This is a genomic window from Bradyrhizobium frederickii (assembly GCF_004570865.1).
GTDB lineage: Bacteria > Pseudomonadota > Alphaproteobacteria > Rhizobiales > Xanthobacteraceae > Bradyrhizobium > Bradyrhizobium frederickii.
The window spans coordinates 221832-277900 of the sequence record NZ_SPQS01000004.1; the positions used below are offsets into that span (position 1 = coordinate 221832).

At 64.9% G+C, this 56069-nt stretch carries 53 protein-coding genes and 1 tRNA gene (2 of these 54 cut by a window edge); 23 read left to right on the forward strand and 31 right to left on the reverse strand.

The window, feature by feature from the left end:
* The 3 genes from E4K64_RS08885 to E4K64_RS08895 form a co-directional block, all read right to left on the reverse strand.
* A protein-coding gene (locus E4K64_RS08885) for a multidrug effflux MFS transporter (RefSeq protein WP_135163165.1) crosses the window boundary here: on the reverse strand, positions 1-17 show its 5' end (the start). Its footprint begins 1234 nt before the window's first position; 17 of the gene's 1251 nt are visible here — the first part of the coding sequence; it begins with the start codon at positions 15-17; its stop codon lies beyond the left edge, outside the window.
* Between the two features lie 207 nt (positions 18-224).
* Positions 225-1685, reverse strand: a complete 1461-nt coding sequence (locus tag E4K64_RS08890) for a hypothetical protein (protein ID WP_235884606.1) — start codon at positions 1683-1685, stop codon at positions 225-227.
* A gap of 282 nt (positions 1686-1967) precedes the next feature.
* Positions 1968-2056, reverse strand: a tRNA-Leu gene (locus tag E4K64_RS08895).
* A gap of 173 nt (positions 2057-2229) precedes the next feature.
* Here E4K64_RS08895 and E4K64_RS08900 point away from each other — a divergent pair.
* Positions 2230-2664 carry a twin-arginine translocation pathway signal gene (locus E4K64_RS08900; RefSeq protein WP_135163166.1) on the forward strand — a complete coding sequence of 145 codons (435 nt, stop codon included), beginning with the start codon at positions 2230-2232 and terminating at the stop codon, positions 2662-2664.
* 19 nt (positions 2665-2683) lie between these two features.
* Here the strand turns inward: E4K64_RS08900 and E4K64_RS08905 are convergent, their stop codons facing one another.
* Together E4K64_RS08905 and E4K64_RS08910 are read right to left on the reverse strand one after the other, a co-directional pair.
* Positions 2684-3886, reverse strand: a complete 1203-nt coding sequence (locus E4K64_RS08905) for an FAD-dependent monooxygenase (RefSeq protein WP_135163167.1) — start codon at positions 3884-3886, stop codon at positions 2684-2686.
* 19 nt (positions 3887-3905) lie between these two features.
* The gene (locus E4K64_RS08910; RefSeq protein WP_007602543.1) at positions 3906-4151 is read right to left on the reverse strand and encodes a zinc-finger domain-containing protein; all 246 of its coding nucleotides are present in this window, start codon (positions 4149-4151) and stop codon (positions 3906-3908) included.
* 308 nt (positions 4152-4459) lie between these two features.
* Between E4K64_RS08910 and E4K64_RS08915 the strand changes: the two genes are divergently transcribed.
* The 3 genes from E4K64_RS08915 (at position 4460) to E4K64_RS08925 (ending at position 7206) form a co-directional block, all read left to right on the forward strand.
* The gene (locus E4K64_RS08915; RefSeq protein ID WP_135163168.1) at positions 4460-5596 is read left to right on the forward strand and encodes a hypothetical protein; all 1137 of its coding nucleotides are present in this window, start codon (positions 4460-4462) and stop codon (positions 5594-5596) included.
* A 116-nt stretch (positions 5597-5712) separates the two neighbouring features.
* A complete protein-coding gene (locus tag E4K64_RS08920) occupies positions 5713-6468 on the forward strand; it encodes an alpha/beta fold hydrolase (protein ID WP_135163169.1) in 756 nt (251 codons plus the stop codon).
* A gap of 99 nt (positions 6469-6567) precedes the next feature.
* On the forward strand, positions 6568-7206 hold the full coding sequence (locus E4K64_RS08925; RefSeq protein WP_135163170.1) for a cation efflux transmembrane domain-containing protein: 639 nt from the start codon (positions 6568-6570) through the stop codon (positions 7204-7206).
* 11 nt (positions 7207-7217) lie between these two features.
* On the opposite strand, the gene E4K64_RS08930 is transcribed toward E4K64_RS08925, so the two are convergent.
* A complete protein-coding gene (locus E4K64_RS08930; protein WP_167771895.1) occupies positions 7218-8576 on the reverse strand; it encodes a hypothetical protein in 1359 nt (452 codons plus the stop codon).
* A gap of 289 nt (positions 8577-8865) precedes the next feature.
* Between E4K64_RS08930 and cysE the strand changes: the two genes are divergently transcribed.
* Together cysE and E4K64_RS08940 are read left to right on the forward strand one after the other, a co-directional pair.
* Positions 8866-9690 (forward strand): serine O-acetyltransferase, encoded by an 825-nt coding sequence (cysE, locus tag E4K64_RS08935; protein ID WP_135163171.1) that lies wholly within the window; start codon positions 8866-8868, stop codon positions 9688-9690.
* A gap of 132 nt (positions 9691-9822) precedes the next feature.
* A complete protein-coding gene (locus E4K64_RS08940) occupies positions 9823-10041 on the forward strand; it encodes a DUF3126 family protein (protein ID WP_007602550.1) in 219 nt (72 codons plus the stop codon).
* Between the two features lie 26 nt (positions 10042-10067).
* On the opposite strand, the gene E4K64_RS08945 is transcribed toward E4K64_RS08940, so the two are convergent.
* The 3 genes from E4K64_RS08945 to E4K64_RS08955 are packed head-to-tail and all read right to left on the reverse strand — an operon-like array spanning position 10068 to position 13815.
* Complete coding sequence (locus tag E4K64_RS08945) at positions 10068-11384, reverse strand: FAD-dependent oxidoreductase (protein ID WP_135163172.1); 1317 nt, start codon at positions 11382-11384, stop codon at positions 10068-10070.
* On the reverse strand, positions 11381-11686 hold the full coding sequence (locus E4K64_RS08950; protein ID WP_091889461.1) for a ferredoxin family protein: 306 nt from the start codon (positions 11684-11686) through the stop codon (positions 11381-11383). The genes E4K64_RS08945 and E4K64_RS08950 overlap by 4 nt, the downstream gene beginning before the upstream one ends.
* A 2-nt stretch (positions 11687-11688) precedes the next feature.
* The gene (locus E4K64_RS08955) at positions 11689-13815 is read right to left on the reverse strand and encodes a molybdopterin-containing oxidoreductase family protein (RefSeq protein WP_135163173.1); all 2127 of its coding nucleotides are present in this window, start codon (positions 13813-13815) and stop codon (positions 11689-11691) included.
* A 241-nt stretch (positions 13816-14056) separates the two neighbouring features.
* Between E4K64_RS08955 and E4K64_RS08960 the strand changes: the two genes are divergently transcribed.
* Positions 14057-14911 (forward strand): AraC family transcriptional regulator, encoded by an 855-nt coding sequence (locus E4K64_RS08960; RefSeq protein WP_135163174.1) that lies wholly within the window; start codon positions 14057-14059, stop codon positions 14909-14911.
* Between the two features lie 452 nt (positions 14912-15363).
* Here the strand turns inward: E4K64_RS08960 and E4K64_RS08965 are convergent, their stop codons facing one another.
* The 5 genes from E4K64_RS08965 to E4K64_RS08985 all read right to left on the reverse strand — a co-directional run bounded on the left by E4K64_RS08965 (position 15364) and on the right by E4K64_RS08985 (position 24031).
* Positions 15364-17205: a caspase family protein gene (locus tag E4K64_RS08965; protein WP_135163175.1), complete on the reverse strand. Its 1842-nt coding sequence runs from the start codon at positions 17203-17205 to the stop codon at positions 15364-15366.
* 118 nt (positions 17206-17323) lie between these two features.
* A complete protein-coding gene (locus tag E4K64_RS08970) occupies positions 17324-19141 on the reverse strand; it encodes a caspase family protein (protein WP_135163176.1) in 1818 nt (605 codons plus the stop codon).
* Between the two features lie 116 nt (positions 19142-19257).
* Complete coding sequence (locus tag E4K64_RS08975; protein ID WP_135163177.1) at positions 19258-21087, reverse strand: caspase family protein; 1830 nt, start codon at positions 21085-21087, stop codon at positions 19258-19260.
* 96 nt (positions 21088-21183) lie between these two features.
* The gene (locus tag E4K64_RS08980; protein ID WP_135163178.1) at positions 21184-23007 is read right to left on the reverse strand and encodes a caspase family protein; all 1824 of its coding nucleotides are present in this window, start codon (positions 23005-23007) and stop codon (positions 21184-21186) included.
* A 316-nt stretch (positions 23008-23323) separates the two neighbouring features.
* Positions 23324-24031, reverse strand: a complete 708-nt coding sequence (locus E4K64_RS08985) for a hypothetical protein (RefSeq protein WP_135163179.1) — start codon at positions 24029-24031, stop codon at positions 23324-23326.
* Between the two features lie 222 nt (positions 24032-24253).
* On the opposite strand from E4K64_RS08985, the gene E4K64_RS08990 reads away from it, so the two are divergent.
* From E4K64_RS08990 to E4K64_RS09010, 5 genes are all read left to right on the forward strand, one after another.
* Positions 24254-24583, forward strand: coding sequence for a DUF6949 family protein (locus E4K64_RS08990; protein WP_126257865.1), 330 nt, complete (start codon positions 24254-24256; stop codon positions 24581-24583).
* An 85-nt stretch (positions 24584-24668) separates the two neighbouring features.
* Positions 24669-25199 (forward strand): gamma carbonic anhydrase family protein, encoded by a 531-nt coding sequence (locus E4K64_RS08995; RefSeq protein ID WP_135163180.1) that lies wholly within the window; start codon positions 24669-24671, stop codon positions 25197-25199.
* A 113-nt stretch (positions 25200-25312) separates the two neighbouring features.
* Positions 25313-27004 (forward strand): PAS-domain containing protein, encoded by a 1692-nt coding sequence (locus tag E4K64_RS40860; protein ID WP_135163181.1) that lies wholly within the window; start codon positions 25313-25315, stop codon positions 27002-27004.
* Positions 27005-27144: 140 nt separating this feature from the next.
* Positions 27145-27462, forward strand: coding sequence for a hypothetical protein (locus E4K64_RS09005; RefSeq protein ID WP_135163182.1), 318 nt, complete (start codon positions 27145-27147; stop codon positions 27460-27462).
* A 104-nt stretch (positions 27463-27566) separates the two neighbouring features.
* Positions 27567-27917, forward strand: coding sequence for a hypothetical protein (locus E4K64_RS09010; protein ID WP_135163183.1), 351 nt, complete (start codon positions 27567-27569; stop codon positions 27915-27917).
* Positions 27918-28103: 186 nt separating this feature from the next.
* Here E4K64_RS09010 and E4K64_RS09015 read toward each other — a convergent pair whose 3' ends face one another.
* From E4K64_RS09015 to E4K64_RS09040, 6 genes are all read right to left on the reverse strand, one after another.
* Positions 28104-28598 carry a hypothetical protein gene (locus tag E4K64_RS09015; protein WP_135163184.1) on the reverse strand — a complete coding sequence of 165 codons (495 nt, stop codon included), beginning with the start codon at positions 28596-28598 and terminating at the stop codon, positions 28104-28106.
* 178 nt (positions 28599-28776) lie between these two features.
* Positions 28777-29508, reverse strand: coding sequence for an aspartate/glutamate racemase family protein (locus E4K64_RS09020; protein ID WP_135163326.1), 732 nt, complete (start codon positions 29506-29508; stop codon positions 28777-28779).
* Positions 29509-29544: 36 nt separating this feature from the next.
* Positions 29545-30423 carry an ABC transporter permease gene (locus tag E4K64_RS09025; protein ID WP_135163185.1) on the reverse strand — a complete coding sequence of 293 codons (879 nt, stop codon included), beginning with the start codon at positions 30421-30423 and terminating at the stop codon, positions 29545-29547.
* 3 nt (positions 30424-30426) lie between these two features.
* Positions 30427-31380, reverse strand: coding sequence for an ABC transporter permease (locus tag E4K64_RS09030; RefSeq protein ID WP_135163186.1), 954 nt, complete (start codon positions 31378-31380; stop codon positions 30427-30429).
* Positions 31381-31385: 5 nt separating this feature from the next.
* Positions 31386-32675 carry an ABC transporter substrate-binding protein gene (locus E4K64_RS09035; protein ID WP_135163187.1) on the reverse strand — a complete coding sequence of 430 codons (1290 nt, stop codon included), beginning with the start codon at positions 32673-32675 and terminating at the stop codon, positions 31386-31388.
* Between the two features lie 45 nt (positions 32676-32720).
* On the reverse strand, positions 32721-33707 hold the full coding sequence (locus E4K64_RS09040) for an ABC transporter ATP-binding protein (RefSeq protein ID WP_135163188.1): 987 nt from the start codon (positions 33705-33707) through the stop codon (positions 32721-32723).
* 267 nt (positions 33708-33974) lie between these two features.
* Here E4K64_RS09040 and E4K64_RS09045 point away from each other — a divergent pair, with 267 nt between their 5' ends.
* Positions 33975-34682 carry a GntR family transcriptional regulator gene (locus E4K64_RS09045; RefSeq protein ID WP_135163189.1) on the forward strand — a complete coding sequence of 236 codons (708 nt, stop codon included), beginning with the start codon at positions 33975-33977 and terminating at the stop codon, positions 34680-34682.
* A 40-nt stretch (positions 34683-34722) separates the two neighbouring features.
* On the opposite strand, the gene E4K64_RS09050 is transcribed toward E4K64_RS09045, so the two are convergent.
* From E4K64_RS09050 to E4K64_RS09060, 3 genes are all read right to left on the reverse strand, one after another.
* Positions 34723-35700 (reverse strand): Bug family tripartite tricarboxylate transporter substrate binding protein, encoded by a 978-nt coding sequence (locus E4K64_RS09050; RefSeq protein ID WP_135163190.1) that lies wholly within the window; start codon positions 35698-35700, stop codon positions 34723-34725.
* 114 nt (positions 35701-35814) lie between these two features.
* Positions 35815-36630, reverse strand: a complete 816-nt coding sequence (locus tag E4K64_RS09055; RefSeq protein ID WP_126257877.1) for a helix-turn-helix domain-containing protein — start codon at positions 36628-36630, stop codon at positions 35815-35817.
* A 219-nt stretch (positions 36631-36849) separates the two neighbouring features.
* Positions 36850-37557, reverse strand: coding sequence for a TetR/AcrR family transcriptional regulator (locus tag E4K64_RS09060; RefSeq protein ID WP_235884610.1), 708 nt, complete (start codon positions 37555-37557; stop codon positions 36850-36852).
* A gap of 173 nt (positions 37558-37730) precedes the next feature.
* Here E4K64_RS09060 and E4K64_RS09065 point away from each other — a divergent pair, with 173 nt between their 5' ends.
* The 3 genes from E4K64_RS09065 (at position 37731) to E4K64_RS09075 (ending at position 43481) form a co-directional block, all read left to right on the forward strand.
* Entirely contained in the window at positions 37731-39245 is a 1515-nt protein-coding gene (locus E4K64_RS09065) for an efflux transporter outer membrane subunit (RefSeq protein ID WP_135163192.1), read from the forward strand.
* On the forward strand, positions 39242-40357 hold the full coding sequence (locus E4K64_RS09070; protein ID WP_235884612.1) for an efflux RND transporter periplasmic adaptor subunit: 1116 nt from the start codon (positions 39242-39244) through the stop codon (positions 40355-40357). Before E4K64_RS09065 ends, E4K64_RS09070 begins: the two co-directional genes overlap by 4 nt.
* A gap of 61 nt (positions 40358-40418) precedes the next feature.
* Positions 40419-43481 (forward strand): efflux RND transporter permease subunit, encoded by a 3063-nt coding sequence (locus E4K64_RS09075; protein WP_135163193.1) that lies wholly within the window; start codon positions 40419-40421, stop codon positions 43479-43481.
* A gap of 109 nt (positions 43482-43590) precedes the next feature.
* Here the strand turns inward: E4K64_RS09075 and E4K64_RS09080 are convergent, their stop codons facing one another.
* The 3 genes from E4K64_RS09080 to E4K64_RS09090 form a co-directional block, all read right to left on the reverse strand.
* Positions 43591-44214 carry a transglutaminase-like cysteine peptidase gene (locus E4K64_RS09080; protein ID WP_167771896.1) on the reverse strand — a complete coding sequence of 208 codons (624 nt, stop codon included), beginning with the start codon at positions 44212-44214 and terminating at the stop codon, positions 43591-43593.
* A gap of 331 nt (positions 44215-44545) precedes the next feature.
* Entirely contained in the window at positions 44546-45157 is a 612-nt protein-coding gene (locus E4K64_RS09085) for a PilZ domain-containing protein (protein WP_024340745.1), read from the reverse strand.
* 132 nt (positions 45158-45289) lie between these two features.
* Positions 45290-46480 carry an MFS transporter gene (locus tag E4K64_RS09090; protein WP_167771918.1) on the reverse strand — a complete coding sequence of 397 codons (1191 nt, stop codon included), beginning with the start codon at positions 46478-46480 and terminating at the stop codon, positions 45290-45292.
* Positions 46481-46932: 452 nt separating this feature from the next.
* On the opposite strand from E4K64_RS09090, the gene E4K64_RS09095 reads away from it, so the two are divergent.
* The 4 genes from E4K64_RS09095 (at position 46933) to E4K64_RS09110 (ending at position 50147) form a co-directional block, all read left to right on the forward strand.
* On the forward strand, positions 46933-47682 hold the full coding sequence (locus tag E4K64_RS09095) for a class I SAM-dependent methyltransferase (RefSeq protein ID WP_167771897.1): 750 nt from the start codon (positions 46933-46935) through the stop codon (positions 47680-47682).
* 174 nt (positions 47683-47856) lie between these two features.
* Positions 47857-49008 carry a zinc-binding dehydrogenase gene (locus tag E4K64_RS09100; protein ID WP_135163196.1) on the forward strand — a complete coding sequence of 384 codons (1152 nt, stop codon included), beginning with the start codon at positions 47857-47859 and terminating at the stop codon, positions 49006-49008.
* Positions 49009-49116: 108 nt separating this feature from the next.
* Complete coding sequence (locus tag E4K64_RS09105) at positions 49117-49539, forward strand: VOC family protein (protein ID WP_135163197.1); 423 nt, start codon at positions 49117-49119, stop codon at positions 49537-49539.
* Positions 49540-49634: 95 nt separating this feature from the next.
* Positions 49635-50147, forward strand: a complete 513-nt coding sequence (locus tag E4K64_RS09110; protein ID WP_135163198.1) for a hypothetical protein — start codon at positions 49635-49637, stop codon at positions 50145-50147.
* Between the two features lie 23 nt (positions 50148-50170).
* On the opposite strand, the gene E4K64_RS09115 is transcribed toward E4K64_RS09110, so the two are convergent.
* Positions 50171-50524, reverse strand: a complete 354-nt coding sequence (locus E4K64_RS09115) for a cupin domain-containing protein (RefSeq protein ID WP_135163199.1) — start codon at positions 50522-50524, stop codon at positions 50171-50173.
* A 117-nt stretch (positions 50525-50641) separates the two neighbouring features.
* Positions 50642-51382 carry a metallophosphoesterase family protein gene (locus E4K64_RS09120; protein ID WP_135163200.1) on the reverse strand — a complete coding sequence of 247 codons (741 nt, stop codon included), beginning with the start codon at positions 51380-51382 and terminating at the stop codon, positions 50642-50644.
* Between E4K64_RS09120 and E4K64_RS09125 the strand changes: the two genes are divergently transcribed.
* Positions 51366-51548, forward strand: a complete 183-nt coding sequence (locus tag E4K64_RS09125; protein WP_135163201.1) for a hypothetical protein — start codon at positions 51366-51368, stop codon at positions 51546-51548. The genes E4K64_RS09120 and E4K64_RS09125 overlap by 17 nt on opposite strands.
* A gap of 110 nt (positions 51549-51658) precedes the next feature.
* Positions 51659-53608, forward strand: coding sequence for a DEAD/DEAH box helicase (locus tag E4K64_RS09130; RefSeq protein ID WP_135163202.1), 1950 nt, complete (start codon positions 51659-51661; stop codon positions 53606-53608).
* Positions 53609-53662: 54 nt separating this feature from the next.
* Here the strand turns inward: E4K64_RS09130 and E4K64_RS09135 are convergent, their stop codons facing one another.
* On the reverse strand, positions 53663-54181 hold the full coding sequence (locus E4K64_RS09135; protein ID WP_135163203.1) for a GNAT family N-acetyltransferase: 519 nt from the start codon (positions 54179-54181) through the stop codon (positions 53663-53665).
* A 146-nt stretch (positions 54182-54327) separates the two neighbouring features.
* Here E4K64_RS09135 and E4K64_RS09140 point away from each other — a divergent pair, with 146 nt between their 5' ends.
* The gene (locus tag E4K64_RS09140; protein WP_205680488.1) at positions 54328-54714 is read left to right on the forward strand and encodes a COG4315 family predicted lipoprotein; all 387 of its coding nucleotides are present in this window, start codon (positions 54328-54330) and stop codon (positions 54712-54714) included.
* Positions 54715-54766: 52 nt separating this feature from the next.
* On the opposite strand, the gene E4K64_RS09145 is transcribed toward E4K64_RS09140, so the two are convergent.
* Together E4K64_RS09145 and E4K64_RS09150 are read right to left on the reverse strand one after the other, a co-directional pair.
* On the reverse strand, positions 54767-55900 hold the full coding sequence (locus tag E4K64_RS09145) for a DJ-1/PfpI family protein (protein ID WP_135163204.1): 1134 nt from the start codon (positions 55898-55900) through the stop codon (positions 54767-54769).
* Positions 55901-56029: 129 nt separating this feature from the next.
* On the reverse strand, positions 56030-56069 hold the 3' end of the coding sequence (locus tag E4K64_RS09150) for a PAS domain-containing protein (RefSeq protein WP_135163205.1). Its footprint extends 515 nt past the window's final position; 40 of the gene's 555 nt are visible here — the last part of the coding sequence; the start codon falls outside the window, past its right edge; its stop codon occupies positions 56030-56032.

Sequence of the window (56069 nt, forward strand, 5' to 3'; positions counted from 1 at the left end):
GCATTGACGTCAGACAAGAAGCTCACCTCTCAATTTCACCGGCCTTATTCGCCGCCGATGCTGCGTTGCACAACCCATGTTTCGGGATGGCTGGCAGGCGGAGCAGATGCGGACAAGAATTGGTGAGCAGTCAGCCCTTCAGGCCGACCCTGAGATCGGTCGCGGGCGTGTTCATCGACGGTTCGGCCAGCTCGCGATTTGCGCGAGCCCCGGCAGGGCTGATCTTACCTGGAAGCGGCCTGTTGCCGTGTGTAGAGGCTGACATAGGCGCCGGTATATTCCTCTTTCCAGCCCCTCTCGCCGACCAGGAAGTGCCGCAGCTGGTCATGTGCTCTGATCCAGAGCACCGCATCGATCTTGTACTTGCCGATCACCTTGTCCCAGGTCGCCGCGTCGATGTCCCACCGGACCAGCGCGAGATAGTCCCGCAGCAACGCGTCGGGGTAGGCGGTCGCCGCCCGGCCGTCGACGAAGAGCGGCACCGATCCCTGGGTTCTGAAGATCAGGAGCCCGCCGACGTTCCAGTGGTTCAGCAGGTGCCCGCGCGAGCTGTGCGCCTCGAGATAGCGGGCATCATCCTCCGAGAGCATGTCGGGCAATGCCAGCGCCGGTCTCACCTGCATGAAGGTGACGGGCAGCAACAGGACACCGACGACGCCTGCGGCCAGCATCGCGCGCCGGACCTCGAAGCTCCGGAGCTTCGGCAGCAGCCGGTCGATGTGAAGCGCCATCGGGACGCTCGCGAAGATGAAGAAGAACGCGGTGTATCGGAACTGATACAGACCCAGAACCAGGAAGAGCCACGCCAGCACGCGCGCCTCGAGCGGAACGCGGGTGGAGTTTCGGTAGCGCAGCTCCAGGGCCACGAATGTCAGCGCATAGGCGATGCCGGGAAGGCTCCCCGGCAGCTCCATGTTGTGAAAATAGGACCGCCATTCGCTGATATCGGCCTGGACGAAATGACCCAGCGTCGCCGTCACGCCGTCATAGACATGCCATCCCAGCGGGTTGACCAAGATCGCGATGAAGCACCCGACGCCCGCCAGGCAGTCATTGCGAAAGCCTGTCCAGTCCCGCCGCAGCAAGGCGACGCCAGCGAAGACGCCGAGAATCGGAAAGGCGAGCATGAAGCCGCCATGCAGATTGACCCAGACGATCATCATCGGCGGCAACAGGAACCATCGCCGCCGCAGCAGGCATTCCCCGTAAAAGACGACCGCGAACAACATGGTCGCGATGTTCGGCGATGCCGCCAGATACATGTTGGGCGAGGCTTCGTAGCAGGGGTAGAGCAGGCACGCGGCGAACACCGCAATGCAGACCGCGGGGGCCGAAGCGCCGCTGCCGAGACCGCAGAAGGCGAGATAGCCGGCGATGACCGCGCCGCAGGCGACGACCATGAGGACGATCCCGGCAAGGCCGGCCTGCTGGTACAGCGCGCTGGCCATCACGTCCCAGAGCCAGGACAGATTGTACCATCGCTTGTCGCCGACGGTGAACGCCCACGGATCCTGCAAGGGCACTTCGCCCCGCTGCCTGATCAGGTCTCCGGCGGCGAGGTGCCAACCCAGATCGTAATGGCCGAGCAGAAGCGGTCCGTTCGACAGGTAGAATACGGCGAGGAAGGCAATCAGGAAGACGTAGACCTCGACCCCGTGCGGGTGAGGTGCGGACGCCGCTTGCATTCCGCCAATCCTGGACCGGGACCAATCCTCGCGCGCGTCCATCGGAGCTCTCACCATCGAAGCCAGCCGCTCCAGGCCCTGCGTGTCCCTGGGTCTGCATCGACGGGGCAGACATCGCTCGCTTTAGGCGAAGACGATCTAAAGTGGAGTAAAGGCCGGTCGCGCCGCCCGCGTTCCGCACGGGGAAGGGCGGCTTGGTAAACGAACAGTTGCGTGCCCGGCGCGCATGATGGGCTGCGGGACTGCTTGAGGCGGCGGCGGCTCGGCGAGCGTCAGATCTCGTGGTGCGGGCAGCCGGGGTCGAACCGGCACAGCGCTTGCGCACCGAGGGATTTTAAGTCCCTTGCGTCTACCAATTCCGCCATGCCCGCTTGATCCAACGAGATCAAACACTTAAGTCCATCACCGGCCGTCTGGAATTGGCGCTTTGCGCAACCGGGGGGACGGTTCTTCCTTAAGCGAGCCCGGCGCGCAAGGCAAAGCCTCAATCCGGACATGTGTTATTGCTTTAGGCATTCTCATCCACGGGGACTATTCATCCGGCATGCCTGTTTCGTTTCTCTCCCGCTGTCGCTCCGGGCGCGGACTGCTTGCGCTGGGCTTGCTCGGCGCGGCGCTCGGCGGCTGCGCGAGCGTCAGCGATACCATCAGCCCGGCCTTCGTGGACCCGGCCCGCTACGACCTGTGGGATTGCAAGCAGCTTGCACCCGAACGCAGGAATCTCGTCAACCGCATCGATGAGCTCGATCGGCTGATGGCGAAGGCCCAGACCGGGGCGGGGGGCGTCGTCGTCGCAGAGCTCGCCTATCGCAACGATTACGTCGCCGCGCGGGGCCAGCAGAAGCTGCTCGAAGAGACCTGGCGCAGGAACAGATGCCGCGAGAGCGACATGGAGGCGGCGGCACTGCCCGGCGAGCCCGCAGCTGCGCCGGCCGCAGCCGTCAAGCCTGCGCCGAAATCCGGCAGGACGGCACGCTGAGGCCGAAGGGCGTGCCGGTTCACGGCCGCCAGCCGTAGATCCAGTCCTGCCGCGCCAGCATGCGGTCGGGGCCGAGCGTGCGGATCGCCAGATCGCGCGCGATCGCCAGCGCCCCGCTGAGATGATAGATGCGGCCCTGCTGCCGCGCGGTCCGCTGCACCCGCCGCACCCGCGCCTCGCGCGCACGGCCGTATTGCTTCAGCGCCGCGGCGATGCCCGCGATGCTCTCCGCGGTCTCGCGGTTCAGATGACGGGCGAGCACCGCAGCGTCCTCGATCGCCATGCCGGCGCCCTGGGCTGCAAAGGGCAGCATCGCATGCACGGCATCGCCGAGCAGCGCCACCGGCCCTTTGCTCCAGGGACAGCCGTCGGGCACGCCGAACAGCGCCCATTTCCGCCAGCTGTCGACCGGGGCGAGCAGCATCCGCGCCGACGGCGGCCAGTGCGGGGCGGCGAAAGCCTCCATCACCTCGCGAAAATCGCCGGGCGTGCTCCAGCCCGGCCTGTTCCAGGTCCCCGGCAGCACCGCGACCACGTTGATCTGGCGGCCGCCGGCGATCGGATAGGCGACCAGATGGGCATTCGGTCCCATCCAGAGCTGCACCCGGGGCGCGGTGTAGTCCTTCGGCAGTTGCGTGGCATCGAGCGTGCCGCGCCAGGCGATCAGCCCGGAGAAACGCGGCTGCACCTCGGGAAACAGATGCTGGCGCACCGTCGACCAGATGCCGTCGGCGCCGATCAGGGCGCTGGCGAGATCGCTGCGGCGGATCGTGCCGCTGCGATGGACCACCGTCAGTCCCTTGGCATGCGGCGCGACGTCCTCGAAGGTCGCGCCCAGCTTCAGGTCGATATCGGGATGATCGGCAACGGCACCGGCCAGCGCCGATTGCAGGTCGGCGCGGTGCACCACCCAATAGGGGGCGCCGGCCCGCAGCGAGGCGGCTTCGCCGAGCGGCATGCGCAGCAGCTCGCCGCCGGCCCGCGCGCTCATGATCGAGACCGCTTCCGGGACGACGGCGCGCAGCTTGAGGCGCTCGGTGAGGCCGAGGTCGACCAGCACGCGGCTGGCATTGGGGGAGAGCTGCAGGCCGGCGCCGACTTCCTCGAGGCGCTCGGCCTTTTCCAGCACGACGATGCGGAAGCCGCGCGCCGCGAGCGCCAGCGCGGCCGTCAGTCCTCCGATGCCGGCACCGGCGATGACAATCGTTCGGGAGAGCGCCACCCCTGGCCGACGGAGACGGTCAGGCCACCTTGTCCTTCAGGACGCATTCCGGCGGGCGGGCTTCGCCCGCCTTCAGGTCGGCCGCGAAGCGGTACAGCGTCGAGCAATAGGGGCAGATGATCTCGTTGTCGTTGCCGAGGTCGAGGAACACATGCGGATGGTCGAACGGAGGGTTGGCGCCCACGCACATGAACTCTTGCGAGCCGATCTCGATGACGGGAACACCGGCATCGTTGTGGAAGTGCGGGACGACATGGTCGGACATCGTAACTCATCCTGGAGTGGCAATGGCGGCAGACACAATCAAGAACTGACGCGGCATCTTTAAGGCGCCGCGGACCATACTGGCGGGTGCAGATGATTGCTAGTCCGGCGGAACCGAAAGCTCCGCAATCGCCCCATGCTCATTTGCTCATGCAAATTCGACACAATCTTGAGGCCTGAGAGAAGCCCTTCTTTCGTCGGGGACGTTGTGTCGCAATTTTGGCATACTATGTCTGTGGACGAGCGCAATTGCGGCGAAAGACGACTCATCAGGCGCAAACGACCCTCAGGACCGCCAGGCTTTTCCACATGAAGTGGCTGCGAATCAGCACAGCGTTGACCGGTATCGCGGCATGCGGCTTCATGCTCGTGCAGATCGCGCCGCATGCCCGCGAGGCCGGCGCGATCCTCGCCGCCCAGGACGATCCGGCCGTGCTGTCCGAGCTGAAGCTCGATGCGCTGCTGCGGCAGAACGACCGGGTGGTTCAGGACAACATCGAGGCCGCGCTCGCCGCGGGTGATGCCGATCTCGCCGACAGTTTCGTCGCGCTGGCGCGCGATCGCAACATCGCGCTGCCGGACGACCTCCTGAGCCGCGTCGGCGATGCGGTCAAGGCCGAGAATTCCACTTCGCAATTTGCCAAGCGATTTGCCACCGGCCTCGTCACCGGCAATGCCGACGACGTCGCAAGCCTGTCGGGAACGGTGGCCGGCGATCTCTTCGTGTTCGGCGACATCAGGGACATCGTCCGGGAGGGCAAGCACCTCGCCATGGGCGAGGACACCGATCGCCTCGTGCTCGGGCTTGCGGCCGCCGGCCTTGCGGTGACGGCGGCAACCTACGTGTCCGTCGGTGGCGCGGCGCCGGTGCGCGCCGGACTGACGCTGGTGAAGGATGCGCGCAAGGTCGGGCGGCTCGGCGAGGGGCTCGCAGTATGGGCCGGTCGCTCCGCGCGCGAGGTCGTCGATGCGCCGATGCTCCGGAATGCGGTCGCCAAGGGATCGGTGTTCCGTCCGGGCGAGACGGTGAGCGCGATCAAGGCCGCGTTCCGGGCCGAGAAGGCCGGCGCGCTGGTGCGGCTCGGCAAGGATGTCACGCGCGTCGCCGGAAAGACCGGCACGCGCGGGGCGATGGATACGCTGCGCATCGCCGAAGGTCCGAAGGATGTCGCGCGCGCGGCGCGGCTTGCGGAAGCGCAAGGCAGCAAGACGCGTGCGATCGTGAAGCTGCTCGGCCGCGGCGCGCTGCTGCTGATCGGCGGCGCGTTTGAGCTGGCGATGTGGCTGTTCGGCGCGGTGCTGACGCTGTTCGGTCTGCTGTCGTCCATCAAGGCCACCACCGAGCGCCTGACCCAGGCCTGGTGCGATCGCAGGCGGGCGCGCCGGCTTCGCCGCGCGCAGATCGCAGCCGACGCCGCTCTGGCAAATGCGGCCGCGACCGCCTGAAGCGCTGCGCACCTCAGGCTATTGTTTGAGCACGATATTGCCGGAAAACCGCTGCACTCTTTTCCGGTTCATGCTCTAACACCGATCCATCCCCCATAAGACTTACGGAACTGATGATGCCGAGCTTTCACAACGGCGCTGTTGAGATCGCCTATCTCGACGAAGGCGAGGGCGATCCGATCATCCTGGTGCACGGCTTTGCCTCCAGCAAGAACGTGAACTGGGTCTATCCGACCTGGGTCTCGGAGCTGCGCAAGAACGGCCGCCGCGTGATCGCGCTCGACAATCGCGGCCACGGCGAAAGCGCAAAGCTCTACGAGCCCGCGCAATATTCGATTCCGACCATGGCCGGCGACGTGCTCGCGCTGATGGATCATCTCGCCATCCCGCAGGCCGACATCATGGGCTATTCGATGGGCGGGCGGATGACGGCGTGGCTGTCCCTCAACGAGCCGCAGCGTCTGCGCTCGGCGATCCTCGGCGGCATCGGCATCGGCGGCCTGATCGAGGGCACCGGGCCCGGTGAGAACGTGGCGAAAGCGCTCGAGGCGCCCTCGCTGGACGAGGTCACCGATCCCGTTGGGCGCACCTTCCGTGCCTTCGCCGACCAGACCCGCTCCGATCATCGTGCGCTCGCCGCCTGCCTGCGCGGCACGCGCGACCTCATGACCAGGGACGAAGCCGCGCGCATCGACGTGCCCGTGCTGATCGCGGTCGGCTCGACCGACGACGTCGCCGGATCCGCCAGCGCCCTCGGCGCGATCATCCCCGGCTCCGAAGTGCTCGACATTCCCAATCGCGACCACATGCGCGCGGTCGGCGACAAGGTCTACAAGACCGGCGTGCTCGATTTCCTGTCGCGCCGCGGCTGAGGCCATGTGGTCTGAGGCGGTGAGCTTGTTGGCCAATGACCCTGAAATGTTGCGCGTTCCCGCAAATCCTCCCATATTCACCCAAAGCGGAGGCGCCATATGTCTGGTTGCGGTGGTTGCTGCGGCAGTGAAGCAAGGTTCGAAGGTCTTTCCGCGGACTACAGGCGACGGCTCTGGTTGGTCATCGGGATAAATGCCGGGATGTTCATCGTTGAAACCGGCGGTGGTCATCTGGCTGGCTCGAAGGCGCTGCAAGCGGACGCGCTGGATTTCTTGGGCGACGCTCTGACCTACGGCATCACCCTTGCTGCGATCGGCACGTCGGCGATCACCCGCGCCAGGGCAGCCTTGTTCAAGGGGCTATCTCTGTTCCTGATGGGCTTGTGGGTGTTCGGATCGACGGCCTATCACGTGCTGATCCTTGGCATTCCGCAAGCGGAGATCATGGGTGCCGTAGGCTTCTTGGCGCTCGCGGCAAACATCACGAGTGTCCTTCTGCTCATGAAGTACAAGGACGGTGACGCCAACGTAAGGTCGGTCTGGCTGTGCTCGCGGAACGATGCCATTGGCAACGTCGCCGTTATGATCGCGGCGGGAGCCGTTTGGCTCACGGCCTCGAAATGGCCTGACCTGATTGTCGCGGCGCTGATGGCGGGTCTGTTCCTTTCCTCAGCGATGCAAATTCTCCGTCAGTCGCTGGAAGAGATGCGCCGACCGTTGAGTGCACCTGCCGAGTAGCATCCTGAATCTCATCCCGCTTTGCCGTCCTCACCAAAACGGCGCATCACGGCCATCAGCACCACGAAGGTCGCGACCCACACCATCCGCGCGCCGTAGCGGTCGTGCGGGCCCGAGATCACGGCGCAGATGAAGGCGTTGCCGAGCAGCGCCAGCGTCACGGTCGCCGCCAGCAATGTCAAATCGTCGAGTCGACGGTTCGCGAGTGCGTTGCCGAGCAGTGCAAGCAGCGCCAGCATCGATGCCAGCGCCACCGGCACGTGCAGCCAGTTGATCGCGGTGAAGTCGAGCTGCCAGTTCTGCTGCCGTGCCGCACGCATCGGCGCGGCCTGCGCGGGGATGTAGCGCTCGATGATGCCGCGGGTGTGCGGGATCCAGCCATTGGTGCCTTCGCCGGTCGCGACATGCAGCAATTGCTGGCCCATCGCCCGCAGGGCCGCGCCGGCCTGCCAGGCCGGATAATCCTTGATCGACTGCACGACGATGTAACCCATCTCATCGTTCATGCCTTCGAAGCGGCCGAGCGTGTTGAACATGCTCTTGCCCCACAGGAACTCGTCGGCGCTCGCCGGCAGCTCGTTGCGATAGGGGCAGAGCTTGTAGCGTTCGCGCGGGCAATGATCGCTAAGGTAACGCGCGACGATGCCGTCCTGCATCATGCGGCCGAAGGCGACGCCGTAACCGCCGGGCGTCCAGGCCAGCTTGCCGGACAGCGCGTAATTCGCCGAGACCAGCATCAGGCCGCCCGCCACGATGGTGAGGCTCGCCTGCGCCAATCCGGCCAGCGGAAGGCGCTCCCCAAGAAGCGGCCGTGCGATCCAGCCGATGGCGCAAAGGCCGAGCAGCACGCCGAGCGTGGCGCTGTGGGTTGCCGCGGCAAAGGCGGTGAAGACGAACAGCGAGATCTTCTCGATCGTCGAGGTGCGGCGTGCGCCCACAATCAGCAGGAACAGCGACAGCACGGAGAGTCCGGCGAAGATGTCGGTGAGCAGCATGCTCGCAAGCCAGGGCAGCGCGGTCGCCACGATCAGGCCGAGGCTGATCGCGACGAAGCGGAAGGTCTGCATCATCGAGAGCACGCGAAGGGTGAGCTGCAGCAGCCACAGCGTCGCCAGCGACTGGACCGCGAGGTTGATCCAGAAACCGAAACTCTCGCCATAATGCAGATAGAGCCCGAACACGGTGGAGCGGCTGGGAACGAGATAACCCTCGTACCAGCGGGCCAGATAGCCGCCGGTATCCCATTGCAGCAGCGGGTAGCCGTTCCACAACGCCGGCGCGATCATCAGGAGGGGCAGGGCCACCGCCGCCAGACGCAGCCAAAGTGAGCCCGTGGCGCGCGCGCGCAATTGATCGGTGGTGATGCTCAAATCTGCTCCCGTCCCCGCTTCGGACCATGCTCGCAATAGCGGCTCGGAGAGAATTCACCAATAGTTTGACGCCGCCCGGCTTGAATTTGGCAAAACTCTGACCACCTTGAGCCGACCTTGCGGCTTCCGGGCGCCAAAAGAAACCGTTGTGTTTCAAGGTCTTGGTGGGCTTTCGCGGGGCAAGTTGCAGTTCACTCTCAGGCAAGCCGGTCAGGACTTTGCCGCCTAGACTATGCTATAGAACCGGTCAAACGCGCCCACTCGAAGAGCAAATCCAAAGAGCAAATCCATGGCAGTGCATCAGGTCAATCCGGGAGGAAAGCTCGCATCGCTCGATCCGATCTGGGACCGGATCCGGGGCGAAGCGGAGGACATCGTCCGTCGCGAGCCGGAGCTTGCGACCTTCATCTATTCGTCGGTGCTGCATCACAGCCGCCTGGAGGATTCGGTGGTTCACCGCGTCGCCGAACGGCTCGATCACTCCGCATTGTCGGGCGAGCTGGTGCGCCAGGCCTATGGCGAGGCGCTGCGCGACGAACCCGATCTCGGCAACGCCTTCCGCGCCGATCTCGTCGCCGTCTATGACCGCGATCCCGCGACCTCGCGCTTCATCGATCCCTTGCTCTACTTCAAGGGCTTTCACGCGATCCAGACCCATCGCCTGGCGCACTGGCTCTATCTGAAGGGCCGCAAGGATTTCGCGTATTATCTCCAGAGCCGCGCCTCCGCGGTGTTCCAGACCGACATCAATCCCGCCGCGCGCATCGGCCGCGGCATCTTCCTCGACCACGCCACCGGCTTCGTCTGCGGCGAGACGGCGGTGATCGAGGACGACGTCTCGATCCTGCACGGCGTCACGCTCGGCGGCACCGGCAAGGAGAACGAGGATCGGCATCCCAAGATCCGCCACGGCGTCCTGATCGGCGCCGGCGCAAAAATCCTCGGCAACATCGAGATCGGCCATTGCGCGCGCATCGCCGCGGGCTCGGTCGTGGTCAAGCCGGTGCCGCACAACGTCACGGTCGCGGGCGTGCCGGCCAAGATCGTCGGGGAGGCCGGCTGCGCCGAGCCGTCGCGCACCATGGATCAGATGATCAACGCCATGGGGATTTGAGAAGGCCCTTGACGTTGCGAAGGGCCGGATTTTCCGGCCCTTTCGATCCCCAAAATTCTTTGACAATTCATGCTGGCGGTTCGTCGCGTCTCGTCCTAAAACCCGCCGACCAATTTCGATCGGAGACTTGCCGTGGACGTCAAAGAAGTCAGAAAGTTAGATGCGTATCTGAAGCGCGTATTCGGCAATCCCAAGATCCGCGTCGTGCCGCGGCCGAAGAAGGACGATTCCGCCGAAGTCTATATCGGCGAGGAATTCATCGGCGTGCTGTTCGTCGACGACGAGGACGACGATCGCTCGTTCCAGTTCCAGATGGCGATCCTCGAGGACGATCTCGTCGATCAGGAGTAGAGCAGGCGCCCAGCAGCGCCTCGGAGTCACGCATCCGTTGCGGCGAGCATGTCGGGAATCGTGACAAACTTCTCCCGGGGCTTGCCCAGCACGGCTCCCCTGCGCTTCTCGGCCGCGTCGATCGTGCGCCAATCCGGATAGCTCACGATGCGTGCGACGCGGCCGGTCAGGCGCGCAAGCAGTGCGTCAGGCGTGTCCGAGCGCGGCCGTCGATGGGTGATATCCGCCAGGACGGCCTCTGCGGTCGCAATCCCGCAGCCGCGATTGGTGCCGATCGTGCCGTTCGGCCCGCGCTTGCTCCATCCGCAGACATAGAGGCCCTCGACCACCGAACCATCGGCCGCGACACGTCCGTCGACGTTCGCATGCACGCCGCGATGCGCATCATAGGGAACCCCAGCCACCGGCGTGGTCTTCCGGCCGACGCTGCTGAGCGAGAGGCCGCATGCGATGTCCTCGATAGCGCCCGCTTCCTGCTTGAACGCGATGGCCTCCAGGCGGTCTCGTCCGCGGAGCGCGACGGGCGACAGACGAAATCGAAAAACGCAGCGCCGCGGCTTCGTCACGGACGTCCGCGAGAACGCGCGCAGCAACGACAATTTTTCGGTCAGCTCCGGATCGGCGGAAGATCGCGGCTCGAATTCATCGGAGCTGACGTTGCCCATGTCGACGCATGTTTCGCATGCGTTGAGTTCGGGAAAGTCACGTAATTCCTTTGCGGTGAACCTGGCCTGCGCCGGTCCGCCGCGGCCGACGACGTGGATTTCGCGAATCCGGCTCTCAGCCAGCACGTCAAGCGCGTGACGCGCGATGTCGGTCCGGCGCAGCTCGTCCGCGGTCTTGGCGAGGATGCGCGCCACGTCGAGAGCGACGTTGCCATGGCCGATGACGATCGCGGTCTCATGATGAAGATCGAACCGCAGATCCGCAAACTGCGGATGCCCGTTGTACCACGCGACAAAATCGCCCGCCGTGTGGCTGCCCGGGAGAGCTTCGCCGGGGATGTCGAGCGCCCGGTTCAGTTCGGCGCCCGTCGCCAGCACGACGGCGTCATAGGCCTCGCGCAGCTCGTCGATCGTGACGTCGTCTCCGATGGTCACGCCGCCGATGAAGCGAAACCCGGGCATTGCGGCGATCCGGTCGAAGGCCGTTGTGACCTGCTTGAGCTTCGGATGGTCGGGGGCCACGCCGAACCGCACCAGCCCGTACGGCACCGGGAGCCGTTCGAACATGTCGACCGTCAAGGGCGCGCCCGAGCGCAACAGGGCCTCGGTGGTGTAGAAGCCGCTCGGTCCGCTGCCGACGACGGCGATGCGGTTTTCGTCTGCAGCGGACGCCGTCATCGGCCCAGCGCCTGCCTGCGTTCATCGGCCCCCGGCAGCGCCGGCAGGCGCGCACTGATGACGGGAGTTTCAGTCGCGCGCTTGCGGTTGACGTCGATCCAGTACTTCTTGTCCGCGGCGAGGCGATAGTCGGGCTCGATCGCGCCGACCGGGCAAGCCGGCGCGCAGCCACCGCAATCGATGCAGTTTTCCGGATCGATGTAGGTCATGGTGTCATCGACGTGGAAACACTCCACGGGACAGACGGTAACGCATTCGGTGTATCGGCAGCCGCGGCAATTGTCGGTGACCACATATGTCATCCTCAGGCCCCGCTGACCTGAACGAGGATGTCCGAGAATGTCGGGGCACGGCCGAGGTCGGCGAAGGCGGGAGGCGTCAGCACGTGAACCGTCGCGCCCCTGCGATTGGACCGCTGCCAGTAGCCCGACGGGGCCACCACCACGCCCGGCATGACGTCGGCCGAAACGGTCGCGAAGGCCTCGAACGCGCCACGGTCGTTGAACACGCGAATCGGCGCGCCCGCGACGATGCCACGCTGTGCCGCATCGTCCGGATTGAGGAGCACCGCCTGCTCCTCGCCCGCCTGCGCGGTCTGCGCCGGCAGGTTGCCGTAGTTCGAATTCAGGAAGGCGTGGCTCTTCGGCGAGATCAGGCTGAGCGGATAGCGCGTTGCGAGCATGGGCGCGGTGCGCGGGTTCTCGTTCGGCGGGATGTAGTGGGGCAGAGGATCGACCGGCGTGGCGTCCTGATCGCCATTGTAGCCCTGGCGGAACAGCGGCACCACGAAGTTGCCGCCGGCGGCGATGGTCGAGCTGAACTCGCACTTCCCCGATGCGGTCGGAAAATTGCCCTCGCGGTGCGGCGCCCAGTCGGCCGGCGCGGGCATGTTGAGGCGCGCATAGCCCTTGCCCTTGACGTCGTCGAGCGTGATGCCTGCGAGCACCGGGCTGCTCCAGTCGAGGGAAGCTTCGATGATCTCGTCGTCGCTTCGGAAGAAAGAGGGGTCGGTGATGCCCATCGCGCGTGCGAGCCGGCGGAACAGCTCGGTATTGGACACGGCTTCGCCGAGCGGCGCGATCGCCTGGTTGTTGTAGGACAGATAGAGATGCCCCCAGGAGAACATGATGTCCTTCTGCTCGAGCTGCGTGGTTGCGGGCAGAACGATGTCGGCGTATTTGGCGGTGTCGGTCAGGAAGTGCTCGCTGACGACGGTGAAGAGATCCTCGCGTTCCAATCCCTTTTCGAGCTTGCCCTGTTCGGTCACCATCGCCATTGGATTGGCGTTGTAGACGAACAGCGCCTTGATCGGCGGATCGAAGCCGAGTTCGCCCGTCAGCGCCGCTCCGAGGCGCCAGGAATTGAGCATGCGCATCCTCTCCGGCTGGAGATCGGGACGCATCAGCACGTCCCATCTGACCGGGAACGCCCAGATCGGGAGCTGGAGCAGCCCGCCGCCGACGTGCTTCCAGGCGCCGATCAGTCCCGGAAGACAGGCGATCGCGCGCACGGTCTGACCACCGCCGGCATGCCGCTCGACCGCGACGCCGATGCGGACGACGGCCGGAGGTGTCGTCGCATATTCCCGCGCCAGCTTGAGGATGTCGTCGACGGGAATGCCGGTTTCCTGCGAGGCGAATTCGGGTGTGTAGCTGGACGCCCGCTCGGCCAGCTCGTCGTAACCCACGGTGTATTTGTCGATATAGTCGCGATCGACCAGATTCTCTTTGATGACGACGTGGATCATCGCGAGCGCCAGCGCAGCATCGGTGCCGGGACGGATCGGAATATGCCAGTCGGCGAGGCGCGCGGTGCGGGTGCGGACGGGATCGATCACCACGAGCTTGGCACCGGCCTTTTTCGCCTGCTCGATGAACGGCCAGTGATGCGAGTTCGTGCTCAGCGTGTTGCAGGCCCACAGGATGATGTACTTCGAGTGCACGAAGCTCTCGGGATCGACGCCCGGCGTGTGCCCGATCGTCATCATGTACGCGGTGCAAGAGCCGGAATCGCAGAAGGTGCGCTCCAGAACCGTCGCGCCGAGCTTGTTGAAGAGGGGATCGCCGACGTTCAGCCCATTGATGACGCCCTGCGTGCCCAGATAGCTGTAGGGCAGGATTGCCTGCGCACCGTGCTCGGCAATGACGGATGTCCAGCGCGAGGCAATGGTCGCCAGCGCTTCCTCCCAGGAGATCCGCTGGAATTGACTGGTGCCCTTCGGTCCGACGCGTTTGAGCGGATACAGCACGCGCTTGTCACTGTAGACACGCTCCTCGTAGTTGTTGACCTTGACGCAAAGCCGTCCGCGCGTGAACGGATGGTCGGGATTGCCGCGAACGGCGATGGCCTTGCCGTCCTCGACCGTGGTCAGAATCGAGCAGGTGTCCGGGCAATCGTGGGGGCATGCGCCAATGACCGTGGTCCTTGCCATGGAACTCTCCGCTTCCTGATTTGAGGCAATCCGAAGGATGCGGTGGTCGGGCTCGGTCTGGCTTCTCAAAATGTGCGGTGTTGTTGTCCCAGCCTGCTCTCGGCCGGTGGACGCCCGGGCCGGTCTCTGGCATGCTAATTGCTGGACTTCGGCACTACCTTTACCTGCACATCGCGTTATCTGACGGAGAGACACGATGGGTATGCTCGGCAACTCTGTCGATAAATATGTTACCGGCAGAATGCTTCAGACATCCAACGAGCGGCGATGGTCGCACCTGCTCGCGGAGCGGTGGAGCCATGATCCGGGTGATCTGCCGCCACAATTGCCGCGCGACACCGAGATCGCGATCCTGCTGCGCGGCAACTCGGTCGTCGATCGGGAAGGTGCAGGCATGCGGCAGCGCACTTTCGGCAGAAGGGGCACCGTGTGGCTGTGTCCGGCCGGCATCCGCGAGGACTTCATCCGCGTCGAGAACCAGATGCAGGAATGTCTGCATGTCTTCCTGCCGGGCGAGCCGTTCGATGACACCATGCTCAGGGATCTCGACATCGACCCGTCCGGAATGTCGATCCGCTACGAGAGCATCGACCAGGACATCTTCATCGAGCACGTCGCGGACCGGATCCTCGGCGAGCTCGAACATGAGACCTCGACCGGCCGCCTCCTGATCGAGAGCCTGGGACGGGCCCTGTCGGCTCATCTGGTGCACAGCTATTCGGCCACCTCGGTCCGTCTGAAGCAATCCCATGCCGTCCAGAAACCGCTCGATGCCAAGAGGCTGTCGCGCGTGACGGAGTTCATCGCGGCGTCCGTCGATCGAGATTTCACGGTGAAGGATCTGGCGTCGGTGGCGTGCATGAGCCCGGCGCATTTCTCCCGCAGCTTCAAGGCGGCGACCGGCGCGGCGCCGCATGAATATGTCAGCCGGCAGCGCCTCGACCTCGCCAGGAACCTCTTGTCGACCAGCGATCGTCCGCTGGTCGACATTGCTTACGCCACGGGATTTTCGTCGCAGGCCAATTTCAACCGCGCCTTCCGCAAGGCGGTCGGGACGACGCCGAGCCTGTATCGGGCGCAGAAGGTTCGGGACTGAGGCCTCCGCCAGCGCAGCGCCGGTCCCGAACCAGCTCGCAACAATCAATAAAACAAACAGCCGAAGCCGCATTCCAGCCCCCGAATGCAATAGCGTCAGATTAATCGCACAATGCCCAACTGCAATCTATGATCAGAGATATCAGTCACACATCGGTGCGGCGATCCGGGCAATTCCGGTGCCGGCGGAGGGTGCGCAACCGCATCAGGTCGGCGTCCTCTTGACCCCATTGTGCTCTGATCTGATGCTCCTGATCTGCCCGAAGGGGTCAACGGTACTTCGAAAAATACGAAAATGCAAGACGCTGCCGATGGTTAGGTAGTTCGTCCCATCCATTTCAATGCCGTGCCCGGCACAATAAATGACCGCAACCTCGGCGGCCGCCGGTTGTACAGTGCTCAAAAACGTTCGTTGAACGCTGGCTGTTGGTTGGGTAGCAGCTGACGAATAGACTAATTGCACTCCTCCTGAGCTTCACCGGTGCTATTTGTCCCGTGCTTGAACCGTTGATAGGGCACCACCCGGCATCCAGGCTTTACGGGACGGCAGCCGGCATTATTGCAAATCAATTGTCCCGTCGCCTGCGGCTTCGCCGGCGTGGTCTCGCTCTTCTTCCTCTCGTCGTCCCGCTTCTTGGCGTCATCGCGGGTCGCGACCGGTTTCTTGTCCTGCACCTTTTCGCATTCATTGTCGTCATTGACGCGATAGCCGGTGCGGCAGGCGATCTTGACGCAAGCGTCGCCATCGGCCTTGAAGCCGTGATCGCACACCAGCGGGCAGACCCGGCCCGGCTTGGCCTTGATGGCGTCGAGCGCCTCGAAGCTCGCCTGCTTGGCGTCGAACTTCGTTCCCGCATATTTGTTGAACAGCGTCAGCGAGCGTTGCGACGACGCATTCCAGTCGCCATCGGCAGCCGCGGCCAGACAGCCGACGCGGCGCAGCTCCGACTGAACCAGCTGGGCGGTCTCCTGCGGCGAGAGACTGGGCGACGATTGAGTTGGGGTAACCGCCGCGACCTTCTGCTCGCCCTGCGCCTTGTCGTTTGCTTGCTTTGCGGCCAGCTCGGCAGCCGCCTTGTCGTTCGCAATCTGGTCGGCGCGCGCCTTTTCGGCAGCTTGCTTGTCGGCCAGGGCCTTGGCGACAGCCGCTTCTGCGTCCTTCCTGCGCTGCTCGGCGGCCGCCGCCTTGGCTTCCTCGATCTGCTTGGCTTTCTCCGCCGCGGCCTTGGCGTCCTCAGCGGCCTTGGCGGCGGCCGCGGCCTTCTCCTGCTCGGCCTTCTTGGTCCGGTCGGATGCCAGTCGGGCCTTCTCCTCCTCGGCCTGCCTGGCCTTTTCCGCCGCGGCGGCGCGGGTTTCCTCGGCGGTGATCTTGTTCAGCTGGCCCTTGGCGAGATCGGCATAGAAGCCGCTGGGAAAGCGGTTGAGGAAGGCAGTCCATCCGTCACGCGTTCCCAGCTGAAGCGCAAGTTCATAATCGCGCCGGACTTCGGCGTCCGGGTTGGCCTGCGGTCCGGCGACGACCGGCTTTGCGGCAATCAGCGGCACGTCATCACCACCGAGCGAGCCGTACACGTACGGCTCCTGCTTGTAGCCGGTGGTCTTGAGCACGTCGTCGCGCACGAAGCCGAAGGCCTTGCGCAGATCGAGGCCCGGCATCGGCAGGCGTTCGACCAGAGCGGTGGCGAATGGGCTGTTCCTGGCATCGCCGTCCGAGGCGGTGGAGCCCGCCTTGGCTGCAAAGGCGATCATGGTGTTCGGGCTGGTTGGCTCCACCTTGGCAAGGCCACGTCCGATGGCGCGGGAGGCAATCGTGCGCTTCATCGTCTTGGCGAACGGATTGTCGCGACAGGCATCCAGGATGACGAGGCGAAGTTGCTTGGCCGGCTCGATGGCAAACAACACCCGGTCGAGCGGGAACGCCTCGTCGAGAACGTCGGTGTCGGTCTCGAGGGCGGCATCGGTCGGGATCAGATAATTGGTGCCGTCAAGCTCGATGCCGTGGCCGGCGTAGTAGATGACCGCGACATCGGCTTCCCGGGCCTTGCCGCCGAATTCGCGCAGCGCCTTGCGCATGTCGACCACGTTCAGGTCGAGCTTGACATCGACGGCGTCGAAGCCCGCCTTCCTGAACATGCCGCCGACCAACGCGGCATCGTTTGCGGGGTTCGCCAGCCTCGCCACGTTCTTATAGGCAGAGTTGCCCATGACGAGCGCGACGCGCTTTTCGGCTAGCGCAGAACCGGTCCCGAGCCAGGTCGAAAGAATGATCATACTAAGAAACCGAAGTGCGCCCATTGCAGCCCCAAATCATCCAAGTGATCGGCGTAATCAGGGTACAGCCGACAGCAACTTCATCCACATGACCATCATCACAACGGCGAGCCAGTGGGTTGTCAGGCCTCCAAGCTCGTCCTCAGTTGCAGACTTCGCGGTGTGAATACTGGCCATTCACGATTTCAATTCGACAACCCTTCTGAACCGGACGGCAAGTCCGAGTGTCGCAATACATCTGACCTGCCGACTGCGGCTTCGAAGGAGCAGCTTCGGTTTGCTTCCGCTCCGTGTCCCGCTTCTTGGCATCCTCGCGGGTTGCAACCGGCTTCTTGTCCTGAACCTTCTCGCACTCATTGTCGTCATTGACGCGATAGCCGGCGCGGCACGTGATCTTCACGCACGCATCGCCATCGGCTTTGAAGCCACGATTGCACACGAGGGGGCAGACCCGGCCCGGCTTGGCCTTGATGGCATCGAGCGCCTCGAAGCTCGCGAGCTTGGCGTCGAAGGTCGTTCCCGCATATTTGTTGAACAGCGTCAGCGAACGTTGCGATGACGCATTCCATTCGCCGTCGGCAGCTTCCGCCAGACAGCCGACGCGGCGTAACTCTGACTGAACCAGCTTTGCCGTCTCTTGCGGCGACAGGCTCGGCGGTGTTGAGGTTGGTGCGACAGCCGCAACCTTCGTGGTGTCGGTAACCTGCTGCTTCTCCGTGGTTCGCTGTTCGGCAGCCGGCTTGGTGTCATTTGCCAGCCTGTCGGCTAGCGCCTTCTCGGCGGCCTGTTTGTCAGCCAGCGCCTTCGCAGCAGCCGCTTCGGCCTCCTTGCGGCGTTGCTCGGCGGCGGCCGCCTTGGCCTCCTCGATCTGCTTGGCTTTCTCCGCCGCGGCCTTGGCGTCCTCAGCGGCCTTGGCGGCGGCCGCGGCCTTCTCCTGCTCGGCTTTCTTGGCCCGCTCGGATGCAAGCCGGGACTTCTCGTCTTCGGCCTGCCTGGCCTTTTCCGCCGCGGCGGCGCGGGTTTCCTCGGCCGCGATCTTGTTCAGCTGGCCTTTGGCGAGATCCGAATAGAAGCCGCTCGGAAAGCGATTGAGGAAGGCCGTCCATCCGTCACGCGTGCCGAGCTGAAGTGCCAGTTCGTAGTCGCGCCGGATTTCACTGTCAGGGTTTGCTTGCGGGCCGACGACGACCGGCTTCGCGGCAACCAGCGGCACGTCATCACCACCGAGCGAGCCGTACACATAGGGCTCCTGCTTGTAGCCGGTGCTCTTCAAGACATCGTCGCGTACGAAGCCGAACGCCTTGCGCAGATCGAGGCCCGGCATCGGCAGACGCTCAACCAGTGCAGCCGCAAACGGGCTGTTCTTGGCATCGCCGTCCGAGGCGGTGGAGCCCGCCTTGGCCGCGAAGGCGATCATGGTGTTCGGGCTGGTTGGCTCCACCTTGGCGAGGCCGCGTCCGATGGCACGGGCGGCAATCGTGCGCTTCATGGTCTTGGCAAACGGATTGTCGCGACAGGCATCCAGGATGACGAGGCGAAGCTGCTTTGCAGGTTCGACGGCGAACAGTGCACGGTCGAGCGCAACCGTCTCGTCGAGCACGTCGCCATCGGTTTCCAGCGCAGCATCGGTCGGAATCAGGTAGTTGGTTCCGTCCAGCTCGATGCCGTGCCCGGCATAGTAGATGACGGCGACCTCGGCATCGCGCGTCCGGCCCGCGAACTCGCGCAACGACCTGCGCATGTCGGCGGCGTTGAGATCAAGCCTGACATCGACATTGTCGAAACCCGCCTTCCTGAACATGCCGCCGACCAGCGCGGCATCGTTCGCGGGGTTCGCCAGCCTCGCCACGTTCTTGTAGGCCGAGTTGCCCATGACGAGCGCGACGCGCTTTTCGGCCAGCGCGGCGCCGGTCCCGAACCAGCTCGCAATAATCAATAAAACAAACAGCCGAAGCCGCATTCCAGCCCCCGAATGCAATAGCGTCAGATTACTCGCACAATGGCCGAATGCAAAGCTGCGATCAGTGGCGTCAATCACGCTTCGCCGCGGCCATGCGAGCCATGGAGAACTCGTCCTCAGTTGCAGATCTCGTGCGTAGTGATGCCAGTAACGCCGCCAACACCCTGTCTCTCAAGTCGGCAGCCCGGCCGAACTGGACGACAACCAAGGTTATTACAAAATATTTGCCCTGTCGTCTGCTTCGACGGCGCGGCTTCGGTCTTCTTCCGCTCGTCATCTCGCGGCTTAGAGTCATCGCGGGTCGCCACGGGCTTCTTGTCCTGGAACTTCTCGCATTCATTGTCGTCATTGACGCGGTAGCCGGCGCGGCAGGCGATCTTGACGCAATTATCGCCATCGGCCCTGAAGCCGCGGTCGCACACCAACGGGCAGACCCGCCCCGGCTTGGCCTTGATGGCATCGAGCGCCTCGAAGCTCGCGAGCTTGGCGTCGAACTTCGTGCCGGCATGCTTGTTGAACAGGGCCAGCGAGCGCTGCGATGACGCATTCCAGTCACCGTCCGCATTGCTCGCGAGACAGCCCACGCGGCGCAGTTCTGACTGCACCAGTTTGGCAGTCTCCTGCGGCGAGAGAGAGGGCGGCGACTGGGTCGGGGCCACGGCCGCGACCTTCTGCTCACCGTCACGCTGGGCCTTCTCAGCCGCCTGTTTCGCCAACTCGGCAGCTGCCTTGTCGTTTGCAATCTTCTCGGCCAGCGCCTTTTCGGCAGCGTGCTTGTCGGCCAGCGCCTTGGCGACGGCTGCTTCTGCATCCTTCCTGCGCTGCTCGGCGGCCGCCGCCTTGGCCTCCTCGACCTGCTTGGCCTTCTCGGCCGCGATGCGGGCATCTTCGGCAGCCTTCGCGGCGGCTGCAGCCTTGTCCTGCTCAGCCTTCTTGGCGCGCTCTGCCACGAGCCGCGCCTTCTCGTCTTCAGCCTGCTTGGCTTTCTCTGCCGCGAGGGCGCGGGCATCTTCGGCCCCGATCTTCTTCAATTGCACCCGCGCAAGGTTCGCGTAAAAACCCTCGGGATAGGCCTGGAGGAACGCTTCCCATGCGTCGCGATCACCAGCCTGCAGCGCCAGCTCGTAATCGCGGCGAACTGCATCTTGGGGATTCGCTTGCGGCCCGGTCGCGACCGGCTTGGCCGGAACCAGGGCCACGTCGTCACCGCCGAGCGAGCCGTACACGAAAGGCTCCTGCTTGTTGCCGGTGGTCTTGAGCACATCATCGCGAACGAATCGAAAGGCCTTGCCCAGGTCGAGCCCCGGCGTGGGCAGGCGTTCGACCAGAGCTGTGGCAAACGGGCTGTTCTTCTTATCGCCGTCCGAGGCGGTGGAGCCCGCCTTCGCTGCAAAGGCGATCATCGTGTTCGGGCTGGTCGGCTCGACCTTGGCAAGGCCGCGTCCGATGGCACGTGAGGCAATCGTGCGCTTCATCGTCTTGGCGAACGGATTGTCGCGGCAGGCGTCGAGGATAATCAGGCGGAGCTGCTTTGCGGGCTCGACTGCGAACATGGCGCGGTCCAGCGCAATCGTTTCGTCGAGGACGTCGCTGTCGGTCTCCAGCGTCGCATCGGTTGGGATCAGGTAGTTGGTCCCGTCGAGTTCGATGCCGTGACCGGCATAGTAGACCACCGCAACGTCGGCCTCGCGGGCTTTGCCACCAAAATCGCGCAGCGTCTTGCGCATCTCGGCGACGTTGAGATCGAGCTTGATGTCGACCGTATCGAACCCGGCCTTCCTGAACATGCCGCCGACCAAGGCGGCATCGTTCGCGGGGTTCGCCAGCCTCGCCACGTTCTTGTAGGCAGAGTTGCCCATGACGAGCGCGACGCGCTTCTCGGCCAGCGCAGCGCCGGTCCCGAACCAACTCGCAACAATCAATAAAACAAACAGCCGAAGCCGCATTCCAGCCCCCGAATGCAATAGCGTCAGATTACTCGCAGGATGGCCAAACGCAATCTGCGCTCAGTGATGTTTATCACACTGCCTCTCTACCGCCGCTTAGTCGCACACTTCCGCTTGCCCCCCTCCTACCATGGAGACTGCGGAGCCATACTTCTGGATTGAGATGCGACAGCCGGGCCTCACCGGCCGACAGCCTGATGTACTGCAAATGATTTGGCCAGACGCCTGCGGCTTTGTGGGTGCAACTTCAGTTTGCTTCCGCTCCAATTCTTTCTTCTTGGCATCCTCCCGGTTCGGGACCGGCTTCTTGTCCGGCGCCTTCTGGCACTCGTTGCCGTCGTTGACGCGATAGCCGGCACGGCAGGCGATCTTCACGCAAGCGTCGCCATCGGCCTTGAAGCCGTGATCGCACAGCAGTGGACAGACACGGCCCGGCCTGGCCTTGATGGCGTCGAGCGCCTCGAAGCTCGCGAGCTTGGGGTCGAGCTTCGTTCCCGCATATTGGTTGAACAGCGTCAGCGAACGTTGTGACGACCCATTCCACTCGCCGTCTGCCGATGCCGCCAGACAACCCACGCGGCGCAGCTCGGACTGAACCAGCTTTGCGGTCTCCTGCGGCGAGAGACTGGGCGATGATTGAGCTGGGGTTACCGTTGCGACTCTCTGCTCGCCCTGCGCCTCGTCATTCGCTCGCTTTGCAGCCAGCTCGTTAGCGGCCTTGTCGGCGAGCGCCTTCTCGGCGGCCTGCTTGTCGGCGAGAGCTTTCGCCATAGCGGCTTCGACGTCCTTCCGCCGCTGTTCGGCGGCGGCCGCCTTGGCCTCCTCGATCTGCTTGGCTTTCTCCGCCGCGGCCTTGGCGTCCTCAGCGGCCTTGGCGGCGGCCGCGGCCTTCTCCTGCTCGGCTTTCTTGGCCCGCTCGGATGCAAGCCGGGACTTCTCGTCTTCGGCCTGCCTGGCCTTCTCGGCGGCCACAGCGCGCGCATCCTCGGCAGCAATCCGGTTTAGCTGTGCCTTTGCCAGATCGGTATAGAACCCGCTCGGATAGCGATTGAGAAAAGCGGTCCACACATCGCGCGTGCCAAGCTGGAGCGCCAATTCGTAATCGCGTCGGATTTCGCTGTCCGGGTTGGCTTGCGGCCCGGCGGCAGCCGGTTTGGCAGGGACGAGCGAAACGTCATCGCCACCGAGCGAACCGTAAACATAGGGCTCCTGCTTGTAGCCGGTGGTCTTGAGCACGTCGTCGCGCACGAAACCGAACGCCTTGCGCAGATCGAGGCCCGGCATCGGCAGGCGTTCGACCAGAGCGGTGGCGAATGGGCTGTTCCTGGCATCGCCGTCCGAGGCGGTGGAGCCCGCCTTCGCTGCAAAGGCGATCATCGTGTTCGGGCTGGCCGGCTCGACCTTGGCAAGGCCGCGTCCGATGGCGCGTGAGGCAATCGTGCGCTTCATCGTCTTGGCGAACGGATTGTCGCGGCAGGCGTCCAGAATGACGAGCCGGAGCTGCTTGGCCGGCTCGATAGCAAACAGCACCCTGTCGAGCGGAAACGCCTCGTCCAGAACGTCGGTATCGGTCTCCAGGGCGGCGTCGGTCGGGATCAGATAATTGGTGCCGTCAAGCTCGATGCCGTGGCCGGCGTAGTAGATGACCGCGACATCGGCCTCGCGGGCCTTGCCGCCGAATTCGCGCAGCGCCTTGCGCATCTCGACGACGTTCAGGTCGAGCTTGACGTCGACGGTATCGAACCCCGCCTTCCTGAACATGCCGCCGACCAGCGCGGCATCGTTTGCGGGATTCGCCAGCTTCGCCACGTTCTTGTAGGCAGAGTTGCCCATGACGAGCGCGACGCGCTTTTCGGCCAGCGCAGCGCCGGTCCCGAACCAGCTCGCAACAATCAACAAAACAAATAGCCGAAGCCGCATTCCAGCCCCCGAATGCAATAGCGTCAGATTACTCGCACAATGCCCAAGTGCAATCTATGATCAGTGATATCAGTCACACACCGGTGCGGCGATCCGGGCAAATCCGGTGCCGGCGGAGGGTGCGCAACCGTGTCAGGTCGACCTCCTTTTGACTCCATTGTGCTCGTGATTTGCCCGACCGGTCAACGGTAGTTCGTAAAATACGAAAATGCAAGATGCTGCCGATGCTTGGCTACTGTGCATGGGGTTGTTTTCGCAGTTTCAGTTTTGGGGGGCACCAGCCCAGCCGATCTCACGGCAGAGTAGGGAGCCTCGCTCACCCCTTCGGCCCGCGCAGCTGCGCGGTCAGCCGGTCCATCGCGTCCGCCACGTCGTGCCATTGCGACAGCCAGCTGCGCGGAAAGCGGAAGGTGAGGTCGGCGCCGCCGACGCGGCGCTCCGACAGGCACATGCCCGGCGTCGCCGCATCGCGCGTGCAGCGCGCGGTCAGTGCGGGGCTTGCCGCGGAATAGAGGTCCTCGCTGCCGTAAGGCGTGTCGCTGCGGAACATCCGCATCGTCAGGCCGTCCGCGGGCTGGGCTGCGGCCTTGTCGAGATAACGCGGATAGATCGTTGCTGTTCGCTGCTCGGGCGAGAGCGCATCGTGATGGGCTGCGATCGACAGGAAGATGCGGTCGATCGATTGCACCGCCGCTTCCACCGTGTCGGCGGTGACGTGCTTGGGCGCGCCGGGCGGCTCCAGCGAGGGATAGAGGAAGTCGAGATCGATGCGCTCCTGCGGTCCGGAGTGCCGCTGGATCTTCATGCGGATCGCGTTCACGGGCAGGTTGAACAGCGTGCCGCCGACGCTCACCGGCAGCTTGTCCGGGGCGTTCGCGCCGCGCGTGCCCCAGGTCGGCCACAGCAAATAGGCGACCAGCGCGACCGCGCCGGCCGCGGCAATGCCGCCGAGCACGATCGGGACGACATGCGCCCGGGTGCGCGTGCGGGGGGACCTGAAGGGGGCTTCCGAAAACACCGTCATGAGCGAGCGCAAGAGATCCGGACGTCGGCCGGTGGCCGACGAATCAGCGGCGAATATGCCACGCGGCCGCGATTTCGCGCAGCGTTCCCGGCTGCGGCGGGGCGGGGACGGCCCTGCGCGGAACAGGCTGCGGCGTTAACCTTCCCTTAAGGATAATGTAGCGTTAACCGGCACTCTTTGTCACAGGAAGGCGGTGGCGTTGCGTAAGGGCGGACCGTTCCGATGACACCTGAAGCTCTCAACACTTTCTTCTCGATCTGCATTGGTTTCGCGCTCGCGGGCGCGCTCGTGAACGGATACCAGGCGCTGGCGCAGCGGCCCGCCGGCTTCGGCCTGTTGCAGGACGGCGTGGCGCCGAAGACCTTCGCGGCGGTGCCGTTCCTGGTGTTCGCTGCGCCCTTCATCATCATGCGCAACACGCTGCGCGGCAGGCGGCTGGAAAGCCGCCGCGCCGAGTTCGTGATGATGGCAACCCTCATCGCCGGGTTCTGGAGCATGATGAGCGGCACCTTCTTCCTGATGACGCTGCGCGCGGCCGGCGTTCTGGGCTGACGCCCGGCCGGATCGCCCGCGCCGGTTCCTTTGCCTCTTCGCCGCCGTTTCGCTATGGCTGAGGTTGACGTGACAGGAGACCTTCATGGCGATCTATGAGCTCGACGGGCAGGCGCCCGACCTTCCCGCTGACGGCAATTATTTCATCGCGGAGACCGCGACCGTGATCGGCCGGGTGCGCCTGAAACCGGGCGCGAGCGTCTGGTTCGGCGCCGTGCTGCGCGGCGACAATGAGTGGATCGAGATCGGCGAGGGCGCCAATGTGCAGGACGGCTCGACCTGCCACACCGATCTCGGGTTTCCGCTTGTCATCGGCCGGAACTGCACGGTCGGCCACAACGTCATCCTGCATGGCTGCACCATCGAGGAGGGCGCGCTTGTCGGCATGGGCTCGATCGTGATGAACGGCGCCAGGATCGGCCGGAACAGCATCGTGGGTGCCGGTTCCGTCATCACTGAGGGCAAGGAATTTCCCGAACGCTCCCTGATCATCGGCTCGCCGGCCCGCGTGCTCCGCACCCTCGACGACGCCCAGGTGCAGAAGATGGGGAGCGCGGCGAAGTTCTACGTGGCCAACGGTCCGCGCTTCACGAAAGGCCTGAAGCGGATCGGTTAAGAGAAGCCCGCGCGGCACGGTTCCGTACCGTAAGAATACAGGCTGGTACTTTAATCCTCCGCTAGCGCGATCACGCTTATCGTTCAGCGTTTTCAACCAGGAGGAGCGGCGCCATGGATGCGACGGCGCTGGAATCCGGCTTTGGCGCCGGAACCAATCTATTGAAGAAGTTCGTAAGACTCGCGCGCGGGGCCGACACGCTGACGGTCGCCGAGAAGGTCTACAGCATTGCCGCCTTCCTTGCGATCGTCACCACCTTCCTCTTGGTGATGTCGGTGCAGTCGGTGCGGTTGCAGACGACCTATCGTCACATGCACGCCTCGTCCGCCGCGGCGGCGATCGGCGTCGGGCGGATCAATGCGCTGATCTACGCCATCGTGATGGATTCGCGCGGCATCTACATGTCGGCCGATCGCAGCGCGGCGAAGCAGTTCGCGGATGGGCTGGTCCGGCGCAACCGCGAGCTCGCCGAGGCCCTGAAGAGCATGGAGAAGAACGTCGGCAAGGACGACGCCGAACTGTTCGCAAGCTTCCGCCAGCGCATCATCCAGTTCATCGACTTCCGCCAGGAGCTGGTCCGGCGCGGCGTGGAGATCAGCCCGGCAGCGGCGCGCGAATGGGGCGACAACGACGCCAACCGGAGCGTGCGCAGAAAGCTCAACAGCGATATCGAGGCGCTCGAGCGCATCTACCAGCAGCGCGCCCGCGAGGCGGACGAGCTCGCCGACGAGAACCGCTATGCGGCGGCCTATCTGTTCGCGCTCGGACTTGCCGCCCTGATGCTGGCGGCGCTCAACGTCGTCGTCATGCGCCGTTCGGTCGTCGGCGCCCTGGCCGAGATCACGCAGGCGACCGACCGGATCGCGCAAGGCGACGTCAAGAGCGAGGTGCCGCATTTCGGCCGTCACGACGAGATCGGACGTCTTGCGCGCGCCGTGCAGAGCTTCCGCGACGCCGTCGCACGCATCTTCGAGCTCGAGGAGCTCGAGCTCGGCACCGCCCAGGCGCGCGACGCCGCGATGACCGAGCGCGACAAGTTCAACGACAAATACCAGGCCAAGAAGTGGCAGCTCTCGGCGGCGATCAACAGCATGCCGCAGGGCCTGATCATGCTCGACGGCAAGGCCAATGTGGTGGCGATGAACTCGAACTTCAGGCGGATCTACAATCTGCCGGAGACGATCCAGGCCGGATCCACCCTCGAGGAAATCCTCCAGCACCGGGTCAAGAGCGGGCTGTTCGATGGCGACGTCGCGAAATATCTCGCAGCGGTTCTCGGCAGGATCGCCAGGCGCGAGCCGACAGTCTACGAGATATCCCTCAACGACGGACGCACCATCAAGATCTACGAGCGTCCGATGGACGGCGGCGGCTGGGTTTCGGTGCAGGAGGACGTCACCGAACAGCGTCAGCGCGAGCGCATTCTGGAGCGGATGGAGCGCTTCCTCGCCACCATCATCGAGAACGTGGCCGAGGGCATCATCGCCAAGGACGCGCGCAATCTGCGCTACGTCTTCGTCAACAAGGCCGCCGAGAAGATGATCGGCATGACGCGCGGCGAGATCATCGGCAAGACCGCGCGGGAATTGTTCTCCGCGGAGGCGGCCGAACTGATCGAGCGGCGCGACCAGCAGCTCCTCGCGCAGAAGCAGCAGCTCGAGCCGATCGTCGACACCATCGACAATCCCGCGCGAGGGCGCCGCGTCATCTGCGCTCGCCGGATCCAGGTGGGCAGCGCCAGTGAAGAGTCCCACATGTTCGTGACCATGGTCGAGGACCGGACCGAGACGGCGGCGGCGGCATAAGCATCGGCGCACCCCGCCGGAGCGCTGCGTAGCGTCCTCGGATTGGCGCGCCTCGATCATGCCCGCTCAAGCTGATGTGACGGCGCTTGTTCCGGAACTGGACTCCGCCGCGGCGGTTGACCGGTAAAGGAGAATTCTCGATGGCAGCATCGCCTGTAGCCGTCTCGACAAGAACCCTGATCCTGATCTTCGCGCTCGCGGCGATGCCGGCCGTGGCCTTCGCGCAGGCCACCGGCGGCTCTGCCGGATCGAGCGGCGGCGCCGCAGGATCGGCCGGAGGTGTCGCCAATTCGCCAGCCCCGCCGCCCGGCACCAACAGCCTCGGCACGGCTCAGTCGTCAGGGCCGGGCGCTGGAGTAACCACCGGCTCCGGCACAGGCGGCGCGGCTGATGCCGCCGTGAATGCCGAGAATCGGATGCTCGACAAGAAGCTCAAGAGCATCTGCCGCGGCTGCTGAATGCTCGCGCGGAAGTGAGGCAGCGTGGCTGTCCGGAATGCCGAAGTGACGTTAGCTTGATCCCGCTTTGAAGCGTGGAGCGTGTCCACGCGGAGGATCGAGTGATGTTACGCAGGATGATGATGGCGGCGCTGACCGTCGCGGCGGTCGGGCTGTCAGTGCCGCAGGCAGCCCAGGCGCGGGGATTCGGACATGGCGGCTGGGGTCATGGCGGCGGCTGGGGCCATGGCGGCCATTGGCGCGGCGGCGGCTTCTGGCCTGGAGTGGCAATCGGGGCAGGCATTGCCGGCGCCGGTCTCTACGGCGGCTATTACGGCTACGGCTACCCCTATTACGGCGATCCCTACTATTATGGTACCGGCTACAATGATGGTTATGGCGGCTGCTACGTTGCGCGGAAGCGCGTCATGACGCCCGCGGGCTGGCGTATCCGCCGTGTGGATGTCTGCGAATAGCGTCCTCGACGAGAGACTGACCGACCAAAAAACAAGGCCGTTGACGCAGTATACCGTCAACGACCTTGCCAGCCCCGGACATTGAAATCGGCTCACGCCATCCGGTAACCGGGAGCATCGCGCGGAATCATACCGGCGAATGTGATCCAGTTCACAAGTCGAGAAAATTAGTCGCGGTGTGGCGGCTCAGCCGCGCGAGCGCTTGCGCGCGCTGGCGTGGACGCGGTGCCGCGCCGGTTTCCTGCGGGTAACCGCGGGCGCTTCGACGTCGGTGGCTCGCGCGCCGGCGAACGACTGCCGCAGGCCGTCGATGGACTCGTTCAGCGATGCCACCTGCTCGGACAGACGCTTGGTGTCGGCCTGCTGCGCCGCCATCAGCCGCTTCATCGTCAGGAGCTGATCCTGCACCACCTGGAGCTGGTCGATCGATTCCTGCTGGGTCGCCTCCAGCCCCTTGGTCTTCTCGACCAACTGCTCGGAGGCCTGAGCGGTCCGCGCCTGAAGCTGCCGCGACGCCACCACCCTGTCGGTCTCAGGTGCGGCGCCGGTATAGGCACGCCAGATCGCGATCGAGGTGACGCCAGCGATCAGGAGCAGGAGCGCGGCGGCGGTCAGCGCGATGGGCTGGGCGCCGAGACGAAAAAGCGGATTGGACGGTGTGTCCTGGGCGAGATCGATCATCGCTGACAAAACCCAAATTGAAACTTGGTGAGTGGCGAAGACCGGCAGCCCTGAGGCGGCCGGGGCGTCCCGAAAACGTTACGTGTCGGCAAGGAATGGGTCCAAAAAGAGGCTAAAGGCCAAAAAACCAGCAATCAGCAGGCCTTGGGGCCTCCGAGGCTTCGCCCGGGCCCGGGAATCAAGGCTGAAACGGCGAAAACGGTCCGGAATAGGTCTTCGGCCGCGGCGCCGCGTAGGGGCCGAGGCGCGAGGTCTTCAACCCCAGCCGCACCAGTGATTCCGCCAGCGTCACCGCCGCCGCGACGCCGTCGATCACGGGCAGGCCGTGGGTGGCGGCGAGCTCGGCGGCGAGATCGGCCATGCCGGCGCAGCCGAGCACAATCGCTTCGGCGCGGTCGTCACGGACCGCAGCCGCGATCTCCGCGGAGATCTTCGCGAGCGCGTCCGTGTTGCGCGCCTCGAGCGCCAGCACCGGCACCTCGGCGGCGCGGACGCGGGCGCAGCGATCGGCGAGGCCGTATTTCCGCAAATTGTGCTCGATCGGCACGATGGAGACACCGAGCGTCGTCACCACGGCAAAGCGCGCCGCGATCAGGCTCGCCATGTGGAAGCCGGCCTCGCCGATTCCGATCACCGGCGCCTTGGCGACGGCGCGGGCGGCATCCAGGCCGGTGTCGTCGAAGCAGGCGATGATGTGCGCGTCCGCACCGTCGCGGTCGGCCTCGCGGATGCAGCCGAGCATGCCTGGTACGGCGAAGGCTTCGTCGTAAAATCCCTCGATCGAGACCGGGCCCATCGTTGGCTGCCGCGCGTCGATCACCGTGCCGGGCAGGGCGACGTTGCGCGCCGCAGCGGCGATCTTCGCCGTCATCGACGCGGTGGTGTTGGGATTGACGACATGCAGCCGCATCGGATCAGACAAGTCCCTTGTCAGACGAGCGCGTTGTTAGACCAGTCCTTGGCCGGCGTCCGAACCCTTGGCCGCCTGCCGCTTGTTGAGCATGTGGATGGTGCCGAGCGCAAGGGTGATCACCGTGAACGAGACGGCCGAAATCACGGTGCCGAGCGCATAGATGTCGGGGTTCGTCACCGTGGTGGTGAGGCCCTGGAGATCGAGCGGCAACGTGTTCACCGCCCCGATCGCCTGGCTGGAACGCGCGAGCTCGTCCCAGGACAGCGTGAAGCCGAACAGGCCGATGCCGATCACGGACGGCAGGATGATCGGCAGCACGACATGGCGGAACGTCTGCCATGGCGTGGCGCCGAGATCGCGCGCGGCTTCCTCGAGGCGCGGGTCGAAGCGATTGAAGATCGCGAACATGATGAGCAGCCCGAATGGCAGCGTCCAGGTCAGGTGCGCGCCGAGTCCTGAGGTGAGCAGGCCCATCGAGGTTTCGAAATTTTCGTTCCAATGCGCCTTGATCAGGTCGTCGATGATGCGGAACTCCAGCGAGATGCCGAGCGAGGTGATGATCGAGGGAACGATCAGGCTCGCGATCGCCGAGTAGAACAGGATGCTCTGCGCCCTGAACTTCCTGCGGAAGGCCATGCCGGCGGCGACCGACAGCACCACGGTGACGATCATCACGATGATGCCGAGCAGCAGCGAGCGGCGGAAGGCCGCGCCGAGATCGACGATGCCGGTGCCCTGGAACAGTTTTGCGATCCAGAAGGTCGACACGCCGTTCATCGGGAAGGTGAGGCCGCCTTGCGGCCCCTGGAACGACAGCACGTAGATCGCGATCATCGGGCCGTAGAGGAACAGCACATAGGCCGCGAAGAAGGTCGCGAGCACGTAGAACGAGCGCGGGCGTCCTTCCTTCATGCTCTACAGCTCCTTCTTGATGTCGACGATGCGCGACATCATGGTGATGATCAGGAAGGTGATGGTGAGCAGGATCACGGCGTTGGCTGCCGCGGCGGGGAATTGCAGCGCGTTGACCCGCGTCTCGATGATCTTGCCGGCCGCCGCGATCTGCTGGCCGCCCATCACGCCGATGGTGATGAAATCGCCCATCACGATGGTGATGACGAAGATCGAGCCGATCACGATGCCCGGCTTGGCGAGCGGTATGATGACGTTGAGCAGTGTCTGGAAACCGGTGGCGCCGGCGTCATAGGCGGCCTCGATCAGCGATTTGTCGATGCGCACCATCGAATTGAAGATCGGCACCACCATGAAGAAGGTGAACAGGTGGACCAGCGCCAGCACCACGGAGAATTCGGAGAACAGCAGCCATTCCAGCGGATGGTTGATCAGGCCGGTCTTGATCAGGCCGGAATTGACGAGGCCGTTGCGCCCGAGCAGCGGAATCCAGGCGATCATGCGGATCACGTTGGAGGTCCAGAACGGGATCGTGCAGAGCAGCGACAAGCCCATCTGCCAGGTCTTGGACTTGACGTGGAAGGCGAGGAAATAGGCAACCCAGAAGCCGATGAACAGGGTGATCGCCCACACCATGAAGCCGAGCTTCAGCGTCTTCAGATAGGTCTTGCCGATGGTGCAGAGGTCGGGCAGCTGCGCGATGCAGCCCTCGAACGTGTCGGTGTAGCCGCGGCCCGAGAAGGCCGGCAGCAACTGGTATTCGTTGTAGTCCCAGAACGAGACGATGACGACGAATGCCAGCGGGATCAGGAAGAAGGCGAGAAACACCAGCATCATCGGCCCGGCCTGAAGCCAGGAGATGAAGGACGGCGACAGGCGCGTCGGCTTGGCGGCGCGCGCTGTGCCGGACCCCGGGATCAAGCCCGGGGCCGCCTGTTGCAGGACTTCTTCCGACATGTCAGTTACGCCGCGATGAACTCGTTCCACTTGCGGACCATGTAGTCGTTCTCGTCCATCACGGCGTTCCAGCAGGCGACGCCGCCCATGCGGTCCTCGTAGGAGCCGCCGTCGCGCACCGCGCCTGCCTTCTCGAGCAGCGAGCCGTCGGGCGCCTTGATGTCCTTCTCGGCCGGCTTGCCCTCCATCCAATAGGCCCACTCGTAGGGCTCCATATGCGCCTTCGCGGTGGAGAGCACGGCGGAGTAGTAACCCTGGCGATTGAGATAGGCGCCGGCATAGCCGGACAGGAACCAGTTCACGAACTCATAGGCCCATTCGAGCTTGGGACCCGAGACGCCCTTGGAGACGCAGAAGCCGGAGGCCCAGGAGCGGTAGCCTTCCTTGAGCGGCTGGAACGTGCAGGGAATTCCCATCGAGCGCACCTTGGTCACCGCCGGCGACCACATCGACTGGATCACCGTCTCGCCCGAAGCCATCAGGTTGACGCTTTCGTTGAAGTCTTTCCAGAACGCGCGGAACTGGCCGGCCTTCTTGGCCTCGGTCATCACCTTCATGGTGAGATCGATCTCTTCCTTGGTCATGTTGCCCTTGTCGGCATATTTGTACTTGCCGGTGGCTTCCACGACCATCGCGGCATCCATGATGCCGATCGAGGGGATGTTGAGGATCGAGGCCTTCCCCTTGAACTCGGGGTTGAGCAGCTCGGACCAGGAGCTGATCGGCCGCTTGATCAGGTCGGGGCGGATGCCGAGCGTGTCGGCGTTGTAGACGGTCGGAATCAGCGTGACGAATTCGGTCGCCGACGTCGCGAACTTCTTGGAATCCTTGCCCTCGAGGTAAAGCACCTTCCAGGGCGCGGTGCCCTGGCCGCCGATCTTCTTGCCGCCGGGCGTCTCGCCCTTGGTGAAGACAGGCGTGATGTTGTCGAACTCCTTGATCTTCCGGGCATCGAGCGGAAGGATGTTGCCCGACGGCACGATCTTCTTCAGCGAGAAATATTCGGTGTCCAGCACGTCGAAGGAGTTCGGCTGGGTCATCACGCGCTTGGTGACGTCGTCGGTGGTGGCGGTGATGTATTCGATCTTGATGCCGGTGTCCTTCAGGCACTGCCTGGAGATGTCGTCGCCCTCGTTCACGGCGGTGCCGAGATAGCGCAGCACCTTGGCATCGGCCGACTTCACATAGGGAAAGCCGGTGATGGCGCCGGAGCCGGCGGCGAGGCCGGCAAGACTTGCGGTGCCCTTGAGCAGCGTACGGCGGTTGAGGCCGGTCTTCCTGGTCGTCTCGGTCATTTCCCTCACTCCTCTAGTGTTGCACATGTTCCAAGATGAAGGGCGCTATTGCAGGCGTTGCGCCTTGGCGGGATCCCAGGTCGCCAGCACGCGATCGCCCGGACGGAACGGGTGGACGTCGAAAGTGGCTTCGGGAACGTGGGAGAAGAGGGCGGTGCCGTCCTCGAGCGTGAGCGAGACGGCGATGTAGGAGCCCTGGTACTCGGTCTGGGTCAGCAGCGCCGGCGCGCCGAAGGCGCCGTCAGCAAACGGCGCGATGCCGAGCTGATCGGCGCGCACGGCGATGAGCTTGCCGGCGTCGCTGAGCACGTTGTGGCCGCCGATGAAGCGCGCCACGAATTCGGTGCGGGGATGGTGGAAGATGTCGCGGGCCGTGCCCTGCTGCTCGATCCGGCCGTGGTTCATCACCACGATGTGGTCGGCCAGCGCCATCGCCTCTTCCTGGCCGTGGGTGACCTGGATGAAGCTGATGCCGAGCTCGCGCTGCAATCGCTTCAGCTCGCCGCGCATCCTGACCCTCAGGAACGGATCGAGGGCGGAGAGCGGCTCGTCGAGCAAGAGAATCTGCGGCTCGGTGATCAGCGCGCGGGCGAGCGCAACGCGCTGCTGCTGGCCGCCGGAGAGCTGCGCCGGCAGCCGGCCCGCATATTGGCTCATCGCCACCAGCTCCAGCAACTCGCCGGCGCGCCTGTGGCGCGTCGGCTTGTCGATGCCGCGCATCTTCAGGGCGAAGGCGACGTTGTCGAGCACGGAGAGATGCGGAAACAGCGCGTAGGACTGAAACATCATCGCGGTGCCGCGCTCGGCCGGCGGCAGGTCGGTGACGTTCTGGCTACCCAGGATGATGTCGCCCTCGCTGACGGCCTCGTGGCCCGCGATCATGCGCAAGGTCGAGGTCTTGCCGCAGCCGGACGGACCGAGCAGGCAGCAATAGGTGCCGGCCGGGATCTTCAAATTGACGGTGTCGACCGCCAGCGTCGTGTCATAGCGCTTGGTGACGGCGACCAGTTCGAGGGCGGCGGGAGTGGCCATGGCGTGTCCAAGGAGGGGCGGTGCTGGCACTCTCTCCGCAAGGTCCGTGCCAACCGCCGCCTTGCCGGCCGAATTGCGAAACTGTGCAGCGGAGTCAGATCGTTAGAACGAATCCGGCGCCTCTGTCCCGCCCGCCCCGTGCGCAATCATCTGCACACAAAACGGGCGAGGATTGTATAAACTTTCGCCTGTAATTGCATACAGATCGTCGACTAACATTCGAAAGCGAATGTCGTCGATCGAGCCCTCAAGCCCAATCTCGGACTCATGGCCGCCAAGCCCCGCCGCAAATCCGACGCGCCCGACGCGAGCGATCGCGTCAGCCGCATCCGGGAGGGTGTGACCGCCGCGATCCTCGAGCATCGTCTGCTGCCGGGCACCAAGCTCGGCGAGGACGAGATCGGCGAGATCTACGGCGCAAGCCGCACGCTGGTCCGCACTGCGCTTCAGCAGCTCGCGCATGAGGGCATCGTCAACATCGAGAAGAACCGCGGCGCCTTCGTCGCGCGGCCGACGCCGGCCGATGCCCGCGAAGTGTTCGAGGCGCGCCGCCTGATCGAGCCCACCATCGTCGATCACGCCATCGATGCGGTGACGCCGGACTGGATCGATCGCCTCCAGCAGCATCTTGCCGAGGAACGCGAGGCCGAGCTGCGCGGCGATGCCCGGGCCTCGGTCCGGCTCTCCGGAGAGTTTCACCGTCTGGTCGCCGAGATGAGCGGCCACAGCATCTATCTCGGCTTCCTGAAGGAGCTGATCGCGCGCTCCTCGCTCATCATCCTGCTCTACCGCCGCCACGACACGCCGGCCTGCGGCACCGATCATCACGCCGGCATCGTCGCCGCGATTCGCAAACGCGACAAGCAAGCCGCGCGCGCGCAGATGCTGTCGCACCTGGACGAGATCGAAGCCGAGCTGTTCCTGAAGGATCCCGTGCCCGACGAGCTGCGGCTCGCGGACGTGCTCGGTGCGTGAGCGACAACGGCGCCGGCCGCGGGAGTGACGGTGCGGGAATCTATTGCGGCTCCAACCCGAGAGTCTTGATCGATTCGAGCCAGACCGGCCCTTCCTTTTGGTAGAGCGCAATCGAGGATGCGCGATCCATTGCCGGGGAGTCGACCCCGAAGGCATCGAGCAGCTTCTGCACGCGCTCCGTCTTGCCGCCTTCGACCATCAGCTTGGCGAGCAGGTCGATCCGGTCTGCTGGCATCGCCGCGGGCGCCACCAGCGCGGTAAAGCTCGTGAGCTGGAAGACATTCCCGGTGACGCCTTGCTCGGCGAACGTCCGGGTCTCGGGCAGCTTCTTCATGCGCACCGGTGTCGGCACGGCGATCGGGCGGCCGACGCCGGTATCGAGCACCGGAAGCGCAGCCTGATAGCTCCCGACGGCCGCCTGGATCACCCCGGCGGCAAAATCCTGCCACATCGGCGCTTCGCCGCGGTAATGCACGATGGAAATGTCGAGACCGAATTGGCGGTTGAGTTCGGCGATCGCAATGTGCGCGAACGAGCCGATCCCGTATGAGCCGGCCGTGACCTTGTTGTGCCGCGCATAAGCGACGAACTCTTCGATCGTCTTTGCATTGGTGGCAGAATGGACCACCAGCGGCAGATGGCCCGAAGGCGTGAGCGCGACGATGGTGAAATCCTTGTCGGGATCATAGGCCAGCGATTTCAGCAGCAACCGGTTACCGAGCAGGGTGGACGAGATCGTGTACATCAGCGTGTAGCCGTCCGGTGGCGAGTCCTTCACCAATTGCGCCGCCAGCGCGCCGCTGGCCCCGGTCTTGTTCTCGACGATCACGGGCTGCCCAAGCTTCTGCGAGATGTAATCGCCGTAGGCGCGGGCGAAGGCATCGGTGATGCCGCCTGGCGGCGTGGAGACGACGATCCTGATTGCCCGGGTCGGCCAGGCGTCGGCCCAAGCCGTCTCAGCGGCAGCCAGCGTCAGGCATGCAATTGCGGCCGCCAGAATTCTCGTGGATGTCCACACTTCGGCTTCCCCCTTTTCCCTGTGTCATTGGGCAGCGCAGCCGCCGGACCGAGGTGTCACATGGGGTGGAGAGTGCGTCAAGAAATCAAAATATCGTTTCACTGTATGAAATGGCTACTTGCGGCGGAGGGATGACGTGCCTGGTGCGGCGAGCTTGGCGCCGAGCGCCTCCGCCAGTGCGGAGGCGACTTTCTTCATTTGAGGCACGAAGCGGCGTATGCCGTCCTCGGGAGTGACCGCTTCGCGCAGCATCATCACGTTCATGCTGCCGAACAGCCGGTTCGGAAGCGCAACGGGAACGCCAAGCGCCCAGACCGCGCCGCCGAAGATGCTGCGGCTGTAGCTGTCGTCCATGACCGCGAACCCGGCTTTGCGGATCGTGCGAAGCGTCTTGGCGAGCTTGTCGGGGTTGCGCGCCAGATCGTTCCAGGGCTCTGGGCTGAGGGCAAGACGTGCGGCGATGCGTTCCTGCTCGGCTGGCTCGCAGAAGGCGAGATAGGCGCGCCCCATCGAGGTGCCCAGGACAGGAAATCGGAAACCCGGCGGCCGGCTGAACAGCAGCGACCCGTCCACCCGCGTCGTGTGGGCGATGACCATGGATTCCTGATCGAGCACGGCAATGTCTGACGGCCAGTGGATCTGCTTGCGGAATTTGTTGAGGATGGGTTCGGCGATGCCGCCGATCCAGGTGGGCTCGTCATAGCCCGCGCTGAGCAGCAGCGCCCGTCCCGTGGGCGCGTAGCTGGCCGGCTCGGTACGACGCATCACATACCCTTCATGCTCCAGCGTCTCGAGCATGCGGACGATCGTTGCCTTGTTCAGCCCAGTCGCCTTGTGCAGCGAGCCGACGGTCGACTGCCGTTCCTGGTTGATCACCCGCAGGACTTCGAGACCCCTGGACAACGCGATGACGGGGCGGAACGACGTCATGGCAGTTCCTCGTGATTGCCTGTGCCGTTACCCAATGAAGCAACCGGCGGACTAGTCAACAGCGCCGTTCCGGCTTGCCCGGCAGCCACTCGTATCCTGCATGACAAGGCGCCAAAGAAGTTGCGGCCAGGCTTTGGGGATGGCTGGCCGCGCGCGAACCGGTCTGGGACGGGGGAGGGGTGGGGATGTGACCGGGTCGCGTAACCTGTTGTCTCGTTCCTAGCGGCGTGCAGATGCCTTCGCCGGCTTTCGCCGCGTCTGCTTCACGGCGGTGGGGCGTCGCTCATAGGCCGCGAGAAACACGTTGATACCATTCTCGATCAGCGCACGATGGCGGGCCGGGCTCGGCGCCTTCATCGAGAGCGTCCATTTCAGGATCTCCTTGCCCTGAATTAGGCTGAGAAATTGCGTCGCGGCCATGCCGATGTCGGGAATGTCGAGAAGGCCCTGGGCCTGCGCTGCACGCAGGAAGGCGGCCATTTCGGTGTCGCAGCGCTCCGGTCCCGACTTCATGAAAACTTCCGCCACGCGCGGATGGCGCGAGGCGCAGGACATCACGAGTCTGTGCACGGCAAGCCCGCGCTGGTCGAGAAAGGCTTCGAGGAACGTCGTGCCAATGGCGTGGAGCTCCGCCCGGAGATCGATCCTGCCGCCGTGGTCGCGCCATAGCGTCTTCGGCCCGAAGCGCTTGCACTCCTCGCTCACCAGCGCCAGCAGCAGATCGTCCTTGTCGTCGAAATGGACGTAGAGCGTCGCCTTCGACACGCCGGCCTCGCGCGCGATCGCGTCCATGCTGGTGGCGTCGAAGCCCTGATCGAGAAAGAGGACGCGGGCGCTGTCGAGAATCTGGCGGTGCTTCGCGAGAGCGCGCGGCTTCTGACCGGCATCGGCCGGCTCTCTGGTCTCTCGCGTCTGCGTCTTTTGCACTGTCGTTGTCATTACCCCTGAAACCCCACGGCTTGACTTTTGGTTCCAACCTGCATCATACAGCCTACCAGATAAAAACTAAACGGTTTAGTTCTTTGGCAGCTCCACTTTCAGGCAGGTCCGGACACGTCCCCTTCGTCGCAGGAGCGTGGCGCCCGGCGCGAGCCGCGGCCTTGGCCGGCGTCTCGCTCTGCGGCGTTCTTCTGGCGTCCTGCGCCGTCGGCCCGGACTTCGCGTTGCCGGCCGGACCGGCCGTGCAAGGCTACACGCGCGAGCAGCGCCCGGCCGCCACCACGAGTGCGCCGGTGCCCGGCGGCAATTCTCAGGGCTTCGAAACAGGCAGGGACATTCCCGGCGCCTGGTGGGCGCTATTCCGCTCGCGGCAGCTCAACGCCTTTGTCGAGGAAGCCATCCGCAATCATCCCGACGTGCAGGCGGCGCAGTTCGCGTTGCGCTACGCGCGGGAAAACGCATTGGCGCAGCAGGGCAGCCTGTTTCCCCAGGTCAGCGGCAGCGCCTCGGCGGAGCGCGACCGGGTGACGACGGCGCAGTCGGGACAATGGCCCGCGCAAGGCTCGACCTATACGCTGTACAACGCGTCCGTAAGCGTGTCTTACGCGCTCGACCTCTGGGGCGGCACGCGACGTCAGGTCGAGGCGCTGCAAGCCCAGGCCGACTATCAGGGCTTCAAGCTCGAAGCGACGTATCTGGCGCTGACCGCCAACGTGGTGACGGCCGCGATCACGGATGCCTCGCTACGCGATCAAATCCTCGCGACCGAGGAGATCATCAAGGCGGAGTCGGACCAGCTCGCACGCATCCAGCACCAGTTCGAAATCGGCGCAATCTCGAAGTCCGACGTGCTGTCGCAGGAAGCCACGCTGGCGCAGGCAAGGGCGACGCTGGCGCCGCTGCAGAAGCAGCTGGCGCAGCAACGCAATCAGCTGATGGCCTATCTCGGGCGGCTGCCGAGCCAGGATCGTGGCGAGCATCTCAGGCTCGCCGAGCTGCGCCTGCCGCAGCGGCTTCCGGTGTCACTGCCCTCGGCGCTGGTGCGGCAGCGCCCCGACATCCGCCAAGCCGAGGCGACCTTGCATCAGGCGACGGCGACAGTCGGCGTCGGCATCGCCAACCTGCTGCCGCAGCTCACGCTATCCGGCAGCTACGGCGCCAGCGGCCCCGAGCGGCTGTTCTCGCCCGAAACGATCGTCTGGAGCGCCGCCTCCAGCGTCAGCCAGAAGATTTTCGACGGCGGCACGCTGTACCACACCAAGGAGGCCGATGTGGCGGCGTTCGAGCAGGATCTCGCGCTGTACAAGAGCGCGGTCGTGACCGCGTTCCAGAACGTCGCGGATTCGCTGCGCGCCATCCAGTACGACGCGGCGACGCTGAAGGCGCAGGCCGCGGCCGAGAAAGCGACGGCGGACAGCCTGGCGATGGCGGTCGAGCAGTTCAAGACCGGGGCGGTGCCCTACGCCAACGTCATCAACGCTCAGCAATCCTACCTGAATTCGCGGGTGTCGCGCATCAAGGCGCAGGCCACCCGCTTCACCGACACCGCCGCGCTGTTCCAGTCGCTCGGCGGCGGATGGTGGAATCGCATGGACGAGACACCAGACGCGCTGCCGCGCGCCAATGCCGGGTACTTCGCCGGCACCGACAAGAAGACCGAGGACGCGTTGCGATGATGAAGCGGATGACAATCATGCTGTGCGGGATGGCGATCCTGTTCGGCGGCCTGTACGGATTCCAGACCTTCAAGGAGATCATGATCAGGAAGGCGATCGGCGCGATGGCCAATCCGCCGCAGACCGTCTCCACCGTGATGGCCGCCAACGCGCCCTGGCAGTCGAGCCTGAGCGCGGTCGGCTCGCTGCGCGCGGTGAACGGCGCCGATCTCGCGCTGCAGGCCGCCGGTATCGTGCAGAGCATCGAATTCACCTCCGGCGACAGCGTCGCGGCGGGACAGACCCTGCTGTCGCTGGTGGCGACCGACGACGTCGCCAAGCTCCGCTCGTTGCAGGCCACGGCCGAGAACTACGCCATCGTGCTCAAGCGCGACGAGGAGCAGATCAAGTTCAATGCGGTGAGCCAGGCGACGGTCGACAGCGACAAGGCGAACCTGAAGAACGCCCAGGCCCTGGTGGAGCAGCAGAAGGCTCTCCTCGAGCAGAAGTCGCTGAAGGCGCCGTTCTCGGGGCGCCTCGGCATCCGCGCCGTCGATCTCGGCCAGTATCTCTCCGCCGGCACCAGCATCGTCACGCTGCAGAGTCTCGATCCGATCTATGTCGACTTCTACCTGCCGCAGCAGTCGCTGGCCTCGATCCGCATCGGGCAAGACGTGTCGGTCGCAGTCGATGCCTTTCCGGCCGAGCGCTTCACCGGGCAGATCACCGCGATCAATGCCAAGGTGGATTCAGCCAGCCGCAACGTCCAGGTTCGCGCCACCTTGCGCAACGGCGAGGCCCGGCTGCTGCCGGGCATGTTCGCAAAGGTCGAGATCGCGGTCGGCAAGCCCGAACAGGTCGTCACCGTGCCGCTGACGGCGATCGTCAGCAATTCCTACGGCGATCTGGTCTACCTCGTCGACGAACTCCATGACGGGCAGGGCACCGCGCGGCAGATGTTCGTCAAGACGAGGCCCGCGAAGGGCGATCGCGTCGCGGTCAACGATGGGATCAAGCCGGGCGAGACCGTGGTCATCGCCGGCCAGCTGAAGCTGCGCAACGGCAGCCCGGTGAAGATCGACAATTCACACGTGCCTCAGGCGGAAGCCGCGCCGAACATCGTCGATCAGTAGGCTTGGCGACGGCGCGGCCGATTCCGCAACAAAGAGTGGCGAGAAACGAGTTCAGGACAAGATGCGCTTCACCGATATCTTCATCCGCCGGCCGGTCCTGGCGCTGGTCGTCAGCGCCCTCATCCTGGTGCTCGGCCTGCGCTCGATGACGACGCTGTCGATCCTGCAATATCCGCGCACCCAGAACGCCATCGTCACGGTGTCGACGACCTATGCCGGCGCCGATTCCGACATCATCGCCGGCTTCATCACGACGCCGCTGGAAAATGCCATCGCCCAGGCCAACGGCATCGACTACATGACGTCGAACAGCGTCACGGGCTCCAGCACCATCACGGTCAATCTGCGCCTGAACTACGATTCCGGCAAGGCGATGACGGAGATCAACGCCAAGGTCAACTCGGTGCTGAACCAGTTCCCGAGCGGCACGCAGCAGCCCACGCTGACGCTCAAGGTCGGCCAGACCATCGATGCGATGTATATCGGCTTCGCCAGCGACGTGCTGGCGCCGAACCAGATCACCGACTATCTGACGCGCGTGGTGCAGCCGCGGCTCCAGGCCGTCACCGGCGTGCAGACCGCCGAGCTCCTCGGCGCCAAGAAGTTCGCGCTCCGCGCCTGGCTCGATCCCGACAAGCTGGCGGCCTATGGCCTTACCGCGAGCGACGTCTCGACCGCGCTGTCCGGCAACGATTACATCTCCGGCCTCGGCGCCACCAAGGGCCGGCTGGTGCAGGTCGATCTCGCGGCCTCGACCAACCTGCATTCGCTGGAGCAGTACCGCAACCTCGTGGTCAAGACCGTCAACGGCGCGATCATCCGCCTGCGCGACGTCGCCAACGTCACGCTCGGAAACGACGATTACGACAGCGAGACGCGCTTCAACGGCAAGACCGCGGTCTATATCGGCATCCAGGCGGCCCCGACCGCCAATCTGCTCGACGTCATCAACGGTGTGAAGGCGATCCTGCCCGACATCAAGGCGCAGCTGCCGAACGGCCTGGTCGGCGAGGTGCTCTACGACTCCACCGACTTCGTCAATTCTTCGATCGACGAGGTCGTCCACTCGCTGGTGGAAGCGGTGCTGATCGTGATCGTGGTAGTGTTCCTGTTCCTGGGCTCGTGGCGATCGGTCCTGATTCCGGTCATCGCGATCCCGCTGTCGCTGATCGGAACATTCGGGCTGATGCTGCTGATGGGATTCTCGATCAACCTGCTGACCCTGCTGGCACTCGTGCTCGCCATTGGGCTCGTGGTGGATGACGCCATCATTGTCGTGGAGAGCGTGCACCGGCTGATCGACGAAGGCGTCGCGCCGGTCGAGGCCGCGATCCAGTCCGCACGCGCGCTGGCAAGCCCGATCATCGCCATGACCGTGGTTCTGATCGCGGTCTACGTGCCCGTGGGATTCCAGGGCGGCCTCACCGGCGCCCTGTTCACCGAGTTCGCCTTCACGCTCGCAGGCGCGGTCACGGTATCTGCGGTGATCGCGCTGACGCTGTCGCCGATGAACTGCGCCTGGCTATTGCGCAAGACCGAGCGCGATGCGACGAACTGGGAGGCGCGCTTGGTCCGGACGATCGACCACGTGCTGGAGTGGCTCTCGGGCGCCTATCGCCGCCGGCTGGAGGCCGTCTTTGCGACGAAGCCAGTCGTGGCCGTGTTCGCGCTGCTGCTGCTGGCCGGCATTCCCTGGCTCTACGCGACCTCGACCAGCGAGCTCGCGCCCGACGAGGACCAGGGTGTCGTGCTCTCGCTGACGACGTCGGCACCCTCAGCGACACTTCAGCAGCGGCAATTCTACAGCCAGCAGGTCTACGATCTCGTGGCCAAGCGCCCGGAAACGAAGACCCTTTTCCAGATCGACACGCCCACCCAGGCGATTGGAGGCTGGGTGCTCAAGCCCTGGGACCAGCGCAGCCTGACCACGAAGACTCTCCAGCCGGATTTCCAGAACCTGCTCAACACCATCGCGGGCACGCGCTCGGTCGCCTTCCAGCCGTCGCCGCTGCCCGGCAGCAACGGCCTTCCGATCCAGTTCGTGATTGGTACGACCGGTTCCTACAACGAACTCGACCAGGTCTCGCGCAACTTCATGGTGCAGGCGCTGAAGAGCGGCCAATTCATCTTCCTCGATACCGACCTGAAAATCGACAGGCCCCAGACGCTGGTCTCCTTCGACCGCGACAAGGCCGGTGATCTCGGCCTGAAGATGAGTGATCTCGGCGGTGCGCTCGCGACCATGCTCGGGGGAAACTACCTCGATTATTTCAGCCTGGACGGCCGATCTTACAAGGTGATTCCTCAGGCCAAGCAGAACGATCGGCTGACGGCGGACCAGCTGCTCGGCTATTACATCAAGGCGAGCGACAATTCGATGGTGCCGCTGTCGACCGTCGCGCATCTCGAGAACAGGACCGTTCCGCAGTCGCGCAACCACTTCCAGCAGATCAATGCGGCGACGATCTCGGGCGTCGCGATGCCGACGGTGTCGATGGGCAGCGCGCTCGCCACGCTCAAGGATATCGCGAAGTCCCTGCCGGTCGGCTATACGATCGACTACGGCGGCGCCTCGCGCCAGCTCGAACAGGAATCGGGCGGCTTCGTCACGACGTTCGCTTTCGCCGTCATCATCATCTTCCTGGCGCTCGCCGCGCTGTTCAACAGCTTCCTCGATCCCATCGTCATCCTGGTGTCGGTGCCGATGTCGCTGGCCGGCGCCCTGATCTTCATCAGCCTCGGCATCGGCGGTGCCAGCCTCAACATCTACACCCAGGTCGGGCTGCTCACCCTGATGGGCCTTGTCAGCAAGCACGGCATCCTGATGGTCGAGGTGGCCAACGAATTGCGCCTGGAGGGCAAGCCGGCGACGGAGGCGATCATCGAGGCCGCGACGATCCGGCTGCGGCCGATCCTGATGACCACCGCGGCCATGGTGCTGGGCGTCGTTCCGCTGATCACCGCGAGCGGGGCGGGCGCGGTGTCGCGCTACAACATGGGGCTCGTCATCGCGACCGGTCTGTCGATCGGCACGCTGTTCACGCTGTTCGTGGTGCCCGTTGCTTATGCCCTGATCGCGCGGTCGGCGCCGGCTCCGGCTGCCGCCGAAACAGCGCCGGCATAGCCCAAAAAAGTTGCGGCCAGCCATTGGGGGATGGCTGGCCGCGCGCGAACCGGTCTGGGACGGGGAGGGGTGGGGATGTGACCGGGTCGCGTAACCTGTTGTCTCTTGCCTAATCTCTGGCGCTGGCGGTGGAGACCGCCGGCTTGGTATCGCCGAGCGAGACCCAGACGTTGGGATCGCTCTGCGACTGGCGCTTGACGAAGCGGTAGCCGGTCTCGGTCCAGGCAACGACGTTCTCGTTCTGATTGTCGAGAACGAACTCGCCCTTGTCGGTCTTCACCGTCAGCACCGCGTGTCCTTCGCCCTTCTTGTCGCGCACGACGGTGATGAGCAGGGCCTCGCGCGGCCATCCGGCATCGATCAGCATCTTGCGCTTCAACAGCACGTAGTCTTCACAGTCGCCGTAACCGTCTGATGGCAGCGACCATTTCTCGATCACGCCCCAGTGCTCCTGGTCGGTCAAAGGCTTGATGGTCTCGTTGACCCAGCGATTGACCTTGACGAGGTCGCGCCATGCGCTCTGCGACATCACGATGTCGCGCGGCTGCGTCGGTGCGCCCTGGCACTGGGCGGCGTTGTCCGCACAGAATTCGACCCAGCCGATCGGTGCACGCGTGGTGTCACCGAGGCTCGCGTAGAGCAGACGGCTTTCGCCGGCCTGCGCTGCCGCGCTGATCCCGAAGAGCATGGCGGCGAGCGCCAGCCCTTTCCCCTGTCCCCTGAAGTCAAACATTGCGGCCCCCGTTTCTTGTTGGGACCACATTTCGCATGGAGCTTTTGCGTTGCCGCTAAGTCGACCAAGTCAAGTCGAGACGAATGCAAGTAAAACCTGCGCCGAATTCGATCTATACTTGAATCGAATTCTCATAAAATTCGAAACAACTGCAATTGATTCAAACTTTATCGATTAACGCGGAAACGCTGGCGGAACCGCCATTTCCATCTGCAAACGGGCCGCGCGTTAACCCGGGCCGGGCCGGCCGCGACGCATGAAAAAGGCGGCGTCCGCATTGCGGAGGCCGCCTTCAGGGCTGGAAAATAAGGGGGTTTGCCGCCCGCGCGCTTTACCGCGCGGTAACGCTCTCTTCGAGTGTCTCGATCGGCTGCTCGTGAAGGAACTCCAGCGCGAAGCCGTCTTCGAGGTTTCGGACCACGCGGCCCTGGACCCGGCCGAGCAGGACGGTCGATTTCAGCGGCGGCCGGTTCTCCGCGGCGATGGCAGCGCCTGACAGCGAGAGGTCGATGATGCGGCAGGTCATCTTGGTGCCGTCCTCGAGCGTCAGCACCGCGATCGGGTTGCGCGGCACGATACGGTCGTGACGGCGGTCCTCCGGCAGGTTGAGGATGTCGCGGTTGGCGAGCCAGGTCAGCTGCGCGGCGAGCTTGTCGCGCTTCCGGGGCGTCGCCCCGATCGTCATGGCGAAGCCGTTGTCGATGATGCGGGTGATCTTGCCCTCGACGCGTCCGATATGGTCGAGATAGGCGACCACGCGGTCGCCGACATTGCCGATGCCGGGGGCGAGCAGCGCAAGCCCGCCGGGCGACATGTTGATCACCTGGCAGGGGAATTCGCGGCGGTCCGGCAGCATGTAGCGGCCGAGCAGGTGCACCTTCACCCGCTGGAAGCGCCGACGCTCCTCGGCGGCCGGAAGAAATTTTTTGTTCGCCAACGCCATTTTCAACACCCGACCCCCCGCCCGGGCGGAGTCCGGGACGACCCTAAGGTGCATAGGGTTAATGTCGCGTTAGGATTGGCCGAGGCGGTCACGGACAGACACAATGCGTCCGAAAAGCCACACAAAGGCCGCTCAAGCCGGCTTCGTCGCCCGCCGCTGCAGCACGAGCAGCATTGCCAGCAGCAGCGCGGCCGACAGGCCGAGCGACCAGTGAATGCCGATCGCCGCGCCAAACAGCCCGACCGTGATGCCGCTGAAGGCGCGCATGCCAAGGCCGGCCATATTATAAAGGCCGACGACGCGGCCGCGAATGTCGTGCGGCGCGTTCAGCTGCACCAGCGCCTGCGCCATGGTGTTGAACGACAGCTCGAAGAAGCCGGCGCAGAACAACAGCGCGATCGCGACCGGATAGATCGGCACCAGTGCGAAGCCGAGCAGCGCCAGGCTCCAGAGCATCGCGAGCATGATCGCCGTGCGCGGCGTGCCCTTGAGGCGACCCCAGGATTCCAGCGCGATAGCGGCGAGCACCGCGCCGGCGGCGTCGGCCGCGAGCAGCACGCTGTAGGAGATGCCGGGATCGCCATGGCCGAGATCGCCGGCAAAGCCCGGCATCTGGGCGTGGTAGGCATTGCCGATCATGAAGGAGGTGAGGCCGGCCAGCCACGTCATCGCCGTCAGCACCGGCTGGGTGCCGATGGCGTGGACGGTCAGCACGATGTCGGCAAGGCCGCGCACTGCAAAGCGCCGCACCGCCACGCTCTTGTCGCGCACAGGCGCCCGGAACAGCCACAGCAGCATCGGCAGGTAGAACAGCGTGTTGAAGATGATGCCGTGCGAGGTGCCGAGCGTCAGCATGATCACGCCGCCCACCGCCGGCCCGACCAGGATGCCGAGATAGCGCGCCATCGCGTTCAGCCGCACCGCGCTCGGAAGGTCCGCAGGCGCCACGAGGTCGTAGAGCAAGAGCTGGTTCGGTGTCTGCCAGAGCACGCCGGCGCAGCCATGGATCACCAGCAACAGCATCGCATGCCACATCTGGATCGTGTCGGTGAGGAAGAAGAAGCCCCATCCGCTCGACGCGACGATGAACAGCAGCATGCCGCACTGGATGATGCGGCGCGGATCGAACCGGTCGGCGAGCCCGCCGACCGCGACCGAGAACAGCAGGAACGGCAGCCAGTGCGACAGCACCGCAAAGCCGGCCAGCGCCGGCGAGTGGAATTTCTGGAACACCACCCAATAGCTGATCACGTGCTCGATATTGTCGGCCATCATCGCCAGCACGTAAGAGCCGAACTGGAGACGGTAGGGCACCGATTTCATGGCCGCGAACGAGCCGGACGCGGCCACGGGATTTTGGGGCAGGGGGTTCAAGCGACGACCTGAGGTGAGATTTCATCGGGCCATACACGCTCGTTAATGAGCGCTCAAGACAATTGGACGTGCGTGGGCATCTGCCATGCACTGTCGCCATGACCATTGTCGTCATCCTGAGGTGTGCGCTCTTGCGCGCCTCGAAGGATGAGCCTCAAGCGCTCGTGGCCCATCCTTCGAGGCTCGCCTTGCGATGCCGACGTATCGCAAGGCGAGCACCTCAGGATGACGGCGGTGGTTATGGCGCGCTGTAGCCAGGATGGAGCGACTTGTCCGCCGTAGCTAGACGAGCGAAGGCGGCAGCGCGATCCGGGGCTGCGGGCCGCTTCTTCCGCCTTTGCTGACTGCGGCGGACAAGCCACCTCATGCAGGTCACGAAATTATCCGCTAACATCGCACCCATGGAACAGAGCAGCCTCTACGACCGCCCCGATCTGTACGACTTGATGGCGCCGCGCGACCCGATCCTCGAACGTTTCTATGTCGAGACGGCGTGCGAGCGCGGCGGCCGCGTTCTCGACCTAGCATGCGGCAGCGGCCGCCTGACCATTCCGCTGGCGCAAGCTGGGCTCGAGGTCGTCGGAGCCGATCGGTCTTCCGTCATGCTTGAGCGCGCGGGGACTTACGCCAGATCGCACGCGGTTGAACCGAGGTTCATCCAGTTGGACATGCGCGACTTCGATCTCGCCGGGACGACCTTCGACACCATCATCGTCGCGATGAATTCGGTCCTGCACCTGCACAGCCTCGACGACTTCGCAGGCTTCTTCAAATCTGTCGGCAGACACCTATCGCCGAACGGCCGGCTCGTGTTCGATGCGTTCCTGCCCAATATTGCCATGCTCAACGCTGATCCCGGCAAGCGCGAGGCGATCGGCACCGTGGTTCACGCTGCACTCGGTACGATCATTGTCGAGGAGACCGCGAGCTACGACCCGCTGACGCAGGTCAGACATGTGAACTGGTACTGGTCGAGCGAGACGGAGAAGGACTTCTGGAAGGTTCCGTTGCCAATGCGCTGCGTCTTCCCGCAGGAGATGCCGCTGCTGATCGCTTCCGGCGGCCTGATCCTCATCGAGCGCTTTGGTGATTTCGATCGCCGCCCGCTGACTGCGGGAAGCATGCGGCAGATATGCGTCTGCGGTCTCTAGACCAGGCGCGTAGCCCGGATGGAGCGACTTGTCCGCCGTAGCCCACCGAGCGAAGGCGGAAGGGTCGCGCCATGCGGGCCACAAGGCGCAGCTTGGCACAAGCCCCCATCTCACATACGCTTCGTCTTAGGCCCGCACCAACCAATCATAACAGACGGGCAACGAGGAAACGCCATGCAACAGATCCGCGTTTGCACTCACGCAGGTCCCGGCTCGGAGCCCGTTATCCGCACCGTGCCGTGGCCGAAGGTCGGCAGGAAGGCCGCGCTGATCAAGGTCGGCGCCTGCGGCGTCTGCGGCACCGATCTGCACATCCTGAAGGGACATTGGCCGAAGCCGCTGCCGTGGCCGTTCACGCTCGGGCATGAACTCGGCGGCGTCATCGTCGAATGCGGGGAGGAGTTCACCGAGGACTTCATGAGCAAGCCGCTCAAGGTCGGCTCGAAGGTGATGATCCCGCCCTTGATGCCCTGCGGCCGCTGCTATTACTGCATCCACTATCCGCAGACCGCCAACAAATGCCTGACGCCGGTCTATTACGGCCGCTATCTCGGCTTCGACAAGGCGCCGCACATGTGGGGCGGCTGGGCTGAATATGTCTATGTCGACCTCGACATGCTGCCGGGCACCAAGATCTACAAGCTGCCTGACGACATGTCGCTGCGCCTCGGCGCGCTGTCCGAACCGCTGACCTCCTGCATCCGCGCCTTCAACCGTGCCAGCCGCGCGGGCGGTTTTTCCTGGGGCGATACGGTGGTGATCCAGGGCTCGGGCCCGATCGGCATTCTGGCGGTCGCGGCCGCCAAGGAGATGGGGGCAGGGCGCGTGATCTGCGTCGGCGCGCCGGAGGAGCCGCGGCTCAAGCTCGCGCGTGAGTTCGGTGCGGAAGCCACGGTGAATATCGAGGAGCTGAAGTCGCCGCAGCAGCGCATCGATCGCGTGCGGGAAATCGTCGGCGGCTTCGGCGCCGATCTCGTGATGGACTGCTCGGGTCATCCCACCGCAGGCCCCGAAGGCATCGAGATGCTGCGCGATGGCGGCACCTATGTCGAGATGGGCCAGTTCACCGACGCCGGCTCGATCGACACCTCCTGGCACCGCATCTGCACCAAGGACCTCAACGTGCTGGGCTCGTGGGGCTTTACCGGCAATGACCTGCCGCTCGGCGTCGACATGCTGTATCGGACGCGCGACAAATACCCGTGGCTGAAGATGCAGACGATCTATCCGTTTACGGAAGAGGGTGTAGCTCAGGCGGTGAGGGATGCGATGGCGATGAAGACCGTGAAGTCGACGATCGTGCCGTGGCCGGAGCTGGTGGAGTGAGGACGTGTAGCCCGGATGAGCGAAGCGATATCCGGGGCCTTGCTGATGACTCCCGCATCTCGCTTCGCTCATGCGGGCTACGCGTCAGAGTTTGGATTGCACGATGAAATGACAAACGAAGAGACTGACGACCCAAACCGACTCTCCCCCTTCCTGGCCATCCGCGCGATCGACTACACCGTCATCTTCGTGCGCGACATGGCGGCGATGCGTCGCTTCTATGAGGACGTGCTCGCCTTCCCGCTGCTGCGCGAGCTGTCGCCGAACTGGATCGAGTACGGCATCGGCAGCAACACGCTGGCGCTGGCACGGCCGGGCCGGACTGCTGCCGATGCGCCGATCCCGACGGGCAGCGCCTCGCTGCAACTGGCGTTCAGGGTATCCGCAGCCGAGGTCGATGCGTGCGCCGACGAGCTGGTGCGGCAGGGCGTGGCGCTGGTCTCGCCGCCGACGAACCAGTCGTTCGGCCATCGCACGCTGTTCTTCCGCGACCCCGACGGCAATCTGCTCGAGATCTATGCCGAGATCTGAGCGGTCCGAAAAGTTCCACGTGGAGTCCGCGAAGTCTTCACGCCGAGGTGAAACTTAGGCCCAAGTTCCGGCTTTCACTTTGCGGGAGAGGTACCGTGAAGCGAATCCTGAGACCCGTCACTTATATCCTGGCCGCGATCTACTTCCTGGTGGACGCGGTCTTCATGGCCGTGGCCAGGCCGGTCGCCCGCTGGATCGGGCGGCATTTCGAATTCAGGCGTTTGCGCGCCTGGATCAGGTCGCTGCCGCCATATCCGTCACTGGCGTTGTTTTCCGTGCCTGTGATCATTCTGGAGCCGGTCAAGCCCGTGGCGGCCTACCTCACCGCAACCGGTCAAGTGATGAGCGGCGCCGTGACGTTCATCATCGGCGAATTGCTCAAGCTGGTGTTGGTCGAGCGCCTGTTCCATCTCACGCGCGACAAGCTGATGCGAATTCCCGCTTTTGCCTGGGCTTACGGAAAATACGCCGCGGCGAAGGCGTGGTTGCAGGAGACGGAAGCCTGGCGCGCCGTCCGAGCCCTGGCCCGCGCGGTCAAGGACAGTGTTGCGCGCACAAAAGCCAGGTTGGCCGGCAGCTTCAGCCGGCTGGCGACCTCCAGGGATTAGCCCGCACCCGGGCGCGCTGCCCGCTACGCGAGCTTGCGCGCTGCAGCGGTTGCCTTGTCGCCCGTGTTCGGGGTGCCGGTCGGCTCGATCAGCATCAGGTGAACCTCCTCGCGCGCCACCGGGCGATGCTCGACGCCTTTGGGCACGACATAGAGCTCGCCCGGACCGAGCGTCACGGTGCGGTCCTGCAACTCGATATCGAGCTGGCCTTTCAGGACGAGAAAGAAATCGTCGGTGTCGTCATGCTTGTGCCAGGTGAACTCGCCCTTCACCTTCACCACCATCACGTCGCAATCGTTGAAGGTCGCGACCGTGCGCGGCGACCAATAGTCCTGGAAGGTCGCGAGCTTGTCGGCAAGCGATATGCCACCTGTCATGTTTCACCCGTTGCTCTCTGGTGGGGCACGATTTGGATTGCGAGGCGGGCGTGACAACACCGTCATTGCCGGTCGATTCTGCTGCCGCCGCGTATTCGGAGATCTCGGCGCCACCGGCTATTTGACGCTCCCGGTCAGCATGGCCTGCGCCCAATCGGGGCGGTTGTTGGCGAGCGCGCGCGCCGATGCGGCGTCCCAATCATATTCGAGGGCCAGGAGTTCGACCTGCCAGCGTTTGTCTCTCTTCGTGAGTATCGCGTAGCGGGCGTGAGGCGAGCGGTGTTCGAGTTTTGCGGCGATGGGAAGGTCCGCGAAGACCGGGCAGCCAACGCTTCCCGGATTGAGGACCAGACGCTCGCCGGGACCCTGAACGACCGCCTGGCGGTGGCTATGACCGCACAGCACCACGCGCGCCGCCGGTTCGCTCGCGAGGCGTGCCTCCAGGACGTCCCGGCGTGCCGGGACAAAGCGGCCGTCGTCGAGCGATTCCTCCAGCAGGCACGTCGTGTCGCTCTCGGGCGTGCCATGGCAGGCCAGGATTCCGTCGTCCAGCCGCAACTGGGAGGGCAGGCTGTGCAGCGCCCGGCGCTGCTCCGCGGTCAATGCGTTGCGGGCGAACAGGCCTGCCGGGGAGAGCTTGTCGTCCGGAAACTCCTCGATCCAGCGGTCATGGTTTCCGCGCACGGTCGGCAACGACAGCGATTGCAGGGCTTCGAACGTCTCTTTCGGCCACAACGGGCTGGTGACGCAATCGCCGAGGTTCACGATACGATCGACGCCACGCGCCTTGATGTCGGCCAGCACCGCCTCCAGCGCCGCAAGGTTGCCGTGGATATCGGAAATGACTGCCAATCGCATCGTTGTGCTCTCCACCTCTTTGGGTCCGATCTCGGCTCAGTCGCCGCCAGATCCGGTTGCGCCGATGTTAATCAAGGTCGCCGCAAAAATCCGCTGCAACCTTCAGGCGCGGCTCTCCGCTAAGCCATGCATCATAGGCATGGTGATTCCCGCGCGCTTGGCGTAAAGAGCGCCCAGATCAAATCCAGCGTGCGGCCGGGCCGTTTGCCGCGCACGCGAGCTCAGGCCCGCCGGTCCACCGTTTGCGCGCCTGAATTAACCAAGGTTCTCCATCCCGTGTCTTTTCCGGCCCTGACCCCGCCGCTCGCCCGCGCTTTGGCCGAGCGGAACTATGATTCTCCGACCCCCGTCCAGCTCGCCGTGCTCGCGGACGAAGCCGCCGATCGCGACCTCCTGGTTTCGGCCCAGACCGGCTCCGGCAAGACCCTCGCTTATGGCCTCGCCATGGCCAGGGACCTGCTCGGCGATGCCGAGCAGTTCGCACCCGCGGCCGCACCGCTCGCCCTGATCGTGGCGCCGACCCGCGAGCTCGCGATGCAGGTTCAGCGCGAGCTCGCCTGGCTCTATGGGCATACGGGCGGGCGCGTTGTCTCCTGCGTCGGCGGCATGGATCCGCGTCGCGAGCAGCGCGAGCTTGCGGCCGGCGCCCATATCGTCGTCGGCACGCCGGGCCGGCTCTGCGACCATTTGCGCCGCGGGCGTCTCGATATCTCCGAATTGAAGGCGGTCGTCCTCGACGAGGCCGATGAGATGCTCAATCTCGGCTTTCGCGAGGACATGGAATTCATCCTCGAGACCACGCCGGATACGCGCCGCACCCTGATGTTCTCGGCGACGTTCCCGCGCGGCATCGTCGCGCTGGCCAAGCAATATCAGCAGCAGGCGTTCCGGATCGAGGTCGCCGGCGACGAAGGCGGTCACGCCGATATCGAGTACCGCGCGATCCGGATCGCGCCCGCCGACGTCGAGCATGCCGTCGTCAACGTGCTGCGTTTCTTTGAGGCGCCGAGCGCGCTGGTGTTTTGCAGCACGCGCGATGCGGTCAGGCATTTGCAGGCGGCGCTGCTGGAGCGCGGCTTCTCCGTCGTCGCCCTCTCGGGCGAATTGACCCAGAACGAGCGGACCCTGGCGCTGCAGTCGCTGCGCGACGGACGCGCCCGCGTTTGCGTCGCGACCGACGTCGCCGCCCGCGGCATCGATCTGCCGAGCCTCGACCTCGTCATTCACGCCGACCTGCCCAACGATGCCGAGGTGATGCAGCATCGCTCGGGCCGCACCGGGCGCGCCGGACGAAAGGGGACGAGCGTCCTGCTGGTGCCGCCCGCCCGCCGGCGGCGCGCGGAGCTGCTGCTCAATCTGGCGGGAGTGGACGCGGTCTGGGGCACGGCGCCGCAGGCGGACGAAATCCGCAAGCTCGATCACGAGCGCATGAAGGACGTGTTGTTCACCGAGGAGACGACGGCTGACGATCTGGCGCTGGCGCAGGCGCTGTTGGCCGAGCGGTCGGCCGAGGATATCGCCGCCGCACTGGCGCGGCTCTATCGCGCGCGGCTGCCGTCGCCCGAGGACATCATCGATCCCGGCGAGCGGAGCGCCCGGCCGCGCGACGAGCGCGGGCGCGACAGATTTCAAGGCGAAGGCGGGGACGATCGTGCCGCCAGGCCGCGAGCGAAGTCCGGAAAGGCGTCGTCGAAGCACGGCATGGCCGACGGCAGCGTCTGGTTCCGCGCCGCGATCGGGCGGCGCAAGAATGCGGAAGCGCGCTGGCTGCTGCCGATGATCTGCCGCCGCGGCGGCATCGACAAGCACGACATCGGCGCCATCAAGATCATGGACACCACGACCGAGTTCGAGATCTCGGTGCGGGCCGCTGAGTCCTTCGCCGCCAAGATCAAGCGTCCGGACAAGGAAGACAGCATCCGTATCGAGCCGATGGCGGAGGCGCCTCAGCGACAGGCACCGTCGGAGGAACGGTCACACGCGCCGGGTCGCGAGAGAGCCGATGGCGGTCATCGCGAACGCCGCGACGAGCGCCCGCGCGAGGCACGTGAATTCAAGCCGCGCGGCAAACCGTCCGGCGAGCGCGGACCGCGATTCGACGAAGCGCCGCCTTTTGGAAAGAAGAAGCATCGCGACAAGCAGGTCCGCGCGGAGCCGTCGGTGACACCCTGGCCGATGAAGGGCGCACCGGGAAAGAAGACGAAGAAGAAAAAGCAGCGCGGCTGAGCTGCCGCCGTTCAGGACAGACGACGATGATGCCGCCGGATTGCACCGGCGACATCATCTGCGTCGGGGCAGTCGGGCAGGGTCGTGCCGCATATAGGTCGCGCCTTCCCCGTAGGAGGCGAGCTTCGCGCGCAGTGCCGCGTCCGCCGTCACCGGACGAAAGCCGAGATGCTCCCACAGCGGCCGCGTGGCGTAGACCGAGACAAGTGCGAGCGCCGTGATGCCGGATGCGCGCGCGAGCTCCGCAATGCCGCCAATATAATCGCGCGCCACGCCGCCGCGCCGGTCGGGCAGCACGGCGACATCGTGCACGTAGAGGCAGTCTGCGTCTTGGGGGAGTCGTTCGAGGAAGCCGTCGAGCGGCGGGATCTGCTGCAGCTTCCAGGGATGCGCGAGCCCGTAGCCGGCGATCTCATCGCCGGCGACAAGCACGCGGCATCCGTCGGGAGAGAGCCGCATCTTCTCCGCGAACACCTCGGGGCGTTCCGGAAGATCAGGATGGATCCGCGCCGCGATGGCGCTGATCGCGGGCAGATCGGAGGTGTGTGCGGGACGCCAGTGCGGCTTGCTCATGTCCTTCGTCGTTCCGTCTCGGTTGGTCCAGTTTATTCCGCTGCATTGACGCGCGCAGCGAAAAATTTCTTTGCTGCCGCCTGAGGAATACGAGGCCGCGTCCGGCGTCCTACCCCATGCAAGCCAATTGCATGACAGGAGACATCATGACGTCCTCGATCCGCCTCGCGCTCGCGCTGGCACTATCGCTCGCGATCGTTCCCGCCGCCTTCGCAGCGCCGCCGACCAAGACCGGCAAGACCGACAAGGGCAATGTGCTCACCGATGCCAAGGGCATGACGCTCTACACTTTCGACAAGGATGCGGACGGCAAGTCGGCCTGCAACGGTCCGTGCGCGACCAACTGGCCGGTGTTGAAGGCCGAGGCCAGCGACGCCGCCGGCGACGGCTACACCATCATCACCCGCGACGATGGCTCGAAGCAGTGGGCCTACAAGGGCAAGCCGCTCTACACTTTCGCCAAGGACCAGAAGCCCGGCGACATCACCGGCGACGGCTTCCTGAACGGCGCCTGGCACCTGGCGATGCCGTAACGGCGCTCTGTGCATCGGCTGTCGCAGGCGACAGTCGATGCATGCCGTGCGGTTATCTCGGATATTCCAGCTGCATCGCGACGAAGTCGGCGGTGCGTGGCCCGTGGCGAGCGTCGATGGCGCGCAGGGTCTGATCCAGCGCTCGCGCTGGCGGCAGCTCGACGGCGGCCGGCGCCGTCTGCTGTGCCGGCCAGTCGGCCACGGCCGTGTCGGGCAGGATGCGAACACCGCCGCGGCTCGTCTGCGCCTCTGCCGTCGCCGCGAAGGTGAGGGCACGCGAGCGATAGGTGCGCGACCACGCATCGGCGACAAGCGCGAGCGACACCTCGTCGATATCAGGCGTCAGGGCGATTCCGAGTTGCTCGCGGTTCCAGAATGCGAGCGTGTTGGCGATCGCCGTCAGCGCGAACGGGCGGGTGAACTGGAACGCCTCGCTGCGGTGGCGCGCATCCCACCCCGCAAGTCCGACCTCGCGGGCGACCGCCTCCGCCTTGGCCCGGCCGGCGATGGCCTCGACCAGGGTCAGGGCCATCGGCATCGATGCGGTGATGCCGGTCGTCGTCGCAACGCCGCGGTCGACCACCAGCCTGCGGTCCGCGACGTAGCGGATCGCGGCATGCTTTTGCAGATCGCGCACGGAATACCAATGCGTGGTGGCCTTCCGGCCGTCGAGCAGCCCGGTGTTGGCGACGACCTTGGCGCCGACGCAGACGCCGATGATGGTCGCGCCTTTGCCGGCCTGGCTTCTGATCCACTGCAAGGCCAGCGCATCCTCTTCGCGGCTCATCGCGGGCACGATGACGTAATCGGCGCCGTCGGGATGCGCAGCATCGAACTCGGCGATGGTCGCATGCGGCTGCACTTTCAGCGCGGGATAGAGCGCGACGGGTCCGGGCTGCGTCGCCAATGTGAGCACGTCGGCGACGTCGGCGCGCGCGAGAACGCCGTATGGCATCAGATAGTCGGTCGTCTCGGTCATGTCGTTGATGCCGACGATGGCGATCAGCGGGCGTTTGCGCTTCGGCGGTTTCAACGCCGCAAGCGTGGCCTCGGTCTCGTCCCTGGATATCGCAGGCGCGGTTCCCGGAGCCGGCGAGCCGGGCAGCAGGACCAGCCAGGTCGCGCCGATCGCCGCCAGCAGCGCCGCGCAGCCGAGCGCGCTCCATGCCAGAATTCGCCAGCTCATGAGATGTCACCCGACGATCGTTACCTCACGCGAGGCGGAAACTATCCGTTCGCAGCACGATCAGGAATGACGCAGATCCCGCAAAAACGGTCGCGGTGCACCAGCGCAATCAATTGTCACGGCGTGGGGCTATCTCAGCCCCTCATACACCATCAGCCCGCGTGCGATC

Excerpts from the sequence above, each read along its gene's own strand:
- E4K64_RS08890 (WP_235884606.1), bottom strand. The coding sequence starts at position 1,685 with ATGCAAGCGGCGTCCGCACCTCACCCGCACGGGGTCGAGGTCTACGTC.
- E4K64_RS08900 (WP_135163166.1), top strand. The coding sequence starts at position 2,230 with ATGCCTGTTTCGTTTCTCTCCCGCTGTCGCTCCGGGCGCGGACTGCTT.
- E4K64_RS08910 (WP_007602543.1), bottom strand. The coding sequence starts at position 4,151 with ATGTCCGACCATGTCGTCCCGCACTTCCACAACGATGCCGGTGTTCCC.
- E4K64_RS08915 (WP_135163168.1), top strand. The coding sequence starts at position 4,460 with ATGAAGTGGCTGCGAATCAGCACAGCGTTGACCGGTATCGCGGCATGC.
- E4K64_RS08920 (WP_135163169.1), top strand. The coding sequence starts at position 5,713 with ATGCCGAGCTTTCACAACGGCGCTGTTGAGATCGCCTATCTCGACGAA.
- E4K64_RS08925 (WP_135163170.1), top strand. The coding sequence starts at position 6,568 with ATGTCTGGTTGCGGTGGTTGCTGCGGCAGTGAAGCAAGGTTCGAAGGT.
- cysE (WP_135163171.1), top strand. The coding sequence starts at position 8,866 with ATGGCAGTGCATCAGGTCAATCCGGGAGGAAAGCTCGCATCGCTCGAT.
- E4K64_RS08945 (WP_135163172.1), bottom strand. The coding sequence starts at position 11,384 with ATGACGGCGTCCGCTGCAGACGAAAACCGCATCGCCGTCGTCGGCAGC.
- E4K64_RS08950 (WP_091889461.1), bottom strand. The coding sequence starts at position 11,686 with ATGACATATGTGGTCACCGACAATTGCCGCGGCTGCCGATACACCGAA.
- E4K64_RS08955 (WP_135163173.1), bottom strand. The coding sequence starts at position 13,815 with ATGGCAAGGACCACGGTCATTGGCGCATGCCCCCACGATTGCCCGGAC.
- E4K64_RS08960 (WP_135163174.1), top strand. The coding sequence starts at position 14,057 with ATGCTTCAGACATCCAACGAGCGGCGATGGTCGCACCTGCTCGCGGAG.
- E4K64_RS08965 (WP_135163175.1), bottom strand. The coding sequence starts at position 17,205 with ATGGGCGCACTTCGGTTTCTTAGTATGATCATTCTTTCGACCTGGCTC.
- E4K64_RS08970 (WP_135163176.1), bottom strand. The coding sequence starts at position 19,141 with ATGCGGCTTCGGCTGTTTGTTTTATTGATTATTGCGAGCTGGTTCGGG.
- E4K64_RS08975 (WP_135163177.1), bottom strand. The coding sequence starts at position 21,087 with ATGCGGCTTCGGCTGTTTGTTTTATTGATTGTTGCGAGTTGGTTCGGG.
- E4K64_RS08980 (WP_135163178.1), bottom strand. The coding sequence starts at position 23,007 with ATGCGGCTTCGGCTATTTGTTTTGTTGATTGTTGCGAGCTGGTTCGGG.
- E4K64_RS08985 (WP_135163179.1), bottom strand. The coding sequence starts at position 24,031 with ATGACGGTGTTTTCGGAAGCCCCCTTCAGGTCCCCCCGCACGCGCACC.
- E4K64_RS08990 (WP_126257865.1), top strand. The coding sequence starts at position 24,254 with ATGACACCTGAAGCTCTCAACACTTTCTTCTCGATCTGCATTGGTTTC.
- E4K64_RS08995 (WP_135163180.1), top strand. The coding sequence starts at position 24,669 with ATGGCGATCTATGAGCTCGACGGGCAGGCGCCCGACCTTCCCGCTGAC.
- E4K64_RS40860 (WP_135163181.1), top strand. The coding sequence starts at position 25,313 with ATGGATGCGACGGCGCTGGAATCCGGCTTTGGCGCCGGAACCAATCTA.
- E4K64_RS09005 (WP_135163182.1), top strand. The coding sequence starts at position 27,145 with ATGGCAGCATCGCCTGTAGCCGTCTCGACAAGAACCCTGATCCTGATC.
- E4K64_RS09010 (WP_135163183.1), top strand. The coding sequence starts at position 27,567 with ATGTTACGCAGGATGATGATGGCGGCGCTGACCGTCGCGGCGGTCGGG.
- E4K64_RS09015 (WP_135163184.1), bottom strand. The coding sequence starts at position 28,598 with ATGATCGATCTCGCCCAGGACACACCGTCCAATCCGCTTTTTCGTCTC.
- E4K64_RS09020 (WP_135163326.1), bottom strand. The coding sequence starts at position 29,508 with ATGCGGCTGCATGTCGTCAATCCCAACACCACCGCGTCGATGACGGCG.
- E4K64_RS09025 (WP_135163185.1), bottom strand. The coding sequence starts at position 30,423 with ATGAAGGAAGGACGCCCGCGCTCGTTCTACGTGCTCGCGACCTTCTTC.
- E4K64_RS09030 (WP_135163186.1), bottom strand. The coding sequence starts at position 31,380 with ATGTCGGAAGAAGTCCTGCAACAGGCGGCCCCGGGCTTGATCCCGGGG.
- E4K64_RS09035 (WP_135163187.1), bottom strand. The coding sequence starts at position 32,675 with ATGACCGAGACGACCAGGAAGACCGGCCTCAACCGCCGTACGCTGCTC.
- E4K64_RS09040 (WP_135163188.1), bottom strand. The coding sequence starts at position 33,707 with ATGGCCACTCCCGCCGCCCTCGAACTGGTCGCCGTCACCAAGCGCTAT.
- E4K64_RS09045 (WP_135163189.1), top strand. The coding sequence starts at position 33,975 with ATGGCCGCCAAGCCCCGCCGCAAATCCGACGCGCCCGACGCGAGCGAT.
- E4K64_RS09055 (WP_126257877.1), bottom strand. The coding sequence starts at position 36,630 with ATGACGTCGTTCCGCCCCGTCATCGCGTTGTCCAGGGGTCTCGAAGTC.
- E4K64_RS09070 (WP_235884612.1), top strand. The coding sequence starts at position 39,242 with ATGATGAAGCGGATGACAATCATGCTGTGCGGGATGGCGATCCTGTTC.
- E4K64_RS09075 (WP_135163193.1), top strand. The coding sequence starts at position 40,419 with ATGCGCTTCACCGATATCTTCATCCGCCGGCCGGTCCTGGCGCTGGTC.
- E4K64_RS09080 (WP_167771896.1), bottom strand. The coding sequence starts at position 44,214 with ATGTTTGACTTCAGGGGACAGGGGAAAGGGCTGGCGCTCGCCGCCATG.
- E4K64_RS09085 (WP_024340745.1), bottom strand. The coding sequence starts at position 45,157 with ATGGCGTTGGCGAACAAAAAATTTCTTCCGGCCGCCGAGGAGCGTCGG.
- E4K64_RS09090 (WP_167771918.1), bottom strand. The coding sequence starts at position 46,480 with ATGAAATCGGTGCCCTACCGTCTCCAGTTCGGCTCTTACGTGCTGGCG.
- E4K64_RS09095 (WP_167771897.1), top strand. The coding sequence starts at position 46,933 with ATGGAACAGAGCAGCCTCTACGACCGCCCCGATCTGTACGACTTGATG.
- E4K64_RS09100 (WP_135163196.1), top strand. The coding sequence starts at position 47,857 with ATGCAACAGATCCGCGTTTGCACTCACGCAGGTCCCGGCTCGGAGCCC.
- E4K64_RS09105 (WP_135163197.1), top strand. The coding sequence starts at position 49,117 with ATGACAAACGAAGAGACTGACGACCCAAACCGACTCTCCCCCTTCCTG.
- E4K64_RS09115 (WP_135163199.1), bottom strand. The coding sequence starts at position 50,524 with ATGACAGGTGGCATATCGCTTGCCGACAAGCTCGCGACCTTCCAGGAC.
- E4K64_RS09125 (WP_135163201.1), top strand. The coding sequence starts at position 51,366 with ATGACTGCCAATCGCATCGTTGTGCTCTCCACCTCTTTGGGTCCGATC.
- E4K64_RS09120 (WP_135163200.1), bottom strand. The coding sequence starts at position 51,382 with ATGCGATTGGCAGTCATTTCCGATATCCACGGCAACCTTGCGGCGCTG.
- E4K64_RS09135 (WP_135163203.1), bottom strand. The coding sequence starts at position 54,181 with ATGAGCAAGCCGCACTGGCGTCCCGCACACACCTCCGATCTGCCCGCG.
- E4K64_RS09140 (WP_205680488.1), top strand. The coding sequence starts at position 54,328 with ATGACGTCCTCGATCCGCCTCGCGCTCGCGCTGGCACTATCGCTCGCG.
- E4K64_RS09145 (WP_135163204.1), bottom strand. The coding sequence starts at position 55,900 with ATGAGCTGGCGAATTCTGGCATGGAGCGCGCTCGGCTGCGCGGCGCTG.